Raw genomic sequence first — 50,903 nt, 5'->3', positions numbered from 1 at the left:
GGCGCGGACGCGACCGCTGTCGGCGTCGTCAACGAACTGCTCAAGGCGATCGTCCGGTTCCGAAGCCAGGACGGACGGCTGCTCGTCTACGCCACGACCACATGTGTCCACGGCACCGGCAGCCCGAGCGCGGCCCCCACCGACGCGAGCACGCACGCCTGCGACAGCGGCATCGCCGCGGCACCGCCCCACAGCGCGAGGACCCGGCAGGGCCGGGTGTGCAGCACCCGCGCGTCGGCGAGGGCGGTGCGCAGCAGGCCGGTCACCGGGCGGCGCAGCGGCCGTACGACCGTGACGAGCAGGACCGCGACGGCGGCGCAGGTGCCCGCGACGGCGATCACCGCGACCAGGGTGCGGCCGTCCGGCACCAGGTCGCCGAGCCTGCGTCCGGCGGGCGAGGCCAGCAGCAACGCCAGCAGCACCAGCGTCTTGGCGACGGGCTTCACCAGCGAGTACAGGGCGAGCGAGGCCGTGGCCCGGTCCAGCGGAATGCCGCGGCCCCGCAGGAAGCGCAGGGTGACGGCGTGCGCGCCGAGGCCCGCGGGCAGCGCGTGGTTCGCGGCACCGGCGGCGAACTGGGAGGCCAGCAGCAGTCCAAGCGGCAATCGGTCGGGGAGGGCGCCCTGTCGGACGCAGGAGGCCGCCACCCAGCCCAGGCAGGTGAAGCCGACCCCGGCCAGCAGCCACCCCGGGTCGGCCGCGGCCAGCCGGGTGGCGCCCTCGTACAGCAGGGGCCGATTGGTCAGCCCCCAGATCCCGGCCAGCAGGAGGGGGCTCAGGCAGAGCGCGAGCCGGATCGGGCGGGCCGCCAACAGCGGCGACGCGCGCCGCCCGGGCGCGTCGGCCACGCACGCGGGCGGCCCGGTCCGGGGCGCGGACGCCGCGGCGGTCGCAGCAGTCGCCGCAGTCACCTCGGCCACGCCGGTGGCAGCGGTCGCCTGAGCCACAGAGGTCACGGCAGTCGCCTGGGCCACGGCGGTCGTTTCGGCGGCCGGCGCGGACGTGTCGGGCGTGGGCGGTTCGGACACGGGGGAGGGTGCTTCCGGCCGGAGTGGGGAGGCTTCGGACGGGAGCGTGGGGACTGAGGACACGGGGTACGTCGTCCTTCCGCATCGGGCCGCGCGGCGACGGCCTGAGGGTGCGAGGCGGGGAAACCGCGGGGAGCCTTCCCGTTCCGTGTGACACGCGGATGTCCGAGAGCCGAAGGGCCGTCGGCGGGACGGTGCCGCGGGCCGGTCCGTGCGCCCGCCCCCCGGTGAACGGGTAGCCTGCACAGGGGCGTGCCGTCGCAGCCGCCCGGTGGAGCAGGACCCGACTGGGAAGGAACCGGCGTTGCACGTCCAGGAATGGCTCGACACCGTGCCCGCGGTGGCCGTCTACGCCGTGGTGGCCCTGATCATCGGTCTGGAGAGCCTGGGCATCCCGCTGCCGGGCGAGATCGTCCTGGTGTCGGCGGCGCTGCTCTCCTCGCAGCACTCGGGCGTCAACCCGGTGATCCTCGGCACCTGTGCGACCCTCGGCGCCGTCGTCGGCGACTCCATCGGCTACGCCATCGGCCGCAAGGGCGGGCGTCCGCTGCTCGCCTGGCTCGGCAAGAAGTTCCCCAAGCACTTCGGCGAGGGGCACATCGCCACCGCGGAGCGGTCCTTCGAGAAGTGGGGCATGTGGGCGGTGTTCTTCGGCCGTTTCGTCGCCCTGCTGCGCATCTTCGCCGGTCCGCTCGCCGGTGTCCTGCACATGCCGTACTGGAAGTTCCTGATCGCCAACGTCCTCGGCGGCATCTGCTGGGCGGGCGGCACCACCGCGGTCATCTACTACGTGGGCGTGGTCGCCGAGGACTGGCTGAAGAGGTTCTCCTGGCTGGGGCTGGTGGCGGCGGTCCTGATCGGCCTGACCTCGATGCTGGTGCTCCGGCGCAAGGCGAAGAAGGCGCAGGAGTCCCGGACCGAGTCGGAGCCGGTGCCCGTCCGCGACTGACCCGGACTACTCGTGCACCTCACGGTGCGTCCTGGCCAGCTCCGCGTACAGGGTGCCGTTCAGTGTCAGGCCCCGCCGCTCCTCGTCGGTGAGTTCCCGCTTCACCTTCGCGGGCACACCGGCGACCAGGGAACCCGGCGGGACCGTCATCCCCTGCGGCACCAGCGCCTGCGCCGCGACCAGCGAACCGGCCCCGATCACCGCCCCGTTCAGCACGGTCGCGCCCATGCCGATCAGGCAGTCGTCCTGCACCGTCGCCCCGTGCACCACGGCGTTGTGGCCGATGGAGACCCGCTCGCCGACACTGACCGGGAAGCCGGGGTCGGCGTGCAGCGTGACGTTGTCCTGGACGTTCGCGCTCGCCCCGACGGTGATCCGTTCGGCGTCGCCGCGCAGCACCGCGCCGTACCAGACACTCGCGCCCGCGTGCAGCGTCACATCGCCGATCACCGAGGCGGTCGGGGCCACGAACGCCCCCTCGTCGATCCGGGGCTCCCTGCCGCCGATGCCCACGATCAGCGCCTTGTGCGTCATCTGCGTCCACCGTTCCGTCCGCCGGGGCGGGCACACCGGCCTGCCGAGGGAAATACGCCTGCCGAGGGAAATACACCGGCACGGTACGCCATCCGGTGGGGCGAAGATCACAGCGGTACGGCCTCATGGCCGAGGCGCCCGCTGAGTACCGTGAGCGGGTGCCGAAGCCCAAGAACACGTTCTCGTCCTGGCGGCGCCGCCTCGCCCAGCGAGTCGTCCACGCGGGCTGGGCCTGGGCGCAGCGCGCGGGGTCCGTCACCGCCGAGCACCCGGGCCGGCTGCGCTTCGGCGCGATGGGAACGGGTACCAGGCTCGCCTTTCCGCTCGGCACGGTCTTCGGCGAACCCTGGATCCGTCTCGGCGCCCACTGCATCATCGGCGAGCAGGTCACCCTGACCGCGGGCCTGATGCCCGACCTGGACCTCGGCCCCGAACCGATCCTGCGCATCGGCGACGGGGTCGTCCTCGGCCGCGGCAGCCACGTCATCGCCGACACGACGGTCACCATCGGCAGCGACTGCTACTTCGGACCGTACGTGTACGTCACGTCCACCAACCACTCGTACGACGACCCGCACGAGCCCATCGGCCGGCAGTGGCCGCGGATGGAGCCGGTGCGGATCGGGCCCGGATGCTGGATCGGCACCGGAGCGGTGATCCTGCCGGGCGCGCGGATCGGCCGGAACGTGGTCGTGGCGGCCGGCGCGGTGGTCCGCGGCACGGTGCCCGACCACGCGGTGGTCGCCGGCGCTCCCGCGCGGGTGGTGCGGCGCTGGACACCCGACGACGGCTGGCAGCCCCCGCTGCGCACTCCCGCCCCTGCGCCGATCCCGGACGGCGTCACAGCGGAGCAACTGCTCGCGCTGGCCGACCTCGACGAGGAGGCCGTGACCCGGCTCGCCGAGCTGGAGACCGACGGCTGATCCGCCCCCGGCGAGCACACGGGCGGGCGCGCAGTACAGTTCGGTGAACGCTCGGGTGCATCGCGCCGCAGTTCAGCGAAGTAAACTGTGACATTTGGAATATTGGACCGTAGTAGTGGACGTATCGTGCCGGATCTCGATCTGCTGACCCAGTCCCTCGCGCGCAACGTCAAGCGCTGGCGCACCGAGCGCGGCTTCACCCTGGACACGCTGGCCGCACGCGCGGGAGTCAGCCGCGGCATGCTCATCCAGATCGAGCAGGCCCGCACCAATCCCAGCCTCGGCACGGTCGTCAAGATCGGCGACGCGCTCGGCGTCAGCATCACCACCCTGCTCGACTACGCGCAGGGCCCCACGGTCCGTATCGTCCCCGAGGAGCGGGCCGTACGGCTCTGGCACACCGACGCTGGCAGCTACAACCGGCTGCTCGCGGGCGCCGAGGCCCCCGGCCCGCTGGAGCTGTGGGACTGGCGGCTGATGCCTGGGGAGAGCAGCCCCTCCGACCCGCATCCCGTCGGCACGGTGGAACTCGTCCACGTCACGGCGGGAGAACTGACGCTCACCGTGGACGGCGTCGAGCACCGCGTCCCGGCCGGCGCGAGCGCCTCTTTCGACGCCGGCACGGCGCACACGTACGGCAACACCGGCGCCGTCCCGATGGAGATGGTGATGACCGTCTGCGTCCCGCCCGTACGCTGAGGCCCTGGGCGAGCGCCTGTCAGCGTGCGGACATGCGCGCCCCCATCGGAGACTTCGACACCGCCGCCCCCGCTCCGGACCGCCTCGGCGAGCTGATCGCCCCGGTCGCCGACGCCGTGCGCCACTGGCGCGGCAGCGTCCCCGCCGGCCAGATCGTCCACGTCGACACCGAGCCCGAGTGGGCGGACACCGCCGTCTTCGTCGAGCACTACGGTCGCGAGCTGCTGGAGCGGTCCGCGAACTGTGTGGTCGTCGCGGGCAAGCGGGCCGGTGCGACGACCCTCGCGGCGTGCCTCGTGCTGTCCACCACCCGGGTCGACGTCAACGGGGTGGTCCGCCGCCGACTGGGCGCGCGCAAGGCGTCGTTCGCCTCGATGGACACGGCCACCGGGGAGACCGGCATGGAGTACGGCGGCATCACCCCGCTCGGACTGCCCGCCGGCTGGCCGGTGCTGGTGGACTCCGCCGTCGTCGACCTGCCCTACGTCCTGGTGGGCAGCGGACGCCGGCGCGGCAAGCTGCTGGTACCGGGCAAGGTGTTCGCCGAACTGCCGGGCGCGGTGGTCCTGGAGGGACTGGGCGTCGCCTGACCTCAGGCGGTCACATGGTGCGCCAGCGCCCGGTGCGGGTCCGCCTCGCCGGGCGCGGGCGCCGGATCGGCGTGCACCAGGGCCGCCGTCAGCCGCGGCACGGCGTGCAGCAGGGCGTGCTCGGCGTCGACCGCGATCGCGTGCGCCCGCCGTACCGTCGCGTCGCCGTCCACGACGATCGCCACCTCCGCCCGCAGCCGATGGCCGATCCAGCGCAGCCGCAACTCGCCCACTCCGCGCACGCCCGGCACCGTACGCAACGCCCGCTCGGCCCGGTCCACCAGCGCCGGGTCGACGGCGTCCAGCACCCGCCGGAACACCTCCCGCGCGGCGTCCCTGAGGACCAGCGCGATGGCGGCCGTGATGGCCAGTCCCACCAGCGGGTCGGCCAGTTGCCAGCCCAGCGCGGACCCGGCGGCGCCCACCAGCACGGCCAGCGAGGTGAAGCCGTCGGTACGCGCGTGCAGACCGTCGGCGACGAGCGCGGCGGAGCCGATCGCCCGCCCCACCCGGATCCGGTAGCGGGCCACCCACTCGTTGCCCGCGCAGCCGACCAGTGCGGCCACGGCCACCGCCGGCAGTTGCTGCACCGGGCGCGGGTCGAGGAGCCGGTCCACCGCCGTCCACGCCGCGAAGACCGCGGACGCCGTGATGGTCAGCACGATGGCGATGCCCGCGAGGTCCTCGGCGCGGCCGTAGCCGTAGGTGAAGCGCCGGTTCGCCGCGCGGCGGCCCAGCAGGAACGCGATGCCGAGCGGCACGGCCGTCAGGGCGTCCGCCGCGTTGTGCGCCGTGTCGCCGAGCAGTGCCACCGATCCGGACGCGACCACCACCACGGCCTGCGCGAGCGCGGTCACGCCGAGCACCGCCAGGGAGACCCACAGTGCCCGCATGCCACGGGCCGAGGCCTCCAGGGCGGCGTCGAGCTTGTCGCCGCTGTCGTGGGAGTGCGGGGTGAGGAGATGACCGAGGCGGTGCCGCAGGCCGGAAACCGGCCGGGACGGCCCGTGCCCGTGCCCGTGTCCGTGGTCGAGTCCGTGCCCGTGCCCGTGTCCGTGGTCGAGTCCGTGCCCGTGTCCCTGTCCGTGTCCGTGGTCGGGCCTGTGCTGGGGTTCATGGCCGGGTTCACGGCAGGGGTCGTGTTCGTGCGCAGGGCCGTACCGGTGCGTGTGCTCGTGGATGCGCCCCCGCTCGTCGCCGTGCCCGTGGTCGTGGCCGTGCTCGTGGTCGTGCTCGTGGTCGTGGCCGTGCTCGTGCCGGTGCCGGTCGCTCACGTGGATCCCCTTCCGGTGCGCGGGAGTGGACGTACGACGCCCATGCCCGCCATTATGTGCGTATGAGCGCACGCATGCACCTGTCATCTGCGCATCATGCGCACCCGCGTACCCCCGGCGAGGAGCAGTTCGCGGTCGCGGCCGAACTGCTCGCCCTGCTCGGCGACCGCACCCGCCTCGCCCTGCTGCACGCGCTCACGGCTGGGGAGGCCGACGTCGGCACGCTCACCGAGGCGTGCGGCGCGGCCCGGCCCGCCGTCAGCCAGCACCTGGCCCGGCTGCGGCTCGCCGGCCTGGTGAACACGCGCAAGGAGGGCCGCCGGGTGGTCTACTCGCTGCGCCACGACCATCTGCGCCGGCTGGTGGCCGAGGCGCTGGACGTGGCGGACCACCGGCTCACCGAAACCCGCCCCGGACAAGGGAGTTGAGCCGGACCGGCCCCCCATCGGCCGGGCCCGGCAGGTCCGTGTCGGCGCACGCGGTCAGTACGCGTCGGCCGCGCCCAGGTACTGCTCCGCGAACGCCCGCGCGGCGGCCGGTGAGGTGACCAGCCGACGCAGCCGGGCCAGGCCGGTGGCCGCGTGGTACGGGTCGCCCGACGCCGCGCCGTGGTAGACGCCGGACAGCCACTGCGAGAACTCCTGGTAGTCCCACGCCCGTCGCAGGCAGGCCGCCGAATAGCCGGCCAGGCCGGCGGCGTCGCCCCCGGTGACGCGTGCGACGAGCGCGTCGCCCAGCAGGAAGGCGTCGTGCAGCGCCAGGTTCATGCCCTTCGCCGCGATCGGCGCGGTGAGATGAGCCGCGTCCCCCGCGAGGAAGAGCCGCCCGAACTCCATGGACGAGACCACGTAGTTGTGCATGTCCAGCACGCGCTTCTCGATCAGCCGGCCCTCCGCGGGCGCGGGCGCACCCGCCGCACCGAGCCGCTCCCGCAACTCGGCCCAGACCCGTTCGTGCGGCCAGTTCTCCGGGTCGTCGCCGGGCGGGCACTGGAGGTAGTAGCGGGTGACCTCGGGGCTGCGGGCCATGTGCCCGGCGAACCCGCGCGGATGGACGCCGAACACCACGCAGTCGGCGGACGGCGGCGCCTCGGCCAGCAGCGCCAGCCAGCCGATGCCGTAGTCGTGCCGCGCGAGCGTCGCCCGCGACGCGGGCACCGCCTCCCGGGACACCCCGCGCGCGCCGTCGCACCCCGCGACGAAGTCGCAGTGGATCACCCGGCGTTCACCCGTCCTCGGGCACCGGTACGACACCGAGGGACGATCCGTCTCCAGGTCGTGCAGCCGTACCTCACGGACGCCGAAGCGGAGGTCGCCGCCGCGGACGTCGGCGTACTCACGGACCAGGTCCGGCACCAGCAACGGCTGCGGATACACATAGTGGTGACGGCCCGTCAGCTCGTGGTAGCGGAACCGGTACCGCTCGCCGTCGAAGCGGAACTCGCACGCGTCGTGCGCCTGCACCCGCGCCGACAGACCGGCCGCGAGTCCGCGCCGTTCTAGGGCGTGTTTCGAAAGTCCCGTCTGGCCCGCGACGCCTGGCACGGCACTCCCCCAGCCTTCGGCCGGGAGGTGCCCCCACGCCGCGTTGTCGGGATCGTCCGCGTACGCCCAGTACGCGGACGACCCTCCGCCTTGCGATGCACCGCACCAGACGCCGCGGGCCCCACCCTCCGGGCGGACGACGCTACTTTCGAAACACGCCCTAGTTCCCGCACCGCCCACTCCTCGATGACGCCCGCTCGCGGCCGCGTCTCGACGAACTGCCTGCTCTCGGTCTCCAGGACCACGCAGTCGACGCCGGCGGCCCGCAGGATGCCGCCGACGGTGAGCCCGGCGGGCCCGGCGCCCACGACGACGACCGGTCGCCGTTCCACGGACGCGGAGGAGGGGGAGGGTGACGTCACCGGGCCATTATGACGGTGTCCGGTCAGACAGAGGTCACCCCGCCCGCCGGCCCAGGGCGGGGATCTCGATGGCCGGGCAGCGGTCCATGACCATGTCGAGACCGGCGGCCCCGGTCCGGTCGTAGGCGGCCTCGTCGATCACCCCGAGCTGGAACCAGACGGCCCGCGCGCCCTTGGCGACCGCCTCGTCGGCGACCTGCCCGGCGAGATCGCTGTTCACGAACACATCCACGACGTCCACCTCGAAGGGGATGTCCGCGAGAGAGGCGTACCCGCGCTCGCCGTGGACCGTCTCCGCCTTGGGGTGCACCGGGACCACGCGCTTGCCGAACCGCCGCAGCACCTCGGCCACCCCATAGGCGGCGCGCCGCCGGTTCGAGGGCAGGCCCACGACGGCCCAGGTGTCGCCCAACTCGGTCAGGATCCTGCGGATCGTCGCTTCGTCGCCGTACACGGTCGCGGCCTCCTCGGGCGTGGCGCGGAACTGTCCTCGGGCCAACAGTGACCACCGGACGGTGATTCCCGCGCCGACCCGGTACGGGCCCGGGCGGGCGGGCGCCGCCTGTCGCATCCGCCGCCACGGTGTCCGGTTTCGGCGCCAAGTCCTGCGTACGGGCTTCCGTCCGCCTACGCTCGCCCCGTGCTGCGCATCATCGACGCCCGAACCGGCCGCCCCGTCGACGCCGCTCCCGCCCGCCGGGGCCTGACCCGGGTCGAGGCCCACGCGTCCGGCTCCGACGCCTCGGCCCTGCGTGTGCTGCTCGTCGCCGACGTGCTGGTCCGCGCCCTGGAACTCGGCGGCACACCCGTGTGGTGCCTGCTCACCGGCGGGCGGCGGCAGGCCGATCTGCGCGCGGCGGCCACGGCCCTGGGCATCCGGCCCTTCGAGGAGGGACGTGACCTCGCCGCCGGCCTCGGCGAGGCACAGATCGTGCACGTGGTCGGGGACGGCGGAGTGATGCCCGAGGGCGGGGTCGTCGTCGGCGTCGCCCCCGCGGTCCGCGCGGACCCTGCCCGGGCGGCCGCCGCGGTGACCGGCGCCGCCTTTGCGGACCCGCCCGCCGATCCCGCCGTACTGCGCCTCGCCCTGCTCGCCACCCGCCGGGACACCCCCGTGCGCATCGACCCGGACGCGCTGGACCGGGCCGGACGGACGCTGGCGCGCTGGCGCCGGGCGGTCGCCCACTGGGCACGGCAGCCGTCCCGGCCGATCCCCGACGAGGTGCGCGCGCGGCTGCGCGCCGCCTGGGAGGACAATCTGGATGTGACGGAGGTACTGAAGGTCCTGGACGGGGTCGCGGAGGCCGCCGACCTGCCGGACGGTGCCCGCTTCGAGACGTACGCCCACGCCGACCGGCTGCTCGGCCTCGATCTCGTCCACGACCTCGGGAGCCCCGCATGAGCGCCCGCGCGGGCGCGGGCCCGCTGCGCCGCCTGGTCGTACTGCGGCACGCCAAGTCCGCCTGGCCCGAAGGCGTCGCCGACCACGAACGCCCGCTCGCCCCGCGCGGCCGGCGCGACGCCCCGGCCGCGGGCCGCGCCCTCGCCGAGGCCGACTGCCTGCCCGACCTCGCCCTGTGCTCCACCGCGCTGCGCGCCCGGAGCACCTGGGAACTCGCCTCGGCCCAGTGGGGCACCCCGCCGCCCGCCCGGTTCGAGCCGCGGCTGTACGCGGCCGGCGTGCCGGACCTGCTACGGCTCGTGCACGAGGTGCCGCCCGAGGTCGAGACGCTGCTCCTGGTCGGACACAACCCGGGTCTTGCGGAACTGGTCCTCGATCTGGCCGGGGACAGCCTGGACGACACCCGGGAGGTGGTCCGCAGAAAGTTCCCGACGTCGGCCATCGCGATCCTTACCCGCCACGGCACCGGCTGGCAGGCCCTCACCCCCGGCACCGCGCTCCTCACCTCGGTCACGATCCCCCGCGGGAAACGGCGCAGGAAGGCGTAGCCGGGGCTGGACGTCCCCGGCCGGGGGTGACTCCGAACCGGAGGCGCGGCAGGCGGGAGCGGGCCCGCCGGAGGCGGCACGGGACCCGTGCTCGCACAGCGCGTCGCGGGTGCCGCCGCCTCGGCCGGGGAAACGGGTACGGATTAGGCTGGCCGGATGCAGCACGAGTACCGCACCGTCGCCCGTGCGGGCGTGCACGAGACCGAGGTCAATCGCTCACGGTTCCTGTGCGCGCTCGCCCCGGCCGCCACCGAACGGGAGGCCCAGGAGTTCGTCTCCGCGGTCCGCAAGGAGCACGCCGACGCCACCCACAACTGCTGGGCGTACGTCATCGGCGCCGACGCGGCCGTCCAGAAGGCCAGCGACGACGGGGAACCCGGCGGCACCGCGGGCGTCCCGATGCTGCAGATGCTGCTGCGGCGCGACATGCGGTACGTCGTCGCCGTCGTCACCCGCTACTACGGCGGCGTCAAGCTCGGCGCGGGCGGACTCATCCGGGCGTACGGCGGCGCCGTCGGCGAGGCCCTGGACCAGCTCGGCACCCGCACCCGGCGCCGCTTCCGGCTGGCCACGGTGACCGTCGACCACCAGCGCGCGGGCAAGGTGCACAACGACCTGCGCGCAACCGGCCGCACGGTGCGCGACGTCCGGTACGGGGAAGCGGTCACCATCGAGATCGCCCTGCCGGACGCCGACGTGGCCGCTTTCCGCGCCTGGCTGGCCGACGCCACCGCCGGTACGGCCCGCTTCGAGACGGGCAAAGAGGCGTACGGGGACGCATGACCCGCGGGGCCGAACGGACATAACGGGCCTATGGGGTGCGGCTGGTGACGGGCCGATACGGGAGTAACCGCCCGTGATGTCAGACCCGGCCGTTAGTCTCGGGGATCATGAGACTCCTGCACACCTCCGACTGGCATCTGGGCCGGGCGTTCCACCGGGTGAACCTGCTCGACGCCCAGGCCGAGTTCATCGGACACCTCGTCACGACCGTGCGCGAGCGCGACGTGGACGCGGTGGTCGTGTCGGGAGACGTGTACGACCGGGCGGTGCCCCCGCTCGCCGCGGTCGAGCTGTTCGACGACGCGCTGCACCGGCTCGCGGACCTCGGCGTGCCCACGCTGATGATCTCCGGCAACCACGACTCGGCCCGCCGCCTCGGGGTCGGCGCCGGGCTCCTGGACCGCGCCGGCATCCATCTGCGTACCGACCCCGCCGGCTGCGGCACCCCGGTCGTGCTGGCCGACGCCCACGGGGACGTGGCCTGCTACGGCCTGCCCTACCTCGAACCCGCCCTGGTCAAGGACGCCTTCGGGGTGGACCGGGCGGGCCACGAGATGGTCCTCGCCGCCGCCATGGACCGGGTACGCGCCGACCTCGCCGCCCGTACCCCCGGCACCCGCTCCGTCGTCCTCGCGCACGCCTTCGTCACCGGCGGCCAGACCAGCGACAGCGAACGGGACATCACCGTGGGCGGGGTGGCCGCCGTCCCGGCCGCGGTCTTCGACGGCGTCGACTACGTGGCGCTCGGGCATCTGCACGGCTGCCAGACCCTCTCCCCGCGCGTGCGCTACTCGGGCTCCCCGCTGGCCTACTCCTTCTCCGAGGCCGGCCACCGCAAGAGCATGTGGCTCATCGACCTCGGCGCCGACGGGACGGTCGCCGCCGAGCGCGCCGACTGCCCGGTGCCGCGCCCGCTGGCCCGGATCCGGGGCACCCTGGAGGACCTGCTCGCCGACCCCGCGCTCGCCCGGCACGAGACGGCCTGGGTCGAGGCCACGCTCACCGACCGGACACGGCCCGCCGACCCCATGGCCCGGCTCACCGCCCGCTTCCCGCACACCCTCAGCCTCGTCTTCGCCCCCGAGCGGGCACCGGACGACCCCGACGTGTCGTACGCCAGGCGCCTCGCCGGCCGCGCCGACCAGCAGATCGCCCAGGACTTCGTGGCCCATGTGCGCGGCGCGGGCCCCGACGAGCAGGAACTGGCCGTGCTGCGCGAGGCGTTCGACGCCGTGCGTGCCGACGACGCGCTGCGCGAGGTGGCGCGATGAGGCTGCACCGGCTGGACGTGACCGCCTTCGGACCGTTCGGCGGCTCCCAGAGCGTCGACTTCGACACGCTGTCCGCCGCAGGCCTGTTCTTGCTGCACGGACCGACCGGCGCGGGCAAGACCTCCGTCCTGGACGCGGTGTGCTACGCGCTCTACGGCGCCGTGCCGGGCGCCCGGCACAGCGGCCAGGGCCTGTCCCTGCGCAGCGACCACGCCGACCCCGCCACCCGCACCGAGGTACGCCTCGAACTGACTGTCGCCGGACGGCGGTTGGAGATCACCCGGCAGCCGCCCTGGGAACGGCCCAAGAAGCGCGGTACGGGCACGACCCTCGACAAGGCCCAGTCATGGCTGCGCGCCTACGACCCGGCCGCCGGCACCTGGCGGGACCGCAGTCGCTCGCACCAGGAGATCGGCGAGGAGATCACCCAACTGCTCGGCATGAGCCGGGAACAGTTCTGCCAGGTGGTGCTGCTGCCCCAGGGCGACTTCGCGCGTTTCCTGCGCGCCGACGCCGAGGCGCGGGCCAGGCTGCTCGGCCGCCTCTTCGACACCCGGCGCTTCGCCGATGTCGAAAAACGCCTGGCCGAACGGCGCCGCGCCACCGAGGCCCGGGTCCGGGAGGGCGACGCCGCGCTGCTCGCCGACGCGCACCGCATGCAGCAGGAAGCGGGCGACGCCATGGAACTGCCGGAACTCGCCCCCGGCGAGCCCGGCCTGGCCGAGGCCGTGCTGGCCGCCGCCGCCGTCGCCCGCAGCACCGCACGGGAACGGCTCACCGTCGCCCACTGCCGGCTCACCGCCGCCGAGTCCGCCCAGGCCGCCGCCGACCGGGCCCTCGCCGAAGTACGCGAACTCGCCCGGCTCCAGGACCGGTTCGCCGAGGCACGGCGGCGGGCCGGGCACCTGGAGGAGCAGGCCGGCGCCCACCGGGAGGCGCAGGCCCGCATGGAGCGGGGCCGCAAGGCGGAGACCGTGGCGCCCGCCCTGGAACTGCGGGGGGCCGCCGAGGCCGAGCACCGGCTCACCGCCGCCGCCGAAACACACGCGCGCGGGCTGCTGCCGCAGAGCTTCGCGGACGCCGGTGCCGCCGGGCTCGCCGCCGCCGCCCGCCGGGCCGCCGAGGAACTGGGCGGCCTGGAGTCCGCGCGCCGCGCCGAGCAGCGGCTCGCCGAACTCGTCGCCGAGCGCGCCGGCCTGGACCGTCAGGAAGGCGCCGACGAGGAGGCGCTGCGGGAGGCCGGGACCTGGCTGGCCGGCTGGGACGCCCTCCGCGCCGGCCTGCACCACCGGCTGGAATCCGCCCAGGAGGCGGCCACCCGCGCCGAACAGCTCGCCGTGCAGCGCGAACCGGCCCGGCGCCGGCTCGACGCGGCCCGGCTGCGCGACCGGCTGGCCGGGGACATGGAGACCACGCGGCAGCGGGCACTCGACTCCGAACGGGACGCCCTTGCGGCCCGCGCCCACTGGCTCGACCTCAAGGAACAGCGGCTGAACGGCATCGCCGCGGAACTCGCCGTGAACCTCACCGACGGCGAACCGTGCGCCGTCTGCGGCGCCACCGAACACCCCGCGCCCGCCCGCAGGGTCGCCGGGCATGTCGACCGCGAGGCGGAGGAGCGGGCGCTGGCGGCCCACCAGCGCGCCGACGAACGGCGCGCCGAGTCCGAGCGCCGACTGGGCGTCGTGCGGGAGGCGCTGGCCGCCGCGACCGCCGAGGCCGGCGACACCCCCACCGAGCAACTGGCCGCACAGGCGGACGAGTTGGAGCGGGAGTACACGCGGGCGCGGCGGGCGGCGTCCGGGCTGCACGCCACCCGCGAGGAACTGCGGCGGGCCGAGCAGGAGCGCGAGCGACGCCTCGCCGACCGCCAGCAGGCCGAGGTCAGGGCCGCCTCCCGGCTCACCCGGCGGGACACCCTCGACCAGGAACGCGCCCTGCTGGAGAAGGAGTTGGCGCAGGCGCGCGGCGCCGCCGGCAGCGTGGCGGCCCGTGCCGCGCAACTGGAGCGGCTGACGGCCCGGCTCACCGACGCAGCCGATGCCACGCGCGCCGCCGAGGACAGCGCCCGGCGGCTCAAGGACGCCGACGCCCGGCTGGCCGACGCCGCCTACCGCGCGGGCTTCGTCACCCCGCGGGACGCGGCGGCCGCCCTGCTCGACGACGCGGCCCATCGCGACCTCCAGCACCTCCTCGACGCCCGGCAGTCCGAGGAGGCCGCCGTACGCGCGATCCTCGCCGAGGCCGACACGGCCGCCGCGGCCCGGCGACCGCCCGCCGACCTCGAAGCGGCCGAGCGCGCCGCGGCCTCGGCGGCCGGACGGCTGCGCGAGGCCGCGTCCGCACGCGACGCCGCCGCCCGCTGCCGCGCCGAACTCGACCGGCTCTCCGCCCGCGCCGCCGACGGCATACGCGGGCTGGCGCCGCTGCGCGAGGAGTACGACCGGGTGGCCCGGCTCGCCGCCCTCACCGCGGGCACCTCGGCCGACAACGAACGCCGGATGCGCCTGGAGTCCTATGTGCTGGCGGCCCGCCTGGAACAGGTCGCCGCCGCCGCGACGGTACGGCTGCGCAGCATGTCCGCGGGCCGTTACACCCTGGTGCACTCGGACGACCGCACCGGACGGGGCCGCAGCGGGCTCGGGCTGCATGTGGTCGACGCCTGGACCGGCCGCGAGCGCGACACGGCGACGCTGTCGGGCGGGGAGACGTTCTTCGCCTCCCTCGCGCTGGCCCTCGGCCTCGCCGACGTCGTCACCGACGAGGCGGGCGGGGTCCGGCTGGACACCCTGTTCATCGACGAGGGCTTCGGCAGCCTCGACGACCAGACCCTGGACGAGGTCCTGGACGTCCTCGACTCGTTGCGCGAACGCGACCGCAGCGTCGGCATCGTCAGCCATGTCGCCGATCTGCGGCGCCGCGTCCACGCCCAACTGGAGGTGGTGAAGGGCAGATCGGGCTCCACCCTGCGGAGTCTCGGCTGAGGGCTTCGGGGAAAAGGGGAGTGACGCGGCGTCGGTCGGCTGCGGCTGCGTCGTGGCTGATGGCGCCCGCGGCGGAGCCGCATCTCGACACAGCCTTCGGGGCGCTGACGGTACTGGACCCCCGCTCCGCCGGCGCCTTCGACCAGGGACATGGCCCGGGCGCCGTCCACCCGCCGACCGCGCTCGTCCCCGAGCGGGCCGACCAGCTCCTGGACAGATCCGTGCCGGTGGTGACGTACGGCTGGGGCCCCGGCTGCAACCGCGTCACCCGCGCCGCCCTCGCCGAACTCGGCTGCCAGGTCAAGGAGATGCTCTAACAGACGCCGACTGCGGCTGCCGACGGGGCAGTTCGGGGCGTAGCGGGCGGAGGGCCGGTCGGTGGACCAGGCCGGTCGCTGTCCGTGTAGGTTCTGCCCATGGCGCGATACGCGGATCCAGGCGCGGTGGAGTGGGTGGAGTCGGGCGGGGGCCCGCTGATCGTGGTCCCGGAGGCGGTGCTGCCGTTCTGGGCCGGGGCCGACGGCGAGGACCTCGCCACGGACTACGACCGGGCGTGCGAGGTCGACGGATATGTCGGCCTGCTCCCGGTCGGGGACAGCGCGGCCCTCGTACTCGGCGACGAACCGGCCTCCACCTCCTTCCTGCCGGACCACGGCACCTTCGTACGGTGGAGCGCGGCCGGCTCCGAGGACGAACTGCTGGCGGGCGTCCCCGCGGCCCTCGACGCGGCCGAGTGGCAGAACGAGGTCAGCTGGCAGGTGCCCGGCCCGGTCGTCCTGTTCGACTCGGCCTGGCCCGGCACCGCGACCGACCACGCCGAGCACCTGCGTGTGGCGCTGGAACCGGGCCGGTACACGGTGCGCGCGGGCCACGCCCAGCCGGGACCGGAGACCTGGCTCGGCCTGGTCCAGTTGCGCCGGCTGCCGGACTGAACCCGCCGGCCGGCCGCCGGTGGTGCCCACGACGCGCGCGGTGGTGCGCACCACCGGCGGTTCCGCACCGCGCGGGCGGCATCCCCGCCGGGTGCCGGCCCGCGCCGTCGGTCAGAGCGCGGACAGTTCGTCCACCAGGTCGTCCAGGCCCAGCGACCCCTGGGACAGGGCCGCCATGTGCCAGGTCTTGAGGTCGAAGGCGTCGCCGTGCCGCCTGCGCGCGTTCTCGCGGCCCAGCAGCCAGGCCCGCTCGCCGAGCTTGTAGCCGATCGCCTGACCCGGAATCGTCAGATAACGGGTCAGCTCGCTCTCCACGAAGTCGGCGGGCCGGCTGCTGTGCGCGGCGAAGAACTCCTCGGCCAGTTCCGGGGTCCAGCGCTCACCGGGGCGGAACGGCGAGTCCGCCGGGATCTCCAGTTCCAGGTGCATGCCGATGTCGACGATCACCCGGGCCGCGCGCATCATCTGTGCGTCGAGGTAGCCGAGCCGGTGCTCCGGATCGGTCAGATAGCCCAGCTCGTCCATGAGGCGCTCGGCGTACAGCGCCCAGCCCTCCGCGTTGGCGCTGACCCCGCCGAGTGTCGCCTGGTAGCGGGAGAGGTTCTCGGCCACATGGGCCCACTGGGCGAGCTGGAGGTGGTGTCCGGGCACGCCCTCGTGGTACCAGGTCGACACCAGGTCGTACTCCGGGAACCGGGTCTGCCCCATGGTCGGCAGCCAGGTGCGGCCGGGGCGCGAGAAGTCCTCCGACGGGGCCGTGTAGTACGGGGCCGCGGCACCGCCGGGCGGGGCGATGCGCGCCTCCACCTCCCTTACCCGTTCGGCGAGTTCGAAGTGCGTGCCGTCCAGTTCCGCGATCGCCCGGTCCATCAGGCCCTGCAGCCAGACCCGGACCTCCTCCACGCCCTCGATGTGCGCGCCGTGCTCGTCCAGGTGGGCGAGCGCCACCCATGGCGTCTTCGCGCCCGGCAGGATCTTCTGGGCCTCCTGGCGCATCTCGCCGAGGATGCGGTGGTACTCGGCCCAGCCGTACGCGTACGCCTCGTCCAGGTCCAGGTCCGTGCCGTTGAAGTAGCGCGACCAGCGCGCGTACCGCTCGCGGCCCACGGTGTTCGGGGCGCCCTCGACGGCCGGCGCGTACACGTCCCGCATCCAGTCCCGCAACTCGGCGACCGCCGCGGTCGCCGCACCGGCCGCCTCGTCCAGTTCGGCGCGCAGCGCCTCGGGCCCGGCCGAGGCGAAGTCCTCGAACCAGCCGCGCCCCGTGCCGTCCGTGTCCGCCCACTCGGTGAGCTGGTCGACGAAGGTGGCGGTCGGGCGCGGAGCCGCGTACAGCTTCCGCTCCAGGCCGAGGGCCAGCGACGCGCGGTAGCCCGCGAGCGCGGCAGGGACCGCGCGCAGTCGCCGGGCCACCGCCGCCCAGTCCTCCTCCGTCTGGGTGGGTGTCACGGTGAACACATCGCGCACGGCGTGCCCGGGGGTGTGCAGATTGCCGACCGCGCGCAGGCCCTCGTCGGCCTCGTGCACGGCGAGTTCGGCGGTGAGCCGTTCGCGCAGCAGACGCGCGCAGCGCCGCTCCACGTCACTGTCCGCCCCGGGCGCCTGCTCGGCCTGCGCGAGCGCGGCAAGGGTGTTCCGCGCCAGTTCCGCTCGGGCCTCTTGGCCCGCCGGTGAGAAGTCCGGCAGCCGACTCGAACTCTCCTTCACTCCGAGGTAGGTACCGGTGACCGGGTCCAGGGCGACGAGTGCGTCGACGTAGGCGTCGGCCACCTCGCGGGGCAGCGGGCTCTTGGTTTCAGACATGCCGTCCATCCTCATACGGCGATGCTGTCCTCGTCACCCCGTCCGAGCCGCTCCGTACCCCGAGCCGGCGCGGGCACGGCCGCCGACGGCGGTCCCAGGGCCGCCGCCGGACGTGCGCCGGTGGCTACCGGCCTGCGGTCAGTCGCGGCCGGCCGGGCCGTCGGAGCGCCGCCGCCCGCAGTCGTACGGCGGTCGCGAGACGACCGGGGTGGCGTCCAGCCGGGCCGTGATGACGAGCGTGCCCTCCTCGATCTGGTAGTCGAGCGGCAGAGCGAGGCCGCGCATCGCGGCGACCATGCCGGTGTTGGACGCCTGCGTCACGGCGTACACGCTCTCGCAGCCCGCCTCGACGGCCATCGACACCAGGCGGCCGAGGAGTTCGCCGCCGATGCCGCGCCGCTGCCACTCGTCCTCGACGAGCAGCGCGACCTCCGTCTCGTCGCCGTCCCACAGCAGATGGCCGAGGCCGACGACGCGGCCCGACGCGGTCTGCACGGCCAGCGTCCGCCCGAAGCGCGGGCTGAGCAGATGGGCGAGGTAGCGGTCCGCGTCCCGGACCGGCCCGTGGTACCGCAGAGCGAGGGTCCCCGACGAGCACCGGGCGTGCATCGCCTGCGCCGCCTCCAGGTCGCCCGGGTCGGCCCGCCGCACGGTGATCGCGTTGCCCTCGGCCAGTGTCAGCACGTCCTGGCTGCGCGGGATCCGCGGGCCGAGCCGCGTGTCCAGTTCCACCAGTGCCCGCGCCCGGGCGAACTCGGTCGGTGTGAACGGCAGATACGGCCGCTCCACGGTGATCACTCCGCCTTCCGGCGCGCGCAGCCGCAGCACGGTGTCCTCCAGCGCCCCCTCGGCCGGTACCGCCTGCGGTCCCCGTGCGTCGTCGGCCGGTGCGGCGGGCAGCGAGCGTATGGTGCAGCGGCCCAGCAGCTGCCGCAGTGCCAGCGGGAGTTCCGCGGCATCCAGCGCGGTCCGCGCGGCGAGGCCCAGGATGCGGGTGGGCGCGTCCACCAGATCGTGCGCGTCGGCCCGTTCGATCCAGGTGTGCGCGCCGCCGCCCAGCGAGACCACCCGGGTGATCTCGGCGGCGGTGAGGTCCGCCGGGGAACGCAGCAGGAACTCGTCCACCGTGCCCTCGGCCAGCGGATGCGCTTGCAGGCTCAGGATGTCGACCTCGCGGTCCGCGAGGGCCGTGCACAGCGCGGCCAGCGAGCCGGGCCGGTCCTGCACCGTCGTCCGCATCCGCCACAGCGCACTCGTCCCGCCCTCGGCGCCGGGCGTCGGCTCCGGCCGGTCGGACGGCCCGGTGTGCCGCGGCTCGGCGGCCGACCGGGCGTCGGTATGGCTCGGGGGAGGGGCGTGACCGTGGCGCCGTGCCCACCAGGTGTGGAACCCCGCCGTGGCGATCAGCGCCGCCGCGGCGATCACCAGCAGCGCCGGGCCGTCGGGCCCGTGCCCGATCAGGTTGGCCACCACGTCCGCGACCGCGACGGCCGTGAACAGGGCGGCGAGTTCCACCACGTCCCGCCGCCAGTGGTGCACGGGACGCCCGTGCCTCGCTCTTGTCACATCCGAGATGTCTCCAGTCATGCACCCACTGTGAAGGAACGGTGTTGCGTGATCACAAACGCTCTGTGACTGATGGGTAAAGCATGCTTCTGTCCCTTTTGTTGCTTTTTTGCCTGAGGGGGCGTCAGCAGACGAAGAAGCGCTGCTCGGCGAAGTGGGCAGATGTCGCCGATCGTGCCGCGCACCGGGGGATGACGCCGGTGCGCGGCACGCCTTCGAGGGTACGGGAGCCGGCCGCCCGGGCGGGCTCCCGCCGCGCCTACTGGCCGACCCGGCCCGGCCGCAGCCGCTGGGTGAACAGCACCGTGCCGTCCTGCTCGCGCAGCCGCACCGTCAGCTCACCGCTGTGGCCGTCGATGTCGACCTCGCCGAAGAACTGGTAACCGCCGGCGGGGGAGACGTTCGACGCGGTCGGCGCCTTCACGAACACCCGTTCCGGTCCGAAGGTGCCGTCGAGCGCGCTGGCCGGGAAGGCACCCGCGTTGAGCGGTCCGGAGACGAACTCCCAGAACGGCTGGAAGTCGGTGAACGCGGCCCGCGACGGCTGGTAGTGCTGCGCCGAGGTGTGGTGCACGTCGGCGGTCAGCCACACCGTGCCGGTGATCCGCCGGTGCTTGATGTACCGCAGCAGCTCGGCGATCTGCAGCTCACGGCCCAGCGGAGCGCCGGGGTCGCCCTGCGCCACCGCCTCGATGTTCGGCCTGCCCTCGGTGGCGTCCGGCACGACGAGGCCGAGCGGCATGTCGGAGGCGATCACCTTCCACACAGCGCGCGACCGGGACAGCTCCCGCTTGAGCCACTCCAACTGCTCGCGGCCGAGGATGCCCTGCGGGTCCACGGTCTGGTCGTCGGGCGAGTTGGCGTTGCGGTAGGTGCGCATGTCCAGGACGAACACGTCGAGCAGCGGGCCGTACCGCACCACGCGGTGGACGCGGCCCTCCTTCGCGCCCGGCCGCAGGGTGGGGATCGGGAAGTACTCGCTGAAGGCCCGCCGGGCGCGCGCCGCCAGCACATCGACGCTCTTCTCCGTGTACCGGGCGTCCGAGTCCGCGATCACCTGGCCCGGGTACCAGTTGTTGCGCACCTCGTGGTCGTCCCACTGGATGATCGACGGGACCTGCGCGTTGAACCGCTTGAGGTTCTCGTCCAGCAGGTTGTAGCGGAAGTTGCCGCGGAACTCCGCCAGCGTCTCGGCGACCTTGGACTTTTCCTCGGTGGTGATGTTCCGCCAGGTCCGGCCGTCGGGCAGGGCCTGGGTGGCGCTGATCGGCCCGTCGGCGTAGATGTTGTCGCCGCTGCACAGGAAGAAGTCCGGGTCCAGCTTCGCCATGGCGTCGTAGATCCGGTAGCCCCCGAGGTCGGGGTTGATGCCCCAGCCCTGGCCGGCCAGGTCGCCGGACCACAGGAACCGCACGCCGTCGCGGCTGCGCGCCGACACGGTGCGGAACGTGCCGGTCACCGGCTCGCCGGTGCGCCGCGGGTCGTCCGGGTCGGCGAGCAGCACGCGGTAGTGGATCTGTTCGCCGGAGGGCAGGCCGCGCAGCTGGGTGGTGCCGGTGAGGTCGGTGCCCTGGCCCAGCAGCGGGCCGCGCCATCTGCGCGGGTTGCGGAACGACTCGGTGGCCGAGGTCTCCACGATCATCCGGGCCGGCCGGTCCGAGCGCACCCAGACCAGACCGGAGTCGGAGGTCACGTCGCCGACCTGTGCGCCCCAGCCCGCCTTCGGGCGCCCCGACAGGGCGAACGCGGGTGCGGCGCCGGCGGCGGCCGGCAGGGCCAGGGCCGCGGACGCGGCGAGGGAGCCGCGCAGGACGCTGCGGCGGCCGGGGAAGGGGCGGTGTGACATGGCTGCGCCTCCGGGGTCGGGAACCGGACCGTGTGCAGTGCCACACCTACTGGTGTGCCGCAGCGGGCACGGAAACCACAAGTGAACAACTGGCCCGGCAGCCACGGAAACGGGAGTACGCCTCCGCGATCCCCTGCCACCAGGAGCCCAACCGCGGCCGCTGCCCCCTCGGTTACGGCCCCCCGCCCCGGCCGCCACAGCACACGCGCGTGCACCCGCGCACCGCGGACACGACCATCCGACCTTGCCCCGCGCCCGCGGCCTGTCCCATGGCTCCAGCCGGGAACCGCGAACGAGTTGGAGCGGGGTTCCCCAAATGGGCTTGCGGGGTTCCCCGTTCGCCGTTCCTTGAGGAGCGCCTGCCTCGGCCCTGACCGCCCCGTTCGTCGGGGCCGGCTTCTGCGGCCACGCCCAGGGGCGGGCAGCGTGCTCGGTGGTGCCGGGGGCGCCCTGGGGTCGGAAGCCGGTCAGCGGCTGCCGTCGAGGATGACGCGTGCGACGAGCGCCGGGTCGTCGTTCATCGGACAGTGTCCGCAGCCGGGCAGCCGCACCAGCCGGGCCCGGGGGATGATCTGCTTGGCGCGGACCCCCTGACGGCGCACGAGCACCAGGTCGCGGGTGCCCCAGGCGACCGTGACCGGGACGGTGGGGATGTCGTCGGTGAACCGGACGGTGGTGCCGGCCCGCAGGGTCGCGTCGAAACCGGTGGCCCGGGCCAGCGCCAGCGTCTCGGCGACGACCGCCTGAGGCGAACGGCGGGCCGGCCGGGCGTAGATCGTGCTCGTCAGGGCGGTACGGCCGGCCGCCGTCCGGGCCAGCCGCTCGACCACGGGCCGCGGCAGCTGCCGGGAGGTCCGCCGCATAGCCGTCAACACACCGAAGGCGTAACGCCGTTCGGCCGGCGACCAGAATCCGGCGGGGGACAGCGCGGTGACGGACCGTACGAGCTTCTCGCGGCCCAGTTCGAGGGCGAGCAGCCCGCCGAGCGAGTTCCCGGCCACGTGCGGGCGGTCCAGCTCCAGGGCCTCGAACAGCGCCCCGAGGACGACATCGGTCGTCGGCAGGTCGTAGGCGAGGCCGTCCGGCAGGCCCGGGGACGCGCCGAACCCGGGCAGGTCCACGGCGATCACGTCGCGTTCCACGGCGAGGATGTCCACCAACGGGTCCCAGGCCTGCCGGTGGTGGCCGATGCCGTGCAGCAGGACCAGCGGTTCGCCGCGCCCCACGCGCGCGTAGGAGACGGTGACGCCCCGTGGGCCGTGCGCGGTGGGGACCTCGAAGGAGACGGTCGCGGACATGAATGCTCCTCGTCTGGGACGGGCCTGCGGGACGTGGTAGACAGCTTGTCAGCAATTACTACCCACAGGTAGCCCTCCGTGTCCGCGTGTTCCGCCGCCACCCCGGCGCAACGCGCCGCGCCCGCCTCGACGGCCGCGCTCTCCTGGACATCGCGGGGCGCATTGGATGGGATGGGGCCGTGAGCGCCGACACCCCGACCGACGTCTTCGAAGCGCACCGCCCCGTCCTCATGGGGGTCGCCTACCGCATGCTCGGACGCGTGGCCGACGCGGAGGACGTCGTCCAGGACGCCTGGCTGCGCTGGTCCGGCGCGGACCACGGCCGGGTGCGCGAGCCGCGCGGCTATCTGGTGCGCATCACCACCCGGCTGGCCATCGACCGGCTGCGCGAGATCCGCGCCCGCGGCGAGGCCTACGTCGGCCCGTGGCTCCCGGAGCCGTACGTCACCGACCTCGCGGACAGCGCCCCGGACAGCGCCGACCGCGCGGTGCTCGCCGACTCCGTCTCCTTCGCCGTACTCGTCGTCCTGGAGTCCCTGTCGCCCCTGGAACGCGCCGTGTTCGTCCTCCGGGAGGCCTTCGGCTATCCGTACGCCGAGATCGCGGCCGTGCTCGACCGCGGCGAGGCGGCGGTGCGCCAGCTCGCCACGCGGGCCCGCCGGCACGTCGACGAGCGACGGCCGCGCTACCCGGTCGACCCGGCCGAACGCCGGGATCTGACGGAGCGGTTCCTCGCCGCCGCGGCCGACGGCGACCTCGCGGCGCTGATGTCCCTGCTCGCCCCGGACGTGCTCCTGGTGGGCGACAGCGGAGGCAAGGCGAAGGCGCCGGTGCGGGTCCTCAGGACGGCGGACAAGGTGGGCCGCTTCCTCGTCGCGGTCACGGCCGCGGAGGCGCCCACGCTGTCCGTCCGCCTCCTGGAGGTCAACGGCGGCGTCGCGGTGCTCGCCCTCAGCGACGGCAAGCCCGACACCGTCCTGCAACTGGACGTGGCCGACGGCGTCGTCCACACGGTGTACCTCGTCCGCAACCCCGACAAGCTGCGGTCCCTGGCCGCGCGCTGATCCGCTCCGCCGAAAGCCCCCGTCCCGCGACGGGGGCTTTGCCATCACGTCACGACAACCGCCGAGTGAGAACGGTCCATGAACGCTCCGCTGCGGACGGCCCCTGTGCGCCCGAGGGATCGAGGATTGGTCTTGACCAAGGGTGACCGCCGCCCTATCGTCGCAGATAGTGCAACAACCTTTAATAAACAAGGGCGCTAAAACGCCGCCGGACCACGGCGATTGCGGAGGACAGGGTGGGGACCACGCAGCTGGAATCGGTGCCGGAACCGAAGTACTGGCATCTCAGGACCGTGCTCAGTGAGGCATTGGACTCCGAGTTCTCGGTCGGTGAGATCCTGCCCAACGAGCGGGACCTCGCCGCCCGCTTCGGCGTGGCCCGCGCCACGCTCCGCCAGGCCCTCGAACAGCTCGAACTGGAAGGCCGGCTACAGCGCCGCCGCGGTGTCGGTACGACCGTCGCACCGCCGCGCGTGGGCGTCGCCGTCGGCACCGAACAGCACGCCTGGCCGGGCGCCGCCGGAGACGCCTGGCAGAGCGCCGACTGCACGCAGGCGGTGCCGCCCGCGGCCGTCGTCACGGCCCTGGAGACCGGCGCCGGCGAGCCCGTGCACACCGTGCGCCGCACCCGGGTCTCCCACGGCCGGCCGGTGGCCGCCGAGCTGCTCTACGTGCCCGCGTCCTCGGTGCCCGAGCTGTCGGCGATCGGCGCCCCCGCCGGCCCCGCACGCGCGCGTGCCGTGCTGCGCGAGCTGCAGCGCCTGGAGCTGGAGGGCGAGGACCGCGCCGTGGAACTCGGCTCGGCCGGCGCGGACGACGCCAAGGAACTGGACCGGCTCCCCGGGGCGCCGGTGCTGGTCGTCACGACGCGCTTCTTCGCCGAGGGCCGCACGGCGGCGCTCTCCGTCGCCCTGTACCGCGCGGACACCTGCCGCCTCACGTTCGGTGACTCGGGCAAGGTGGAGATCCACCACGGACCCGAACGGCAGGCCTCGTAACCGACGGATCACCGCCGGGCCGTCGCCGTGCCCTCCACCGCGAACAGTTGCTCCTCCACATGGTCGAGGGCGAGCCGCAGGGCGCCCATGGGCGCGGCCGCCTCACCGAGCAGGGAGAGGGCGACCTTCGGCGGGCGCAGACAGTAGCGGGCGAGTTCCTGGCGCAGCGGTTCCAGGACGCCGTCCAGGCCGGCCGCCCAGCCGCCGATCACGACCAGCTCGGGATCGAGCGCCAGGACCAGCGCCGCCACGTCGTGCACGAGCCGCTGGATGAACCGGTCCACGGCGGCCCGCGCCCGCCGGTCGCCCTTGCGCGCGAGCGCGAACACCTCGGCGACCGCCTGTTCGTCCAGCGGATGCAGCGGCTGGTCCGTGGTGGACAGCAGCGTCTCCGGGGTCACCTCACGGCCCAGCAGGTGCAGCGCGCCGATCTCCCCGGCCGCCCCGCCGTACCCACGGTGCAGCCGCCCGCCGATCAGCGCGCCGGCGCCCGGGCTCAGCCCGGCCAGCACGAACACCACGTCGTCCGAGTCGGTCGCCGCGCCCTTCCAGTGCTCGGCGACGGCCGCCGCGTTGGCGTCGTTCTCCACCAGCACCGGGCACTTGAAGGAGCGGCTCAGCCGCTCGCCGAGCCGCAGGCCCGTCCACTGCGGCAGCGCCGTGCCCAGCCGCACGGTGCCGTCCGCCTCCACGATCCCCGGCGTGCCGACCCCGACGGCCCGCAGGGAGCCGCGCGCGACCCCGGCACGCCGCAACAGCTCGGCCACGGCGGTCCGCAGCCGCTCCAGCCGCTCGTCCGCCTCGGCCCGCTCGTCGACGTCCTTGGCCTGCGCGCCCAGCACCCGGCCGTCCAGGTCGGACAGGAGGGCCGCGACGCGGTGCGCGCCGATCTCCAGGCCCAGCAGATGGCCGGCCTCGGCCCGGAACCGGAACCGCCGCGCGGGGCGCCCCTGACGCCGTGCGACGCCCTCCTCGGCCGCCGTCTCCACCACGAGGCCGGCTTCGATGAGCCCTTCGACGACCCCCTCGACGGTCGGCCGGGACAGCCCGGTCACCCGGGTGATCTCCGTGAGCGTCGCGCAGTCCGTGGCACGCATCGCGTGCAGCACCACCGCGGAATTGATCCTTCGCAGCAGCGAGGGATCGCCGCCGGTCAGCCGCCCCACCGTCCGTCCTCCCAGCTCGTGCGCGTGTTGGGCGGATCGTACTCGGCGCCGCGGGGCCCGGCGAGTGCCGGGCGCCGACTGCCGTGCGCCGCACGGACGTTCAGCCGGTCGCGACGAAGCCCGACTCGAACGCCGCGATCACCGCCTGGGTGCGGTCCCGCGCCCCGAGCTTGGCCAGGACGGCACTCACATGCGACTTGACCGTCTCCGTCCCGACGACCAGCCGTGCGGCAATCTCCGCGTTGGACAGCCCCCGGGCCATCAACCGCAGCACCTCGGCCTCCCGTTCGGTCAGCCGGGCACGCTCCAGCGCGGCCCGCGCCGCCCGGTTGCCGTGCCCGTCGTCGCCGTATCGGGCGGCGAGCTGCCGCACCGACGCCGGGAACAGCAGCGACTCGCCCTCGGCGACCAGCCGTACGGCGTGCGCGATCTCGGCGGGCCGGGCCCGCTTCAGCAAGAACCCGTCGGCACCGGCACGCAGCGCCTCGTACACGTACTCGTCGTTCTCGAATGTGGTCACCACCAGGATCTTCGGCGGATCGGCCACGGTGCGCAGCACCGCGCGCGTGGCCTCGATCCCGTCCAGGAGCGGCATCCTGACGTCCATGGCGACCACGTCCGGCCGCAGCCGCCGCACCAACGGGATCACCGCCGCACCGTCGGCCGCCTCGCCGACCACCTCGATGTCGGGCTGCGCATCGAGAACCGCGCGCAGCCCCGCGCGGACCAAGGGTTCGTCATCGACGATCAGAACGGTGACGGGCATCCGGCCAGCGTAGATCAGCGCACCGGCAGCTCCACGCGCACCTGCCAGTCGTCCGCGTCCGGACCCGTGTGCGCACGACCACCGAGCAGGGCCGCGCGCTCGCGTATGCCGCGCAGGCCGCTGCCACGGCCGGCACCGGCCACCGCGGCCGTCAGCGGATTGCGCACCTCCAGGGCGAGCGTGCCGTCCGCCACCGTGACGCGGACCAGGACCGGCACACCTCCCGCGTGCCGCAGCACATTGGTCAGCGCCTCCTGGAGGATGCGATAGCCCTCCCGGGACACCGGACCCGGGATCGTCCGGAGGGGACCGGTCATCTCCGCGTCGACCTTGGCACCGGAGGCGCGCGCCGACTCCAGGAGCCGGTCGGCGTCGGCCAGCGTGGGCCGGCTGCTCGCCGGCCGCTGCGTCTCGCGGAGCACGCCCAGCACCCGTTCCAGGTCCTCCAGGGCGGCCCGGCCCGTCTCCTCGATGGCGCCGAGTGCCCGGTCGGTGAACTCCGGATCGCCCGCCGCCCGCGCCGCCCCGGCCTGCACCACCGCCACCGTCAGGGCGTGCCCGATGGAGTCGTGCAGCTCTCGTGCGATGCGGGTGCGCTCCAGGAGCTGTTCGGTCTGTTCCTCCAGCACGGCCAGGCGTTCCGCCGCGGACGGGCCGAGCAGCCCGCGTGCGAGAGCGGTGACCAGCGCGCCGAGGCCCACCACCATGCCGTACAGGACGATCAGGGGGAGCGGGGCGAGCAGCCCGTAGGCCCAGTGCGGCCGTGCCCGGTCCAGCACCGGCACGTCGGGCACGGCATGCCCGGAGGCGAGCCGGATCAGCTCATACGTGAAGATCGGCATCCACACCGTGCAGACGGTCGTCGGCACCGTGAGGGCCATCCGGATCTCCAGCCACAGCACGGTACGCAGCCTGTCCCGCCATGTCGCCGACGGCGCCACCGAGATGCCCGGCTCCTCCTCGCCGGGCGTCAGCAGCAGCCGCGCCTGCACCCCCTCCCCGGTGCGCACCGCCCCGATGAGCCCCGCCGGGAGCAGGACGGCCGCCGGCACCCACGGCTTCGACGGGGAGACGAACAGCCACACGCTGACGATGAGCATCGGCACCCACAGGTGCAGGAAGCGCGTGTACGTCGTCCCCCGCAGCAGCGGGCGCAGGAAGCGGGCCATTTGGACATCGTGGCAGGCGCCACCGACAACGGGCCTCCCCCGGGCGGGGGAGACGGCCCGCACCGGCGGGGGAGGACCGGGCGCCCGCGAACGGCGAGGGTGGCGCCATGACCAGCATCGACGTACGAGACCTCAGCAAGGCGTACGGCACCCGGCGGGCCGTGGACCATGTCAGCTTCAGCGTCCGCCCCGGCCTGGTGACCGGTTTCCTCGGCCCCAACGGCGCCGGGAAGTCCACCACCATGCGGCTCGTCCTGGGCCTGGACCGGCCGACCTCCGGGAGCGCGACGGTCGGCGGCCGTGCCTACGCCGAACTCCATGAGCCCCTGCGTCATGTGGGCGCGCTGCTCGACGCGCAGGCCGCGCACGGCTCCCGCACCGGGCGCGACCATCTGCGCGCCCTGGCGGCGAGCAACCGCATCCCCGTGCGCCGCATCGACGCCGTGCTGGAGGAGACGGGACTCGCGGCCGTGGCGCGGCGCCGGGTCAGGACGTACTCCCTGGGCATGCGGCAGCGGCTCGGGATCGCCGCCGCGCTGCTCGGAGATCCCGGGGTCGTCCTCCTCGACGAGCCGTCGAACGGACTCGATCCCGAAGGCATCGTCTGGATCCGCGCGCTGCTGCGCCGGCTGGCGGGTCAGGGCCGCACCGTCCTGGTCTCCAGCCACCTCATGAACGAGACCGCGGCCTTCGCCGACCACCTCGTCGTCCTCGGCCGCGGCCGTCTCCTGGCGGACACCCCGCTGAAGGACTTCATCCACGCGCGCGTACGGCCCGGCGTGCGGGTCCGTACGACCGACGGGACGGCGCTCGCCGGTCTGCTGGCCCGCCACGGCTACGACGCCGCCTCGACCGACGCCGGCCGGTGGACCGTGCGGAACGCGCGCGTGGCGGACATCGGGCGCCTCATGGCCGACGCAGGGGTCCCCGCCCTCGAACTCGCCGCCGAGGAGGCCACCTTGGAGCAGGCGTATCTCGATCTGACGTCGGCCGAGGCCGAGTTCACCGCCCAGCCCCAGGAGGCCTGACCATGCCGTCCCCTTCGACGTTCCAGCCCGCACTCCACGCCGAGTGGATCAAGATCCGTACGCTGCGCTCGCTCCTCGGCAGCCTGGGCGCGGTGCTCCTTGCGACCGTCGCCCTCGGCGCGCTCACCTCGGCCGACGGCGACGACACCGACCCGCTGTTCGCCATGTTCTTCGGTGTCTCCTTCGGGCAGATCGCGGCGATCGCGTTCGGCGCGACGGCCGTCTCGTCCGAGTTCCAGGGCGGCGCGCTGCGCCTGACACTGGCCGCGGTTCCCGACCGGCGACGGTGGTGCGCGGCGAAGGCCACCGCGATCGCGGTGCCCGTCCTCGCCGTGGGCCTGGTCACCGGAGCGGCGACCCTGCTCGTCGGCCGCGCCGCCCTCGGAGCCGGAGCGGACCGGCCGACCTCGGCCGAGGGACTGCGGGCCGCGGTGGGCTGCGGCCTCTACCTGACGCTGATGGCGCTGTTCGCGGCCGGGCTCGCGGCCGTGCTGCGCAGCGGAGCGGCCACGCTGGGCCTGCTGATCCCGCTGCTCCTGATCGTCTCCTTCGTCGTCGGCGACCTGTCCGGCAACGCCGCCGACTACCTGCCCGACCGGGCCGGTCAAGTGGTCCTGCACAGCGACTCGGGCGGCGGCCTCGGCCCGTGGACCGGCCTGGCGGTGACCGCGCTGTGGACGGCCGGAGCGCTGCTCGCGGGAGCGTGGTGCGTACACCGGCGGGACGCCTGACGCATCGCCAATTGTCAGTGGTGCCCGCTTTACTGGATCCCATGGACATCGCGCGGCACCTGGCCCTCATCGACCTGCTGTGCGCCCGGGGATTCCCCGCGGAGCACGGCAGGACGGAGCACGGCGAGAGCGGGCCCGGCTACCACATAGCGGAATTACAGACCAGCGGCGACTTCTGGGAGGACGGCGGCGCGCAGCGGGAGGAGACCGAGACGCAGTACGAGGCCGACCGGGACGGGCTCGGTGCGCGGCTCACCGAGCGGTGGGGGCCGCCGGAGCGCATCAGCCTGTACAGCGTGCTCGAACGGACCACGCAGGGCGAGGACACCGGGGAGCCATGGGCCGCGCTGAGCGGGCAGGTGCCCGACCTCGACCTGTGGCGGGCGCCCGGCTCGGACCGCTGGGTCGCCCTCGGCGTCTCCCAGTGGGACGGGGAACTGCCCTTCCAGCTCCTGGCCGTCGTCACGAACCTGGACCCGCCGTGACCCGCTCCGCATCCCCGACGGCATCGGCCGCCGTGACCCGGCCCCGGTCGTACGCGGCCTCCCGCAGCCGCCCGAACTCCTCGGCCATCGTCGCCGCCGTCCAATGCGCGTTCAGCCCGCTGGGGTTGGGCAGCACCCACACCCGGGTGTCCCCGATGCTCCGTTCCTGCGGCCCCACCTGCGCACGCCGGTCGCCGAACGCCGTACGGTACGCGGTCACTCCGACCACGGCCAGCCACCTCGGCCGCAGTCGCGTCACCTTCGCGGCGAGCAGCCGCCCGCCCTCGACATACTCCGCGGCGGACAGCTCGTCGGCCCGCGCCGTCGCCCGTGCCACCACATTGGTGATGCCCAGCCCGTACGACAGCAACTCCCGCTGCTCCGACGGCTTCAGCAGCCGCGGCGTGAACCCGGACAGATGCAGCACCGGCCAGAACCGGTTGCCGGGACGCGCGAAGTGGTGGCCCGTCGCGGCCGTCATCAGACCGGGGTTGATGCCGCAGAACAGCACGCGAAGACCGTCCGCGACCACGTCCGGCACCAGACGGTCGCGGGCGGCCTCCAGCTCCGCCCGGGTCAAGCGGGTCAGAGGATCGCTCCGGGGACATAGCCCGCGGCCTGCGGGAGCTGCTTGACGATCTCCTCGATCCGGCCGACGACCACGCCGACCTGGTCGGCCGCCGCACCGGTGAAGGACAGCTTGTCGGCCATGAGCGCCCGCAGCCCCTCCCGGTCCAGCGGCAGCCGCTCGTCGGCGGCCAGCTTGTCGAGCAGGTCGTTGCGCTCGGCTCCCTGCTCGCGCATGGCAAGCGCCGTGGCGACCGCGTTCTCCTTGATGGCCTCGTGGGCCACCTCGCGGCCCACACCGGCCCGCACGGCACCCATCAGGACCTTGGTCGTGGCGAGGAACGGAAGATAGCGGTCCAGCTCGCGGGCGATGACGGCGGGGAAGGCACCGAACTCGTCGAGCACGGTCAGGAAGGTCTCCAGCAGGCCGTCCAGCGCGAAGAAGGCGTCCGGCAGCGCGACGCGGCGCACCACCGAGCAGGACACATCGCCCTCGTTCCACTGGTCGCCCGCGAGTTCTCCGGTCATCGAGGCGTAGCCGCGCAGGATCACCATCAGGCCGTTGACGCGCTCGCAGGAGCGGGTGTTCATCTTGTGCGGCATCGCGGAGGAGCCGACCTGGCCTGGCTTGAACCCCTCGGTGACCAGCTCGTGCCCGGCCATCAGCCGGATCGTCCTGGCCAGCGACGACGGCGCCGCCGCCAGCTGCACCAGCGTGGTCACCACTTCGTAGTCCAGCGAGCGCGGATAGACCTGGCCGACGGAGGTGAAGGCATGCGCGAAGCCGAGGTGCCGGGCGATCCGGTCCTCCAGCTCGGCGAGCTTCGACGCGTCGCCGCCCAGCAGGTCCAGCATGTCCTGCGCGGTGCCGACCGGGCCCTTGATGCCGCGCAGCGGATAGCGGCGGAGCAACTCCTCGATGCGGCCGTGGGCGACGAGCAGTTCGTCGGCGGCGGTCGCGAAGCGCTTGCCGAGCGTGGTGGCCTGCGCGGCGACGTTGTGGGAGCGGCCCGCCATGACCAGCTCGGCGTACTCGCCGGCCAGCCTGCCCAGGCGTGCCAGAACGGCCACCGTACGGTCGCGCATCAGCTCAAGGGAGAGCCGGATCTGCAACTGCTCGACGTTCTCCGTCAGATCGCGGGAGGTCATGCCCTTGTGCACATGCTCGTGCCCGGCGAGGGAGTTGAACTCCTCGATCCGTGCCTTCACATCATGCCGCGTGACCTTCTCGCGCTCCGCGATCGAGGCCAGGTCGACGGTGTCGAGGACCCGCTCGTAGTCGGCGATCGCCTCGTCCGGCACCTCGATCCCGAGGTCCTTCTGGGCCCGCAGCACGGCGAGCCAGAGCTGGCGCTCCAGCCTCACCTTCTGCTCGGGCGACCAGAGCGTGGCCAGTTCGGCGGAGGCGTAGCGTCCGGCGAGGACGTTCGGGATGCGGGGTTTGGCGGGAGCGGAAGTCACGTGTACGGAGCATACCGGCTGTCCAGATCCGCTCCGAACTGCGCATACGCCCACGGACCGGGTGGAGCGGGGCCGCGCCGGGGGACGCGGCGACCGGCAATCAAGCGGTGCCGCGCGTGCGCACGCCGCACACCGGGTGCGGACTACGGCGCCTCGCCGGCATCGTCGGCCTCACCAGCACCAGCCTCACCTCACCAGCCTCCTCCATCTACATCGCCATGACCTCGGCCCGGGTGCCGTCCCGTCGCTTCGCCGCGGTGTGGTGGGCGAACGGCTTGTACAACGGGTTGTACAGCGGATGCCGGGGCAGGTCCCAAGCCGCCCAGGGTCCGGCGGCGGCCCACGAACTACGTCGTGGGGCCCTCGTACGGGAGCAGCTCGGGGCGCTTGGCCGGGCGGCCGTCGCCGGAGGAACGGCCGGTCAGCCTGCGTCCGATCCAGGGCAGCAGGTGCCGGCGGGCGAACCGCACGTCCGCGGTTCGCCGGGTGGCCCAGCCCGGCGGCGCCTCGGCGGGCAGCGGGATGTGCCACTCGGCGTCCTCGGCGGCGTAGCCGAGCGTCTGCCAGACGGCCTCGGCGACCCGGCGGTGCCCCTCCGCCGTCAGGTGCAGCCGGTCCGTGTCCCACATCCGCGGGTCGGCCAGCGACGGCGCCCCGTACAGGTCCACGACCAGGGCGCCGTGGCGTTCGGCGAGTTCGTCGACGCAGGCGTACAGCTCCTCCATGCGCGGCCGGAACCGCTCCAGGACGGGTCCGTGGCGGCCCGGGCTGCGCATCAGCACGAGCTGCTTGCAGGACGGGGCCAGCCGTTCCACCGCCTGCGTCAGCAGCCCCCGTACCCGTCCCATGTCGCACCCGGGCCGCAGCGTGTCGTTCAGCCCGCCGACCAGGGTGACCACGTCGGCGTGCATGCCGGCCGCCACCGCGACCTGCTCGTCGACGATCTGCCCGATCAGCTTGCCGCGCACCGCGAGATTGGCGTACCGGAACCCGGGGCTCCGGGCGGCCATCCGTGCCGCGAGCAGATCGGCCCAGCCCCGGTAGGAGCCGTCCGGCAGCAGGTCCGACATGCCTTCGGTGAAGGAGTCGCCGACCGCGACCAGGCTGGAGTGCGACGGGTGCGGGGCGGGCGAGGAGTGTGCGGGGATCGTCTGCATGGCGGCAGCGATGGTATCCCGCGCACATACCCGCCGGTCGGTCGGGCCGGGCCCCGCCGGGCCTCAGGCGCGCTGGCCGAACAGCTCCCGCAGCACGTCCTCCATCGTCACCAGACCGGCCAGCCGCCCGTCGGCCCCGATGACGGCCGCCAGATGCGTACGGCCGCCCCGCATCGCGGTGAGCACGTCGTCCAGCGGTGTGCTCTCCCGGACGCGCGCGATGGGCCGCATGTCCCGCAGCCGCAGCGGCATGTCCCGCGGCGAGGCGTCCAACGCGTCCTTGACATGCAGATAGCCGGCGATGCGGCGCCCCTCGTCCACCACCGGGAAGCGGGAGAAGCCCGACTGCGCGGACAACTGCTCCAGTTGCTCGGGGGTGACGCCCACGCGCGCGTAGACCACATCCGCCAGCGGGACCACCACGTCGCGCACCGGACGCCGGCCCAGCTCCAGGGCGTCGTGCAGCCGCTCCTGCGCCCGGTCGTCGATCAGGCCCGCCGCGCCCGCGTCCTTGACGATCTGGGCCAGTTCCGCGTCCGAGAACGTCGCCGTGACCTCGTCCTTCGCCTCCACCCTGAGCAGCTTGAGCAGCGCGTTCGCGAAGGCGTTGATCGCGAAGATCACCGGGCGCAGCGCCCGGGACAGGGCGACCAGGGGCGGTCCGAGCAGCAGCGCGCTGCGCACGGGTTCGGCGAGCGCGATGTTCTTGGGCACCATCTCGCCGAGCAGCATGTGCAGATACGTCGCCAGCGCCAGCGCGATCACGAAGGACACGGCGTGGCCCGCGCCCTTGGGCACACCCACGGCGTGGAAGACCGGCTCCAGCAGATGGGCGATGGCGGGCTCCGCGACCACACCCAGGACCAGCGTGCACAGGGTGATGCCCAGTTGGGCGGCGGCCATCAGCACGGACACATGCTCCAGGCCCCACAGCACGATCTTCGCGCGCCGGTCGCCCGACTCGGCGTGCGGCTCGATCTGCGAGCGCCGCACGGAGATCAGGGCGAACTCGGCACCCACGAAGAAGGCGTTGACGACGAGGGTCGCCAGACCGATCAGCAGCTGTACGGCGGTCACTTCTCGTCCTCCGCGCTCACGTCGGTCCCGTTGTCGAGCGGTGCGTGCAGCCGCACCCGGGCGGCCCGGTGCCCGGCGGCGTCGACCACGTCGAGCCGCCACCCGGCGACCTCGATGCGGTCACCGACCGTGGGAATCCGGCCCAGCTCGGTGGCGACCAGGCCGGCCAGGGTCTCGTACGGACCCTCGGGCACCCGCAGGCCCACACGGACGAGCTGGTCGGCGCGGACGGCGCCGTCGGCCGAGTAGACGGCCCTGCCCTCCTCGTCGGCCCCGGCGGGGGCGAGGTCCGGCATCTCGTGCGGGTCGTGCTCGTCCCGCACCTCGCCGACGACCTCCTCGACGATGTCCTCCAGGGTCGCCACGCCCGCCGTACCGCCGTACTCGTCGATGACGACCGCCATCGTGCGCTTGCCGGACAGCCGGTACAGCAGCCGGTCGACGGTCAGCGACTCGGGGACGAGCAGCGGCTCGCGCATCACCTGCGCGACGCCGCAGCGGGCCCGCTCCGCGCCGGGCACCGCCAGCACGTCCTTGATGTGCGCGACCCCGACCACCGTGTCCAGGCCGCCGCGGTAGACCGGGAACCGTGACAGCCCGGTCGCCCGGGTCGCGTTCGCCACGTCCTCGCAGGTCGCCTGGACGTCGAGGGCGACGACCTGGACCCGTGGGGTCATCACGTTCTCCGCGGTGAGATCGGCGAGGTTCAGGGTCCGTACGAACAGTTCGGCGGTGTCCGCCTCCAGGGCGCCCTCCCTGGCGGAGTGGCGGGCCAGCGCAGCCAGCTCCTGCGGTCCGCGCGCGGAGGCCAGTTCCTCGGCCGGCTCCACGCCGAAGCGGCGCACCACACGGTTGGCGGTGTTGTTCAGGTGCGTGATGAAGGGGCGGAAGGCGGCGCTGAACCAGCGCTGCGGACTGCCCACCCGCCTGGCCACGGCCAACGGCGAAGAGATCGCCCAGTTCTTGGGCACCAGCTCGCCGACGACCATCAGGAACACGGTGGACAGCGCGGTGCCGATGACCAGGGCGATCGAGCCGGACGCGGAGGACGGGACGCCGAGGGCCCTGAGCGGGCCCGCGATCAGCCGGGCGATGGACGGCTCGGAGAGCATGCCGACCACCAGGTTGGTGACCGTGATGCCGAGCTGCGCGCCGGAGAGCTGGAACGTCAGATTCCGTACGGCCTTGAGGGCGCCGGCCGCGCCGTGCTCGCCGCGCTCGGCGGCGCGCTCCAGTTCGCCGCGTTCCACCGTGGTCAGCGAGAACTCGGCGGCGACGAAGGCACCGCAGGCGAGCGAGAGCAGGATCGCCACCAGCAGGAGGAGCACTTCGGTCATCGGTTCACCTCCGTCCCATGATCGGCCAGGGCAGGAAGGATCGCGCGATGTCGCGGACTGGGAGGCTCGTCCATGGGCGGACGCTCACACCTTTCGTCACCGGGGCAGGGGGACCGGTCGGCCCCATGATCCTTCAATAGTAAAGGACGGGCAAAGGGTGTCGGTCGGCGAGGGAAGCCCCGGCCGCCGCCCGCGCTCCCGGCCTGCCGCTGGGGTACCCGGCGACCCGTCGCGCATGCCCTATGGGCCGGGGGGCCGGGGGCCGGTCGTGCATGCCGCGTGGACCGGGCGGGCCGGGATCCGTGCTTACAGTGGTTTGACCCAGCGCCGCCAGTGGTCCTCGCGGTGGTAGCCGGCCGCGCCCCAGGCGTGGTGGGCCCGCTCGTTGGCCTCCAGGACCATGGCGTCGACCCGTCGGCCGCCGAGGGCGGCGAAGCGCTGTTCGGCCGCATCGAGCAGGGCGCCGGCGATGCCCTGCCGACGGTGCGCCGGATGCACGGCAAGCCGGTACGCGGAGCACCGCCATCCGTCGAAGCCGGCTATCACCGTGCCGACGAGGACCCCGTCGCGCTCCGCGAGGAGCAGCGCCTCGGGGTCCCGTGCGATGAGACGGCCGACTCCGTCATGGTCGTCGCTGATGCTGGCGCCTTCCGCGGCCTCGCGCCAGAACCGCAGCACGGTGTCGATGTCGGCGGGGACGGCACAGCGGATGTGGAGATCACTCATGCGGCGAGCCAAACAGAGCGCCCGCCCGTCTGGCGAACGGTTTCCGCAGGCGCGCTGCCCGCGCAGTGAGATGAGGTGAAGCAATGGAGAACGTTGCGGGTCCGGCAGATGAGAGATGCGGTAACTCTCTGTGACGGTGTGTGTGATTTATTCTTTCCTGCCCCGATGGCGCGGAAGGCGTGGACGTAGCGTGAGCCGTCCGTGGGCCACAAGGCCCGAGGTTGTCTCATGAGGGATGGCTCAGCCCTGATGCACGCTGTGCACGGCAGCTCGTCGACACCCACCGGCGGCGTCGCACTCGCCGAGCGTTCGCCCCGACCGGCCTCCGCGTCCCAGCGCGCGGCCGCCCGGCGGGGCCGCCCCCGGCTGTACGTCGTCGACGGCATCCGCCTGGTCGCCGCCCTGATGGTGGTCGTGCACCACTACGCCGGCACCGAGCGGGCCGACCGGCCGGGCAACGCCATCTGGGACCGGCCGGTGTCCGACCTGATGCCCACGGTGTTCCGGTTCGCCTCCTTCGGCTGGATCGGCGTCGAGATCTTCTTCGTGATCAGCGGCTTCGTCATCTGCATGTCCTGCTGGGGCCGCACCCCGCGGCAGTTCTTCGTCTCGCGGGTGATCCGCCTGTATCCCGCCTACTGGTTCGGCGTCGTCTTCACCACGGGCGTGCTGGTGGCGCTGCCCGGCGTGTGGGACCGGCTCGCGATGCGCGACGTCCTGTTCAACCTCACGATGCTGCAAGCCGGTTCGGGCGTGCCGAACGTCGATCCCGTCTACTGGACCCTCTGGTCGGAGCTGCGCTTCTACCTTCTCTTCCTGGTCGTCGTCGCCATGGGCCTGACCTACCGCAGGGTCGTGGTGTTCTGCTGTGTGTGGGGCGCGGCGGCGATGCTCGCGCCGGTCGCCAAGCTCCCGCTGCTGAATCTGGTGGCCGACCCGAGCGGCGCCTGGTACTTCATCGCGGGCCTCGCCCTCTACCTCATGCACCGCTTCGGCCAGGACCTGATGCTGTGGGGCATCCTGGCCATGGCGTGGCTGATGGGCCAGCGGGAGCTGGGGACGCGGGTGGAGTACGAGGGTGTCTCCAGCTGGCGCGGAGCCGTACTGATCTTCACCGTGTTCATGCTGGTCATGGTGGCCGTCGCGCTCGGGCTCACCGACCGCATCCGCTGGAAGTGGCTGGTCACCGCCGGCTTTCTGACCTACCCGCTCTACCTCATGCACTACGTGGCCGGTACGACGCTGATCCACCGCCTGCGCGACACGATGGACGTCCGGCTGGTGGTCGCCGTCGTGATCGCGGCCTTCCTGGTGCTGAGCTGGCTGGTGCACCGGTTCGTCGAGCGCCCGGTCGCCCGGGTCCTCAAGAGCGGCCTCGACGCCTCCTTCGCAAGGGCCACCCGCTAGGGCCCCGCTAGGGCGTGTTTCGAAAGTCCCGTCCGCACCGCGACGCCTGGCACGCACCCTCGCTGCGTTGTTCGGGCTCGTCCAAGAACGTCCAGTACGAGGACGACCCTCCGCCTTGCGATCGCACGCACCAGACGCCGCGGGGCCCGCCTTTCGGACGGACGACGCGACTTTCGAAACACGCCCTGGGCATGCCCTAGGCGCGTCTGCGGCGCGGTGGTGGTGGACGAGGCGGCGCCCTCGGCGGTCCTGCGCCCGCCGAGGTGAGCGGCGTCCAGGCTCCGGTGTCCAGGCGAGGGCAGTGTGACCCGGCGCACCTCCGACGTCCCTCGTGCGGCCGATCCGGTCTCCGCCCCAGGTCGGGCCCCGTAAGCCGGTGTACCGGGCAATCTCCGGGGCGGACCGCTTGCCGCCGCTAGCGGTCCGGCGCTAGCGTCAGGGCCATGGCCAAGACCCAGCTGAACGTACGGGTGGACGAGGGCACCGCCCGGGCCGCCCGCGAGCGCGCCCAGGCCCGCGGCATGAGCGTCAACCGCTACATCGAGGAGCTGGTCCGGCGGGACACCGGGGAGGCCGGCCGCACCTTCGTGGAGGCCGCCGCCGACTTCATGAAGCAGTACGAGGGCGTGTTCGCGGACGAGTTCGGCGAGGACCGCGGCACCGGCCGGAGCGAAGGCCGGCGCTGACCCGTTGAACGACCTCAGCATCGATCTCGCCTGGCTCCTCATGCTCGCGGAGCAGAAGACACCGGGAGACCCCCAGGTCACCGACTGGGGCGCGCTGGTCGCCGCGGTCGCCCGGCACCGGGCCGAGATATTCGACATCCCCGTCTACGAGGGCCCGCACGCCCGCGCCGCCGCCCTGCTCCAACTGCTGATCCACGTGCCCGCGCTGGAACGCTCCAACGCCCTGTTCGCCTCCGCCGTCGCCTACGCCTATCTCGTCGCCAGCGGCCTGAAGGTCACCACCTCGCCGGAACAGGTCCGCGATCTGGCCCGGCTGGTCAAGGACGGGGAGGCGTCGGTGTCCGACATCGCACGGCAGCTGCACCGGTGGACGCTGTGACCCGGCCCGGCCGACGCCCGCCCGCCGTTGCCCGCCGTACGCGAACGCCGCTCCGTCACCGTGGTGGGCCCGCGGGGGGAGCCTCCCGGCTCTGGAAGGACGTCGCGTCCCAGGTGCCCTCGAGACGGGGGGACAGCCACGTCGGGGCCGCCCTGCGGAAGTCGGGCGGTGGCAGGGCGCCGGCCCCGGCCGGCAGCGCGCCGAGCAGCGGGGCGCCCGCCACCTCCGGCAGGTCCGCGAGATTGCACCGCGCGGCGAGATCGGCTGACCGGGGCCAGCTGCCGATCACCACCCCCAGCAACTCGATGGCACGCAGGCGCAGTTCACGCGCCGTCAGCTCGGTCGTGTTCAGCGTGCCCAGACCGGCCGACGCGACCACCAGCACCGGCGCCGCCAGCAGCCGGGCCACGTCCGCCAGGGTGCCGCCCGCCCTGTCGAACCGCACGAGCAGCCCGCCCGCACCCTCGACCAGCACCAGATCGTGCTCGGTTGTCAGCTTGGCGGCGGCGTCGGCGACCTCGTACGGACGCACGGGGGCGAGGCCGGACCGCCTGGCCGCAGTCCACGGCGCCAACGGCTCCGGATAGCGGGCCAGTTCGGCCGCCGTCACCGAGCCCGCGAGCCGCGCCACCTCGTCCGCGTCCCCGGGCTCACCCGGCCCCACGCCCGTCTGCGCCGCCTTCAGCACGGCCACCGACCGGCCGGCCGCCACCGCGGCGGCGGCCACCGCCGCGGTCGTGACCGTCTTGCCGACCTCCGTGCCCGTGCCCGTGATCACCAGAACCGGCATCTCATCCCTCCCGTGCCGCCGCGCACACCGCGCCGGCGATCCGTGCCACGTCCTCGTCACCGGTGACGTACGGCGGCATCGTGTACACCAGATCGCGGAACGGTCGCAGCCACACGCCCGCGCGCACGGCCGCCGCGGTGGCCGCCGCCAGGTCCACCTCGTGGTCGAGCTGCACCACGCCGATGGCGCCCAGGACCCTTACGTCACGCACCCCGGGCAGGTCCGAGGCCGGGGCCAGACCGGCCCGCAGGCCCGTCTCGATCCGCTTGACCTCCGCGCGCCAGTCCTGCCCCAGCAGCAGCTCGATCGACGCGCAGGCGACGGCCGCGGCCAGCGGATTGCCCATGAACGTCGGGCCGTGCGCGAGGACCGGGACCTCGCCCCGGGAGATCCCCTGCGCCACCCGTGCGGTGCACAACGTCGCCGCCATCGTCAGATAACCGCCGGTCAGCGCCTTGCCCACGCACATCACGTCCGGCACCACCGCCGCGTGCTCCGCGGCGAACAACGCGCCCGTCCGGCCGAATCCGGTCGCGATCTCGTCGAACACCAGCAGCACGTCATGCGCGTCGCACGCCTCGCGCAGCACCCGCAGATAATCCGGCGAGTGGAACCGCATCCCGCCCGCGCCCTGCACCACCGGCTCCACGATCACGGCGGCCAGCTCGTCCGCGTGCCGCCCGATCAGCTCGCGCAACCGCTCCGCGTACGCCTCCTCGTACCCGGCCGGCGGCGGGTCCGCGAAGACCTGGCGCGGCAGCACCCCGGCCCACAGCCCGTGCATCCCGCCCTCGGGGTCGCACACGGACATCGGCTGCCAGGTGTCGCCGTGGTAGCCGCCCCGCCAGGTCAGCAGCCGGTGCTTCTGAGGGCGGCCGAGCGAGCGCCAGTACTGCAGGCACATCTTGACCGCGACCTCGACCGAGACCGAGCCTGAGTCGGCGAGGAAGACATGCTCGAGCCCGTTGGGCGACATATCGACAAGGAGCTTCGCGAGCCGGACGGCGGGCTCGTGGGTGAGCCCGCCGAACATCACATGGCTCATCCGCTCCAGCTGACCCCGCGCGGCCTCGTTGAGCACCGGATGGTTGTAGCCGTGGATCGCCGACCACCAGGACGCCATGCCGTCGACCAGCTCGCCCGAGCCGTCGGCCAGTCGCAGCCGGACCCCGCTCGCCGACGCCACGACGAGCGGTTCGGCGCGCCCGGGCATCGGGCCGTACGGATGCCACACATGCCGCCGGTCCAGTTCCAGCAGCGCGGGCACTTCGAGGTCAGGCATTGGGCGCGAGATCCGTTCCGGGGCCCCGGCGGCGGACGGCGACCAGATCGGTGCGCGCCTCGCTCTCCCGCGGCGCGGAGACGGCCGCACCGCACGCGCCCCCGTCCTCGTGCGCCCGGCAGCCCTGCTCGGGGTCCGGCCCGGCGCCCCGCTCGGTGTGCGAGCCGCAGCCGCCCGCTCCCGCCGCCCGGTGCTCCGGCAGTGTCACCTCCTCGGCGCCCTCCACCACGAACCCGGCGTCCGCGATCATCTCCAGGTCGGCCTTGCCCGCCTGCCCCTCGCTGGTCAGGTAGTCGCCGAGGAAGACGGAGTTGGCCAGGTGCAGCGCGAGCGGTTGCAGGGTGCGCAGATGCACCTCGCGACCGCCGGCGACCCGGACCTCGACGTCGGGGCAGACGAACCGGACCATCGCGAGGATGCGCAGACAGCGCTGCGGGGTGAGGTTCCACTCCTTCGCCAGCGGGGTGCCCTCGAACGGGATCAGGAAGTTCACCGGCACCGAGTCCGGGTCCAGCTCGCGCAGCGCGAAGACCACGTCCACCAGGTCCTCGTCGCTCTCGCCCATGCCCGCGATCAGTCCGGAGCACGGGGACAGCCCCGCAGCGTGCGCCCTGTGCACCGTGTCGACGCGGTCGGCGTACGTGTGCGTGGTCGTGATGTCCGCGTACGTGCCCTCGGAGGTGTTGAGGTTGTGGTTGTACGCGTCGGCGCCGGCCGCGCGCAGCCGCTCGGCCTGGCCGTCGGAGAGCAGACCGAGGCACGCGCAGACCTCGACGCCCTCGTTGCGTTCCTTGATGGTCCTGATCGTCTCGGAGACCCGGTCCACGTCCCGGTCCGTCGGGCCCCGGCCGCTGGCCACCAGGCACACCCGCTTGGCACCGCCGGCCAGGCCCGCGGCGGCGGCCTCGGACGCCTCGTCGGGCTTGAGCCAGGTGTACTTCAGGATGCCGGCCGTCGAACCCAGCCGCTGTGAGCAGTAGGAGCAGTCCTCGGGGCACAGGCCGGACTTGAGGTTGACCAGGTAGTTGAGTTTCACGCGCCGGCCGAACCAGTGCCGGCGCACCCGTCCGGCCGCGGCCACCACGTCGAGCAGGTCGTCGTCCGAGGTGGCGAGCACGGCGAGTGCCTCGTCGCGGGTCGGCGGCTCGCGCCGCAGGCCCTTGTCCACGAGCGTGTTCAGGAGGTCCATGGGGTCCGATCCTGCCCTGTGGGAGCGGTCCGGGCCAAGGAGGGTTCATACAATGCGGGCGGTTCGACGTGTGGGTATGGCCACACAACGGACGGCAGGCGGCCCGGCTAGGGTCTGTGCACTGCCTACAAATCCCCGGAGGAGCCATGGCGTTCGGCTGGATCGACGAGCAGGCGGAGCTGCGCCGCCGGGCCGGACTCGTCCGCACGCTGCGCCCACGCGCGGCCGACTCGCCGCTCCTCGACCTCGCGAGCAACGACTACCTGGGCCTGGCCCGGCATCCGGAGGTCGTCGCGGGCGCCGGCGACGCCGCGCGCGTCTGGGGCGGCGGCGCCACCGGCTCGCGGCTGGTCACCGGCACCACGGAGCTGCACGGCGAACTGGAGCGCGAGCTGGCCGCCTTCTGCGGCTTCGAGGCGGCCCTGGTCTTCTCCTCCGGATACGCCGCGAACCTCGCCGCGGTCACCGCCCTGGGACCGCACGGCTGTCTGATCGTCTCCGACGCGGGCAACCACGCGTCCCTCATCGACGGCTGCCGGCTGGCCCGTGGCCTCACCCAGGTGGTCGGGCACGCCCACCCGGACGCGGTGCGCAAGGCGCTCGGCCCGCACGAGGGGCCCGCGGTCGTCGTCTCCGACACGGTCTTCTCGGTCGACGGGGACGCCGCGCCGCTCGCGGCCCTCGCCGAGGCGTGCCGGGAGCACGGCGCGGGGCTGCTGGTGGACGACGCCCACGGGCTTGGCGTGCTGGGGGACGGCGGCAGGGGAGCCCCGCACGCGGCCGGTCTCGCGGGCGCCGACGACGTCGTGGTCACGGCCACGCTGTCCAAGTCGCTGGGCAGTCAGGGCGGCGCCGTGCTCGGCCCCGCCCGGGTGATCGACCACCTGGTCAACGCGGCCCGCACCTTCATCTTCGACACGGGCCTCGCGCCCGCGGCGGCCGGCGCGGCGCTCGCGGCCCTGCGCCTGCTGCGCCGCGAACCGCAGCGGGCGGCTCGCGCGCGTGCGGTGGCCGCCGAACTGCACGCACGGCTGACCGCGGCGGGCCTCGAAGCGGTGCGCCCGGACGCCGCGGTCGTCTCCGTGCGCGCGCCGTCCCCGGAGCAGGCCGTCCGCTGGGCGGCCGACTGCCGTACGGCCGGCCTCGCCGTGGGCTGTTTCCGTCCGCCGTCCGTGCCCGACGGCGTCTCACGGCTCAGGCTCACCGCCCGTGCGGACCTCTCCGGGGCGGAGATCGAACGCGCTGTACGGGTGATCGGCGGGGCGCGACCATGAGTCGGCGTGACACGGCCGTGCGCCGCCCGAGCGGATTCGGTCAGTAGCGGTCGGTCGGACGGGGCGGTACGGGGGTCAACGCAGCGCGGCGAGGAAGCCCGCCCAGCTCTCGGGGGAGAAGAGCAGCGCGGGCCCGGTCGGGTCCTTGGAGTCGCGCACGGCGAGCAGTCCGGTCCGCGGACCGGAGCGCGGCCGTGCCGTCTCCACGCAGTTGTTGGCTCCCGTGCTGTAGCTGCTGCGTAACCAGCGCACAGCGGGCAGTTCGGCAGCGGAAGGTACGTTCCGAGGCAGTGCGGTCATGGTGCCTCCTTACGCGCCGTCACATATCCCGGCGATGTAATCCAACGAGTCCTCGGGCGAAAGGGCGTGGATCTGAAGGGTGTTGAAGGCCTCGGTGTAGGCCTGGAGGTCTTCTTTCCGTTCGAGGTAGAGGCTACTCGTCAACTGGTCAAGAACAACGACGTCCAGATCAGAAGTGCTCCGAAATGAGAAGATTACGAAAGGCCCGGTGATGCCAATGTGTGCTCCGGCGGCAAAAGGCAGCACCTGGAGCCGCACCTGCGGCAGCCGCGCCGCCTCCATCAGCCGTTCCAACTGCCGTGTCATGACGCCCGGTCCGCCGACCTCCCGGCGCAGCACCGCCTCGTCCAGCACGGCGCTCAGCGCCAGCGGCGGCTGCGAGCGCAGCACGTCCTGCCGGGCGAGCCGCACCTCCACCAGCGCGTCCAGCCGGTCCTCGTCGAGAGCGTCCACCGCGGCCCGGGTCACCGCGCGGGCGTACTCGGGCGTCTGCAGCAACCCGGGCACGACCGACGTCTCCAGCGTGCGCATCCCGCTGGCCTGCGACTCCAGGCTGATGAAGTCCCGGTAGGTGGGCGGCAGTACCCCGCGGTAGGCGTGCCACCAGCGGTGTCGGTCATCGGCGTCCCCGGATCCCGCCAACACCAGCAGCAACTCCCGCAGTTGGGCGTCCCGCACGTCGTACGCGTCGAGCAGCAACCGCACATCGGTCGGTTTCACGCCACTCGCGCCCGTCTCGACGCGGCTCACCTTCGACTGGTGCCAGCCCACCAACGAGGCCGCCTCACCGCTCGTGAGCCCGGCGCCGGTGCGCAGGGCGCGCAGTTCGGCGCCCAGTTTCCGGCGGCGTACCGCGGGACCGTGCTGCATGGGCAACTCCTTACTCCTTACGAGCCGCCCAAATAGGGTCTGCCGTCGCAGAGTTCACCGCTTCGAGCGACAGATATATGCATATCTTGGTGGATGCCCCGCGTGACCGGCGCGCTGATGGCAGTCTGGGCGACGAAGCACCAGTCCGGGACCGTACTCGAACCATCCGCTCCGTGTCGGACTGCGGTCCCGTGGGAAAGGGACGACATCGCCATGGCAGACCATCTGGAAGCATCCATCACTCTGCCGAGCGATCCCGCCTCGGTCTCCGCGGCGCGCGCGCATGTGCTGAGCACCCTCGTGGAGTGGGGCCTGCCGTCGGACACGGACGCCGCCGAGACGATCCGCCTCATCGTCTCCGAGCTGGCCACCAACGCCGTGCAGCACACCTTCGGCCAGTCACCCACCTTCACGGTCGATCTCGCGCTCGACCGTGACGCGCATCTGCGCGTCGGTGTCACCGACAGTCATCCGCGCTTCCCGAAGAGACTCCCCGCGGCCGTCCAGCAGGACAACGGCCGCGGCATGGTCATCGTCCGCTGGCTCACCGCCGAATGCGGCGGCAAGCTGTGCGTCCGGCCCACCCGCGAGGGCGGCAAGACCGTCACCGTGGAACTGCCCTGGACCGTGCCGGCCCACCCGGTGACGGCGGTGGGCCGGCAGGAGCCGTAGTCCTCCGGGCCTGGAGCGGGGCCGGGCCCGCCTGACGCCCGGTCAGCCCCGGCCGGATGTGCGGGGGCGGCGGCGCGTCGGGGGCGGCGGCACCCGCTCGGCCGGGTCAGCCGACCCGGCCGTACCAGACGCTCTTCGTCCAGATCTTCTGCAGCCGCACCACGTCCCCGGTCTTCGGGGCGTGCCAGATCTTCCCATGACCCGCATAGATGCCCACGTGGTAGACGTTGGAGCCCGAATGGAAGAACACCAGGTCTCCGGCCTTGCGGCTCTTGGCCGAGATATGGCGCGACTTGTTGTACTGCTGGGCGGCCGTGCGCGGCAGCGTCTTGCCCGCCTTCTTGAACGAGTACAGCGTGAGCCCGGAGCAGTCGAACCTGCGCGGCCCGGTGGCCCCCCACTTGTACGGGGACCCCTTCTTGGACGCCGCGATCCCCAGCGCCTTCGTCGCCGTGGTCGCGGCCTGCGCGTCGGGCGCAAGGCCGGGGGCCACGATCGAGCCGCCCACGGCGGCGATGGTCAACGCCGAGGCCGTACCGGCCCGGGCCATCAGTGACGGGACACGATTGAGCGCAGTCATGCGCAACCCTTCGTCAGCCGCCTGTGAAGGATGACCTGTCGGATTCGGGCTGGCGAAGTTGCCCGGCCGTGTCGCCACGGCTTCACCCCAAGGGCTGCTCGGAGCGGACCGCTGTCCGCTCCGGCGACCCGTCATGCTCGGGTCCTCCACTCCTGCCGATCCACTCCTGTCGACCGGTCGTCCGGGCGGCGGCAGGACTCGGCGTCCGCCCGGACCGCCCCGCCGTTGTGGCGGGGGCTTGTCGTCAGACAGGGATCTTCACTCACAACTGTCCGAAAATCCCAATGGAACCGGGGATGTGTGGCGTTGTTCACCATTCACCCGTTCGGCTGGACAGTGCTGTGTTCGATACCCGGCCGAGGGGGCTGCGCACCCCCGGACCAGCGCCGAAGCACCTCGGCGCGGCTGCCGACCATGCGCCGTACCCAACCGTCCCGGGCCGGAAAAAGAAAGCCGGGCTACGCCGAACAGGGGTAAACCGTTTGGACCGTTTCGGCCCGATCCATGACGGATCGTCGGCATGGCGGCGCGCGGGGGCCGGACGCGCCCGTGTCAGTCCGCGCCGTCGGGCGGCACGGCGACCCGGGCGGTGCGCCGCTCGCCGTCCAGCACCCGCAGCGCCCGGGCCAGGGTGGCCGTGTGCACCTCGGTCTCACCTCTCGTGTGCATCAGGGCCAGCGCGTCCCGCAGGTCCGTCGCGGTGCGCACCAGCGCCTGGGCGGCCCGCAGGCCGTGGTAGGTGTGCTCGGCCCGCGCCGGATTGATCCGGCCGAGCAGGTCGACCGCCTCCAGATAACGGTCGATCAGCTCGCTCTCGGCCCGGGTCAGCGCGGGCAGCGGCGGCAGTTCCGGCGGCAGCATCCGCGGCTCACCCCGCGTCGGTCGGGCGCGCGGCCCTGCGGCTCGGGATGACCGCGTCCACCAGCCCGTACTCCAGCGCGCCCCGGGCGTCCAGGACCAGGTCCCGCTCCAGGTCCTCGTGGACCCGCTCCGGGGTGCGGTCCGTGTGGCGCGCCAGCATCTCCTCCTGGAGCGCGCGCACGCGCGCCAACTCCTCGGCTTCGATGACCAGATCGCTCGGCTGGCCTTGCACCGGCCGCGACAGCGACGGCTGCTGGAGCAGCAGCCGCGCGCCCGGCAGCGTGAACCGCTTGCCCGCGGTGCCGGCCGCGATCAGCACCGCCGCCGAGGAGCCGGCCTGCCCCAGGCAGATCGTCTCCACCTCACAGGTGATGTACCGCATCGTGTCGTAGATGGCCGTCATCGCGCTGAACGAGCCGCCGGGGGAGTTGACGTACAGCGAGATGTCCTGGTCCGGGGCGTGGTGTTCCAGGTGCATGAACTGCGCCATCACGTCGTTCGCCGCGGTGTCGTCGATCGGCGTGCCCAGGAAGACGATCCGCTCCTCGAGCAGCTTCGCGTACGGATCGAGCGTGCGCACTCCCGCGCTCGTGCGTTCGGTGAACTCGGGCAGGACGTGGCGGGCGGACGGTCCGGTCATGGCAAACCCCTCCTCGCGGCGCAGCCGCTTGCGGCGACGCTCTCTGTGGAAAATGTACAGGACGTACATACTGGCGGGGTGGGGGTTGCGGCGCCCTCGGGCCGGGAGGGAGTCCGGGCAAGCCCCGTAAGGTGGGGTCATGGCCTACGAGATTCCGGTGACGCAAGCCAGGGCTGAACTCGCCGACCTGATCAACCGGGTGGTGTACGGCGGTGAACGTGTCGTCGTGACGCGCCACGGCAAGCCTCTCGTCGCCCTCGTCTCCGCCGCCGACCTGGAGCGGCTCGAAGAACTCCCGGAGCCCGCGGACGAACAGATCGTCAGCTCGGTCGCCGGCGTCCACGAGGTCGCGGGCGCGCCCCGTGAGCAGCGCCGCTTCGGTATCGCGGCCGAACACCGGGGGGCCGGCGGCCCCTGACCCCGTCGCCCGGCCGCGGCCCGGCGCCGCACGACGACGGGGCCGTGCACCCCCGTCCGCTCCAGCGGCGGGGGCGAACAGCTCAGGCTGCCCGAGTCGTTGACCTCCGCGGCCGGCAGCGAGCTGTATGTCACCACCCGGTCGACCTCCCCGCCGGGCCCGTCTCGTGCTGGGCGAGGAGCGGGTGCTCGGCCGGGCGGGAGGGGAACCGGGGCGGCTCGGCAGTCGGCTGACGGTGCGGCTCGGCGGGCGTGGCGTGCTCGACCAGGAGTTGGCCTGGGGCCCGGCACGCCGGGCGGCTGGGACGGTCCCGCCGTCCTCGCGGGACATCGTGCTGCGGGCCAACTCGTCGTTGTACGGCCCGAGTTCGCCGATGGCATGCCGGTGGCCCGGCTGCTGGGGAGGGGGCGGCGGTCGTCCCGTCGGTCGGGCCCGCCGTGCTGGTGAGCGCCGTCGCCGCCGAGGGACTGCGGCTGCGGCGGCTGCTGGGCGAGGCGTTGGCGCTGCTGGACGCGGGCTCTCCGCTCAGCGGGACCTGATCGTCCGGCTATCGGATTGGCAAAGAAGGTCAACGACCCCTGTTCTCAGGCTCCGCACAGGGACGAGGATCCTCCTGACATTCACATGACATTCACAGCGATGCAGGGGGAGGGCCCACTTGAGGCAGAACAGACCGAAGAACCGCGTGCTCGCGCTCGGTTCGGCCGGAGCGCTCGTCACCGCGACCCTGATGGCCGGCGCCGTATCGGCGCCCACGGCCGCCGCCACCTCGGGACACGGCCAGGGCCGCGAGGCCCGGGGCGCCGCGATCGCCGCCGAGCGGGCCGCGAAGGCGGGCATCGACTGGCGGGACTGCCCCGCCGACTGGGGGCTCGCCAAGCCCATCCAGTGCGGCTGGGTCACCGTGCCGCTCGACTACGCCAAGCCGAACGGCAAGCAGATCAAGCTCGCCGTCGACCGCATCGGCAACACGGGCACCCCGCAGGAGCGCCAGGGCGCGCTCGTCTACAACCCCGGCGGTCCGGGCGCCTCCGGGCTGCGCTTCCCGACCCGGGTCACCAACAAGAACGCCGTGTGGGCGAAGACGGCCAAGGCGTACGACTTCGTGGGCTTCGACCCGCGCGGTGTCGGCCACTCCGCGCCCATCTCCTGCATCGACCCGCAGGAGTTCGTCAGGGCGCCCAAGGCCGACCCGGTGCCCGACTCCGAGGCCGACAAGCTCGCCCAGCGCAAGCTGGCCCGCGAGTACGCGGACGGCTGCCACGAACGCAGCGGCGCGATGCTGCCGCACATGACCACGCCGAACACCGCTCGCGACCTGGACGTCATCCGGGCCGCGCTCGGCGAGCGGAAGATCAACTACCTCGGTGTCTCCTACGGCACCTACCTGGGCGCCGTCTACGGCACCCTGTTCCCGGGGCACATCCGCCGCATGGTCGTCGACAGCGTGGTCGACCCGGCCCGGGACAACATCTGGTACCAGGCCAACCTCAACCAGGACATCGCCTTCGAGGGCCGCTGGCGGGACTGGCAGGACTGGGTCGCCGCCAACGACGCCGCCTTCCACCTCGGCACCACCCGCGCCGCCGTCGAGGCCAAGTGGCTCCAGTTGCGCGCCACCGCCAAGAAGAACCCCATCGGCGGTGTCGTCGGCCCGGCCGAACTGCTCTCTCTCTTCCAGAGCGCCCCGTACTACGACTCCTCGTGGGTGCCGGTCGCCACGGTGTTCAGCAAGTACGTCGCCGGTGACACCCAGGCGCTGGTGGACGCCGCCGCCCCGGACCTGTCCGACACCGCGGGGAACATCGCCTCGGAGAACGGCAACGCGGTCTACACGGCCGTCGAGTGCACCGACGCCAAGTGGCCCACCAGCTGGCGTCGGTGGGACCGGGACAACACCCGGCTGCACCGCGACTACCCGTTCCTGACCTGGTCCAACGCCTGGATGAACCTGCCGTGCGCGACCTGGCCGGTCAAGCAGCAGACCCCCGTGGACGTGAAGACCGGCAAGGGGCTGCCGCCGGTGCTCATCGTGCAGTCCACCAGGGACGCCGCCACCCCGTACCCGGGCGCCGTCGAACTGCACAAGCGCTTCAAGGGCTCCCGCCTGATCACCGAGCGGGACGCCGGCTCGCACGGCGTGACCGGGCTGGTCAACCCCTGTGTCAACGACCGGGTGGACAGCTATCTGCTCACCGGCGAGGTCGACGCGGCCGACGTGACCTGCGCACCGCACGCCACGCCCAAGCCGTGACCGGCTGAGGGGCGGCCGGGACGTCCTCCCGGCCGCCCCTCCCGCTCATCGTGCGCGCAGCCAGGCGTCCTCGGCCGGATAGTCGAACAGGTCGGGATAGGCCTGCGCCAGCTTCGGAAAGGCCTCGGTCCAGTCGCGCCGGGCCAGTTCGGCCCGGAGCCGGTCCACCGTCTCCGGCAGGCTGCCGGCGTATGTGATGACCGGACGGTGGTCCAGCTCCCGTGCCGCGGCGGTCATGTCGCAGACCACCGGCCGCGGCACCGACCACGGCGTGCGTCCCACGGAGCCCTCGGGCGGCGGCCCGTCCACCAAAACGGTTCGCGTCTCGACGCCCATCACCTCGTCCACCGCCGCGCCGATCTCCGCCACCGTCGGCGCCTGTGGGTCGCAGGCGTTGAGCACCCGCGACCCCGGTCGGGCCGCCGCCAGCCTGACCAGTTCGGCGATGGTGCGGGCGCTCGCCGGATGGAACCGGCTCCGGCCGCCGTGGGCGAGCACCCGGGTGCCGCGTCCGTCGAGGTTCCGCTTGACGAAGTACAGCTCTCGGGGCAGCGGGCTGTGCGCGCCGTGGACGGCACCCGGCCGCAGCAGCGTCGTCGGCAACGCGTCCCCGGCGGCGAGGAGTTCACGCTCGAGCGCCGCCTTCCGGGTGCTGTACGAGGACTCGCCCGGGGGCACCGTGCGCTGGGTCTCCACGATGGGCACCGGGTACGCGGGGAAGCCGTCCGGCTCGCCCTGGGTGTCAAAGCCCCGTCCGTCGGCGTCCTCGTACACCGACACCGAGGAGATCACCACCGCGGAGCCGACGCGGCCGGCCAGCGCGGTCAACTGCCGGGCGTGCTCTTGTCCGTAGGCGACCATGTCGACCACGAGGTCGCACCCCTCGCCCACCGCCGCGGCCAGCGCCGCGTCGTCGGCGCGGTCCAGCCGCACCGTCCTTACCTCCTGCGGCCAGCGTTCGTCCCGGCCGCCGCCCCGGGAGGCCGCCGTCACCTCCCAGCCGTCCCGCACCAGCGCGTCCACCGTGGGGCGGCCGATCTGCCCCATCGCCCCGATCACCACAGCACGTCTCATCCGCCGACCGTACGACCCCCAACCCACCACCCCCCACCCCTTCTGCCAACGGCAGAGAACCGACGGCAGAGAACCGACGGCAGAGAACCGACGGCAGAGAACCGACGGCAGAGAACCGACGGCAGAGAACCGACGGCAGAGAACCGACGGCAGAGAACC

The 50,903-nt window shown here is 73.4% G+C and carries 50 protein-coding genes and 4 pseudogenes; 25 read left to right on the top strand and 29 right to left on the bottom strand.

The annotated features are described in order from the left end of the window. Positions 1 to 86 precede the first annotated feature (86 nt). Positions 87 to 956: a lysylphosphatidylglycerol synthase transmembrane domain-containing protein gene (locus ABT245_RS15425; protein ID WP_502982127.1), complete on the bottom strand. Its 870-nt coding sequence runs from the start codon at positions 954 to 956 to the stop codon at positions 87 to 89. 376 nt (positions 957 to 1,332) lie between these two features. Here ABT245_RS15425 and ABT245_RS15420 point away from each other — a divergent pair, with 376 nt between their 5' ends. Beyond that, positions 1,333 to 1,977 (top strand): DedA family protein, encoded by a 645-nt coding sequence (locus tag ABT245_RS15420; RefSeq protein WP_351733632.1) that lies wholly within the window; start codon positions 1,333 to 1,335, stop codon positions 1,975 to 1,977. Between the two features lie 6 nt (positions 1,978 to 1,983). Here the strand turns inward: ABT245_RS15420 and ABT245_RS15415 are convergent, their stop codons facing one another. Beyond that, positions 1,984 to 2,511: a gamma carbonic anhydrase family protein gene (locus tag ABT245_RS15415; protein WP_351733629.1), complete on the bottom strand. Its 528-nt coding sequence runs from the start codon at positions 2,509 to 2,511 to the stop codon at positions 1,984 to 1,986. A gap of 125 nt (positions 2,512 to 2,636) precedes the next feature. Between ABT245_RS15415 and ABT245_RS15410 the strand changes: the two genes are divergently transcribed. From ABT245_RS15410 to ABT245_RS15400, 3 genes are all read left to right on the top strand, one after another. Continuing rightward, positions 2,637 to 3,434 carry an acyltransferase gene (locus ABT245_RS15410; RefSeq protein ID WP_502982126.1) on the top strand — a complete coding sequence of 266 codons (798 nt, stop codon included), beginning with the start codon at positions 2,637 to 2,639 and terminating at the stop codon, positions 3,432 to 3,434. 126 nt (positions 3,435 to 3,560) lie between these two features. Further along, entirely contained in the window at positions 3,561 to 4,133 is a 573-nt protein-coding gene (locus tag ABT245_RS15405) for a cupin domain-containing protein (protein WP_351733624.1), read from the top strand. Positions 4,134 to 4,165: 32 nt separating this feature from the next. After that, the gene (locus ABT245_RS15400; RefSeq protein WP_351733622.1) at positions 4,166 to 4,723 is read left to right on the top strand and encodes a YbaK/EbsC family protein; all 558 of its coding nucleotides are present in this window, start codon (positions 4,166 to 4,168) and stop codon (positions 4,721 to 4,723) included. Between the two features lie 2 nt (positions 4,724 to 4,725). Here ABT245_RS15400 and ABT245_RS15395 read toward each other — a convergent pair whose 3' ends face one another. After that, entirely contained in the window at positions 4,726 to 5,997 is a 1,272-nt protein-coding gene (locus ABT245_RS15395) for a cation diffusion facilitator family transporter (protein ID WP_502982125.1), read from the bottom strand. Between the two features lie 62 nt (positions 5,998 to 6,059). Between ABT245_RS15395 and ABT245_RS15390 the strand changes: the two genes are divergently transcribed. Beyond that, positions 6,060 to 6,425, top strand: a complete 366-nt coding sequence (locus tag ABT245_RS15390) for an ArsR/SmtB family transcription factor (protein ID WP_351733619.1) — start codon at positions 6,060 to 6,062, stop codon at positions 6,423 to 6,425. A gap of 54 nt (positions 6,426 to 6,479) precedes the next feature. Here ABT245_RS15390 and ABT245_RS15385 read toward each other — a convergent pair whose 3' ends face one another. The 3 genes and pseudogenes from ABT245_RS15385 to ABT245_RS15375 form a co-directional block, all read right to left on the bottom strand. Next, on the bottom strand, positions 6,480 to 7,541 hold the full coding sequence (locus ABT245_RS15385) for a 4-hydroxybenzoate 3-monooxygenase (RefSeq protein ID WP_351733616.1): 1,062 nt from the start codon (positions 7,539 to 7,541) through the stop codon (positions 6,480 to 6,482). 167 nt (positions 7,542 to 7,708) lie between these two features. Next, positions 7,709 to 7,903, bottom strand: a pseudogene (locus ABT245_RS15380) (FAD-dependent monooxygenase); the annotation flags it as partial. A 34-nt stretch (positions 7,904 to 7,937) separates the two neighbouring features. Then, positions 7,938 to 8,357, bottom strand: coding sequence for a CoA-binding protein (locus tag ABT245_RS15375; protein WP_351733700.1), 420 nt, complete (start codon positions 8,355 to 8,357; stop codon positions 7,938 to 7,940). Between the two features lie 186 nt (positions 8,358 to 8,543). Between ABT245_RS15375 and ABT245_RS15370 the strand changes: the two genes are divergently transcribed. From ABT245_RS15370 to ABT245_RS15340, 7 genes and pseudogenes are all read left to right on the top strand, one after another. Beyond that, a complete protein-coding gene (locus ABT245_RS15370; RefSeq protein ID WP_351733614.1) occupies positions 8,544 to 9,305 on the top strand; it encodes a hypothetical protein in 762 nt (253 codons plus the stop codon). Next, the gene (locus ABT245_RS15365; protein ID WP_351733612.1) at positions 9,302 to 9,853 is read left to right on the top strand and encodes a SixA phosphatase family protein; all 552 of its coding nucleotides are present in this window, start codon (positions 9,302 to 9,304) and stop codon (positions 9,851 to 9,853) included. Before ABT245_RS15370 ends, ABT245_RS15365 begins: the two co-directional genes overlap by 4 nt. A gap of 156 nt (positions 9,854 to 10,009) precedes the next feature. After that, entirely contained in the window at positions 10,010 to 10,636 is a 627-nt protein-coding gene (locus ABT245_RS15360; protein ID WP_351733610.1) for a YigZ family protein, read from the top strand. 107 nt (positions 10,637 to 10,743) lie between these two features. Further along, on the top strand, positions 10,744 to 11,907 hold the full coding sequence (locus ABT245_RS15355) for an exonuclease SbcCD subunit D (RefSeq protein WP_351733608.1): 1,164 nt from the start codon (positions 10,744 to 10,746) through the stop codon (positions 11,905 to 11,907). Then, complete coding sequence (locus tag ABT245_RS15350) at positions 11,904 to 14,891, top strand: AAA family ATPase (RefSeq protein WP_351733606.1); 2,988 nt, start codon at positions 11,904 to 11,906, stop codon at positions 14,889 to 14,891. The genes ABT245_RS15355 and ABT245_RS15350 overlap by 4 nt, the downstream gene beginning before the upstream one ends. A gap of 110 nt (positions 14,892 to 15,001) precedes the next feature. Continuing rightward, a pseudogene (locus tag ABT245_RS15345) lies at positions 15,002 to 15,205 on the top strand (rhodanese-like domain-containing protein); the annotation flags it as partial. A 102-nt stretch (positions 15,206 to 15,307) separates the two neighbouring features. After that, positions 15,308 to 15,823, top strand: a complete 516-nt coding sequence (locus ABT245_RS15340) for an immunity 21 family protein (protein ID WP_351733604.1) — start codon at positions 15,308 to 15,310, stop codon at positions 15,821 to 15,823. Positions 15,824 to 15,934: 111 nt separating this feature from the next. Here ABT245_RS15340 and ABT245_RS15335 read toward each other — a convergent pair whose 3' ends face one another. The 4 genes from ABT245_RS15335 to ABT245_RS15320 form a co-directional block, all read right to left on the bottom strand. Further along, entirely contained in the window at positions 15,935 to 17,626 is a 1,692-nt protein-coding gene (locus ABT245_RS15335; RefSeq protein ID WP_351733601.1) for a DUF885 domain-containing protein, read from the bottom strand. A gap of 138 nt (positions 17,627 to 17,764) precedes the next feature. Beyond that, positions 17,765 to 19,213: a GNAT family N-acetyltransferase gene (locus tag ABT245_RS15330; protein WP_351733599.1), complete on the bottom strand. Its 1,449-nt coding sequence runs from the start codon at positions 19,211 to 19,213 to the stop codon at positions 17,765 to 17,767. A 238-nt stretch (positions 19,214 to 19,451) separates the two neighbouring features. Further along, positions 19,452 to 21,038, bottom strand: coding sequence for an alkaline phosphatase D family protein (locus ABT245_RS15325; RefSeq protein ID WP_351733596.1), 1,587 nt, complete (start codon positions 21,036 to 21,038; stop codon positions 19,452 to 19,454). Between the two features lie 467 nt (positions 21,039 to 21,505). Continuing rightward, complete coding sequence (locus ABT245_RS15320; RefSeq protein WP_351733593.1) at positions 21,506 to 22,336, bottom strand: alpha/beta fold hydrolase; 831 nt, start codon at positions 22,334 to 22,336, stop codon at positions 21,506 to 21,508. A gap of 179 nt (positions 22,337 to 22,515) precedes the next feature. On the opposite strand from ABT245_RS15320, the gene ABT245_RS15315 reads away from it, so the two are divergent. Further along, positions 22,516 to 23,400, top strand: a complete 885-nt coding sequence (locus ABT245_RS15315) for an RNA polymerase sigma-70 factor (protein WP_351733591.1) — start codon at positions 22,516 to 22,518, stop codon at positions 23,398 to 23,400. A gap of 236 nt (positions 23,401 to 23,636) precedes the next feature. Next, positions 23,637 to 24,398, top strand: a complete 762-nt coding sequence (locus tag ABT245_RS15310; RefSeq protein WP_351733589.1) for a GntR family transcriptional regulator — start codon at positions 23,637 to 23,639, stop codon at positions 24,396 to 24,398. Positions 24,399 to 24,406: 8 nt separating this feature from the next. On the opposite strand, the gene ABT245_RS15305 is transcribed toward ABT245_RS15310, so the two are convergent. The 3 genes from ABT245_RS15305 to ABT245_RS15295 all read right to left on the bottom strand — a co-directional run bounded on the left by ABT245_RS15305 (position 24,407) and on the right by ABT245_RS15295 (position 27,499). Next, on the bottom strand, positions 24,407 to 25,564 hold the full coding sequence (locus tag ABT245_RS15305) for an ROK family transcriptional regulator (RefSeq protein WP_351733586.1): 1,158 nt from the start codon (positions 25,562 to 25,564) through the stop codon (positions 24,407 to 24,409). Positions 25,565 to 25,664: 100 nt separating this feature from the next. Continuing rightward, entirely contained in the window at positions 25,665 to 26,330 is a 666-nt protein-coding gene (locus tag ABT245_RS15300; RefSeq protein ID WP_351733584.1) for a response regulator transcription factor, read from the bottom strand. A 14-nt stretch (positions 26,331 to 26,344) separates the two neighbouring features. Then, positions 26,345 to 27,499 (bottom strand): sensor histidine kinase, encoded by a 1,155-nt coding sequence (locus tag ABT245_RS15295; protein ID WP_351733582.1) that lies wholly within the window; start codon positions 27,497 to 27,499, stop codon positions 26,345 to 26,347. A gap of 107 nt (positions 27,500 to 27,606) precedes the next feature. Here ABT245_RS15295 and ABT245_RS15290 point away from each other — a divergent pair, with 107 nt between their 5' ends. The 3 genes from ABT245_RS15290 to ABT245_RS15280 are packed head-to-tail and all read left to right on the top strand — an operon-like array spanning position 27,607 to position 29,743. Further along, positions 27,607 to 28,527 (top strand): ABC transporter ATP-binding protein, encoded by a 921-nt coding sequence (locus tag ABT245_RS15290; RefSeq protein WP_351733580.1) that lies wholly within the window; start codon positions 27,607 to 27,609, stop codon positions 28,525 to 28,527. Between the two features lie 2 nt (positions 28,528 to 28,529). Then, the gene (locus ABT245_RS15285; protein WP_351733578.1) at positions 28,530 to 29,258 is read left to right on the top strand and encodes an ABC transporter permease subunit; all 729 of its coding nucleotides are present in this window, start codon (positions 28,530 to 28,532) and stop codon (positions 29,256 to 29,258) included. Between the two features lie 41 nt (positions 29,259 to 29,299). Beyond that, positions 29,300 to 29,743 carry a hypothetical protein gene (locus tag ABT245_RS15280; RefSeq protein ID WP_351733576.1) on the top strand — a complete coding sequence of 148 codons (444 nt, stop codon included), beginning with the start codon at positions 29,300 to 29,302 and terminating at the stop codon, positions 29,741 to 29,743. Here ABT245_RS15280 and mug read toward each other — a convergent pair. The 7 genes and pseudogenes from mug to ABT245_RS15250 all read right to left on the bottom strand — a co-directional run bounded on the left by mug (position 29,721) and on the right by ABT245_RS15250 (position 36,068). After that, a complete protein-coding gene (gene mug / locus ABT245_RS15275; RefSeq protein ID WP_351733697.1) occupies positions 29,721 to 30,332 on the bottom strand; it encodes a G/U mismatch-specific DNA glycosylase in 612 nt (203 codons plus the stop codon). The genes ABT245_RS15280 and mug overlap by 23 nt on opposite strands. After that, the gene (gene purB, locus ABT245_RS15270; protein WP_351733573.1) at positions 30,329 to 31,771 is read right to left on the bottom strand and encodes an adenylosuccinate lyase; all 1,443 of its coding nucleotides are present in this window, start codon (positions 31,769 to 31,771) and stop codon (positions 30,329 to 30,331) included. Before purB ends, mug begins: the two co-directional genes overlap by 4 nt. A gap of 214 nt (positions 31,772 to 31,985) precedes the next feature. Then, positions 31,986 to 32,118: pseudogene (locus ABT245_RS46075) on the bottom strand (DUF4326 domain-containing protein); the annotation flags it as partial. After that, entirely contained in the window at positions 32,119 to 32,928 is an 810-nt protein-coding gene (locus tag ABT245_RS15265) for an SGNH/GDSL hydrolase family protein (RefSeq protein ID WP_351733570.1), read from the bottom strand. Positions 32,929 to 32,991: 63 nt separating this feature from the next. Next, positions 32,992 to 34,005, bottom strand: a complete 1,014-nt coding sequence (locus tag ABT245_RS15260; RefSeq protein WP_351733568.1) for a hemolysin family protein — start codon at positions 34,003 to 34,005, stop codon at positions 32,992 to 32,994. After that, positions 34,002 to 35,342 carry a hemolysin family protein gene (locus ABT245_RS15255; protein ID WP_351733565.1) on the bottom strand — a complete coding sequence of 447 codons (1,341 nt, stop codon included), beginning with the start codon at positions 35,340 to 35,342 and terminating at the stop codon, positions 34,002 to 34,004. The genes ABT245_RS15260 and ABT245_RS15255 overlap by 4 nt, the downstream gene beginning before the upstream one ends. 306 nt (positions 35,343 to 35,648) lie before the next feature. Next, positions 35,649 to 36,068 carry a GNAT family N-acetyltransferase gene (locus tag ABT245_RS15250; protein WP_351733562.1) on the bottom strand — a complete coding sequence of 140 codons (420 nt, stop codon included), beginning with the start codon at positions 36,066 to 36,068 and terminating at the stop codon, positions 35,649 to 35,651. A gap of 228 nt (positions 36,069 to 36,296) precedes the next feature. On the opposite strand from ABT245_RS15250, the gene ABT245_RS15245 reads away from it, so the two are divergent. The 3 genes from ABT245_RS15245 to ABT245_RS15235 all read left to right on the top strand — a co-directional run bounded on the left by ABT245_RS15245 (position 36,297) and on the right by ABT245_RS15235 (position 38,540). Continuing rightward, positions 36,297 to 37,475 (top strand): acyltransferase family protein, encoded by a 1,179-nt coding sequence (locus ABT245_RS15245; protein ID WP_351733559.1) that lies wholly within the window; start codon positions 36,297 to 36,299, stop codon positions 37,473 to 37,475. A gap of 443 nt (positions 37,476 to 37,918) precedes the next feature. Beyond that, complete coding sequence (locus tag ABT245_RS15240) at positions 37,919 to 38,161, top strand: toxin-antitoxin system HicB family antitoxin (RefSeq protein WP_351733557.1); 243 nt, start codon at positions 37,919 to 37,921, stop codon at positions 38,159 to 38,161. Between the two features lie 4 nt (positions 38,162 to 38,165). Beyond that, positions 38,166 to 38,540 (top strand): fic family toxin-antitoxin system, toxin component, encoded by a 375-nt coding sequence (locus tag ABT245_RS15235; RefSeq protein WP_351733554.1) that lies wholly within the window; start codon positions 38,166 to 38,168, stop codon positions 38,538 to 38,540. Positions 38,541 to 38,595: 55 nt separating this feature from the next. Here the strand turns inward: ABT245_RS15235 and bioD are convergent, their stop codons facing one another. The 3 genes from bioD to bioB are packed head-to-tail and all read right to left on the bottom strand — an operon-like array spanning position 38,596 to position 41,801. After that, positions 38,596 to 39,330 (bottom strand): dethiobiotin synthase, encoded by a 735-nt coding sequence (gene bioD / locus ABT245_RS15230; RefSeq protein WP_351733551.1) that lies wholly within the window; start codon positions 39,328 to 39,330, stop codon positions 38,596 to 38,598. A 1-nt stretch (position 39,331) separates the two neighbouring features. Next, the gene (locus ABT245_RS15225) at positions 39,332 to 40,612 is read right to left on the bottom strand and encodes an adenosylmethionine--8-amino-7-oxononanoate transaminase (protein ID WP_351733549.1); all 1,281 of its coding nucleotides are present in this window, start codon (positions 40,610 to 40,612) and stop codon (positions 39,332 to 39,334) included. Further along, positions 40,605 to 41,801: a biotin synthase BioB gene (gene bioB / locus ABT245_RS15220; protein ID WP_351733546.1), complete on the bottom strand. Its 1,197-nt coding sequence runs from the start codon at positions 41,799 to 41,801 to the stop codon at positions 40,605 to 40,607. The genes ABT245_RS15225 and bioB overlap by 8 nt, the downstream gene beginning before the upstream one ends. Before the next feature lie 146 nt (positions 41,802 to 41,947). Here bioB and ABT245_RS15215 point away from each other — a divergent pair, with 146 nt between their 5' ends. Further along, entirely contained in the window at positions 41,948 to 43,075 is a 1,128-nt protein-coding gene (locus ABT245_RS15215; protein WP_351733544.1) for an 8-amino-7-oxononanoate synthase, read from the top strand. Positions 43,076 to 43,150: 75 nt separating this feature from the next. Here ABT245_RS15215 and ABT245_RS15210 read toward each other — a convergent pair whose 3' ends face one another. Next, complete coding sequence (locus ABT245_RS15210; RefSeq protein ID WP_351733542.1) at positions 43,151 to 43,375, bottom strand: DUF397 domain-containing protein; 225 nt, start codon at positions 43,373 to 43,375, stop codon at positions 43,151 to 43,153. A 9-nt stretch (positions 43,376 to 43,384) separates the two neighbouring features. Continuing rightward, on the bottom strand, positions 43,385 to 44,245 hold the full coding sequence (locus tag ABT245_RS15205; RefSeq protein WP_351733539.1) for a helix-turn-helix domain-containing protein: 861 nt from the start codon (positions 44,243 to 44,245) through the stop codon (positions 43,385 to 43,387). A gap of 213 nt (positions 44,246 to 44,458) precedes the next feature. Here ABT245_RS15205 and ABT245_RS15200 point away from each other — a divergent pair, with 213 nt between their 5' ends. Further along, complete coding sequence (locus tag ABT245_RS15200; RefSeq protein ID WP_351733537.1) at positions 44,459 to 44,917, top strand: ATP-binding protein; 459 nt, start codon at positions 44,459 to 44,461, stop codon at positions 44,915 to 44,917. Between the two features lie 106 nt (positions 44,918 to 45,023). On the opposite strand, the gene ABT245_RS15195 is transcribed toward ABT245_RS15200, so the two are convergent. The 3 genes from ABT245_RS15195 to ABT245_RS15185 form a co-directional block, all read right to left on the bottom strand. Next, positions 45,024 to 45,497: a C40 family peptidase gene (locus ABT245_RS15195; RefSeq protein ID WP_351733535.1), complete on the bottom strand. Its 474-nt coding sequence runs from the start codon at positions 45,495 to 45,497 to the stop codon at positions 45,024 to 45,026. A 552-nt stretch (positions 45,498 to 46,049) separates the two neighbouring features. Further along, positions 46,050 to 46,358 (bottom strand): hypothetical protein, encoded by a 309-nt coding sequence (locus ABT245_RS15190; RefSeq protein WP_351733533.1) that lies wholly within the window; start codon positions 46,356 to 46,358, stop codon positions 46,050 to 46,052. 7 nt (positions 46,359 to 46,365) lie between these two features. Continuing rightward, positions 46,366 to 46,998: an ATP-dependent Clp protease proteolytic subunit gene (locus ABT245_RS15185; RefSeq protein ID WP_351733530.1), complete on the bottom strand. Its 633-nt coding sequence runs from the start codon at positions 46,996 to 46,998 to the stop codon at positions 46,366 to 46,368. Positions 46,999 to 47,137: 139 nt separating this feature from the next. Here ABT245_RS15185 and ABT245_RS15180 point away from each other — a divergent pair, with 139 nt between their 5' ends. The 3 genes and pseudogenes from ABT245_RS15180 to ABT245_RS15170 all read left to right on the top strand — a co-directional run bounded on the left by ABT245_RS15180 (position 47,138) and on the right by ABT245_RS15170 (position 49,670). Next, positions 47,138 to 47,416, top strand: coding sequence for a type II toxin-antitoxin system Phd/YefM family antitoxin (locus ABT245_RS15180; RefSeq protein ID WP_351733527.1), 279 nt, complete (start codon positions 47,138 to 47,140; stop codon positions 47,414 to 47,416). Between the two features lie 69 nt (positions 47,417 to 47,485). Next, positions 47,486 to 47,955, top strand: a pseudogene (locus tag ABT245_RS15175) (urease accessory protein UreD); the annotation flags it as partial. Positions 47,956 to 48,074: 119 nt separating this feature from the next. Continuing rightward, the gene (locus tag ABT245_RS15170; RefSeq protein ID WP_351733525.1) at positions 48,075 to 49,670 is read left to right on the top strand and encodes an alpha/beta hydrolase; all 1,596 of its coding nucleotides are present in this window, start codon (positions 48,075 to 48,077) and stop codon (positions 49,668 to 49,670) included. A 45-nt stretch (positions 49,671 to 49,715) separates the two neighbouring features. Here the strand turns inward: ABT245_RS15170 and ABT245_RS15165 are convergent, their stop codons facing one another. Further along, complete coding sequence (locus ABT245_RS15165; RefSeq protein WP_351733522.1) at positions 49,716 to 50,744, bottom strand: NAD-dependent epimerase/dehydratase family protein; 1,029 nt, start codon at positions 50,742 to 50,744, stop codon at positions 49,716 to 49,718. Between the last annotated feature and the right edge of the window lie 159 nt (positions 50,745 to 50,903).

This window comes from Streptomyces sp. NPDC001508 (assembly GCF_040298665.1).
GTDB lineage: Bacteria > Actinomycetota > Actinomycetes > Streptomycetales > Streptomycetaceae > Streptomyces.
Note: the sequence above shows the minus strand (reverse complement) of the source record. Positions and strands in the feature narration are given on the sequence as shown.

Coding starts and splice junctions, on each gene's coding strand:
- ABT245_RS15225 (WP_351733549.1), bottom strand. CDS start 40,612: ATGCCTGACCTCGAAGTGCCCGCGCTGCTGGAACTGGACCGGCGGCAT.
- ABT245_RS15300 (WP_351733584.1), bottom strand. CDS start 26,330: ATGCCCGTCACCGTTCTGATCGTCGATGACGAACCCTTGGTCCGCGCG.
- ABT245_RS15200 (WP_351733537.1), top strand. CDS start 44,459: ATGGCAGACCATCTGGAAGCATCCATCACTCTGCCGAGCGATCCCGCC.
- ABT245_RS15165 (WP_351733522.1), bottom strand. CDS start 50,744: ATGAGACGTGCTGTGGTGATCGGGGCGATGGGGCAGATCGGCCGCCCC.
- ABT245_RS15390 (WP_351733619.1), top strand. CDS start 6,060: ATGAGCGCACGCATGCACCTGTCATCTGCGCATCATGCGCACCCGCGT.
- ABT245_RS15265 (WP_351733570.1), bottom strand. CDS start 32,928: ATGCAGACGATCCCCGCACACTCCTCGCCCGCCCCGCACCCGTCGCAC.
- ABT245_RS15250 (WP_351733562.1), bottom strand. CDS start 36,068: ATGAGTGATCTCCACATCCGCTGTGCCGTCCCCGCCGACATCGACACC.
- ABT245_RS15285 (WP_351733578.1), top strand. CDS start 28,530: ATGCCGTCCCCTTCGACGTTCCAGCCCGCACTCCACGCCGAGTGGATC.
- ABT245_RS15320 (WP_351733593.1), bottom strand. CDS start 22,336: ATGTCCGCGACCGTCTCCTTCGAGGTCCCCACCGCGCACGGCCCACGG.
- ABT245_RS15340 (WP_351733604.1), top strand. CDS start 15,308: ATGGCGCGATACGCGGATCCAGGCGCGGTGGAGTGGGTGGAGTCGGGC.
- ABT245_RS15290 (WP_351733580.1), top strand. CDS start 27,607: ATGACCAGCATCGACGTACGAGACCTCAGCAAGGCGTACGGCACCCGG.
- ABT245_RS15350 (WP_351733606.1), top strand. CDS start 11,904: ATGAGGCTGCACCGGCTGGACGTGACCGCCTTCGGACCGTTCGGCGGC.
- ABT245_RS15245 (WP_351733559.1), top strand. CDS start 36,297: ATGAGGGATGGCTCAGCCCTGATGCACGCTGTGCACGGCAGCTCGTCG.
- ABT245_RS15195 (WP_351733535.1), bottom strand. CDS start 45,497: ATGACTGCGCTCAATCGTGTCCCGTCACTGATGGCCCGGGCCGGTACG.
- ABT245_RS15180 (WP_351733527.1), top strand. CDS start 47,138: ATGGCCTACGAGATTCCGGTGACGCAAGCCAGGGCTGAACTCGCCGAC.
- ABT245_RS15255 (WP_351733565.1), bottom strand. CDS start 35,342: ATGACCGAAGTGCTCCTCCTGCTGGTGGCGATCCTGCTCTCGCTCGCC.
- ABT245_RS15295 (WP_351733582.1), bottom strand. CDS start 27,499: ATGGCCCGCTTCCTGCGCCCGCTGCTGCGGGGGACGACGTACACGCGC.
- ABT245_RS15205 (WP_351733539.1), bottom strand. CDS start 44,245: ATGCAGCACGGTCCCGCGGTACGCCGCCGGAAACTGGGCGCCGAACTG.
- ABT245_RS15355 (WP_351733608.1), top strand. CDS start 10,744: ATGAGACTCCTGCACACCTCCGACTGGCATCTGGGCCGGGCGTTCCAC.
- ABT245_RS15330 (WP_351733599.1), bottom strand. CDS start 19,213: ATGACTGGAGACATCTCGGATGTGACAAGAGCGAGGCACGGGCGTCCC.
- bioD (WP_351733551.1), bottom strand. CDS start 39,330: ATGCCGGTTCTGGTGATCACGGGCACGGGCACGGAGGTCGGCAAGACG.
- ABT245_RS15280 (WP_351733576.1), top strand. CDS start 29,300: ATGGACATCGCGCGGCACCTGGCCCTCATCGACCTGCTGTGCGCCCGG.
- ABT245_RS15240 (WP_351733557.1), top strand. CDS start 37,919: ATGGCCAAGACCCAGCTGAACGTACGGGTGGACGAGGGCACCGCCCGG.
- ABT245_RS15210 (WP_351733542.1), bottom strand. CDS start 43,375: ATGACCGCACTGCCTCGGAACGTACCTTCCGCTGCCGAACTGCCCGCT.
- ABT245_RS15410 (WP_502982126.1), top strand. CDS start 2,637: ATGGCCGAGGCGCCCGCTGAGTACCGTGAGCGGGTGCCGAAGCCCAAG.
- ABT245_RS15190 (WP_351733533.1), bottom strand. CDS start 46,358: ATGCTGCCGCCGGAACTGCCGCCGCTGCCCGCGCTGACCCGGGCCGAG.
- ABT245_RS15415 (WP_351733629.1), bottom strand. CDS start 2,511: ATGACGCACAAGGCGCTGATCGTGGGCATCGGCGGCAGGGAGCCCCGG.
- ABT245_RS15360 (WP_351733610.1), top strand. CDS start 10,010: ATGCAGCACGAGTACCGCACCGTCGCCCGTGCGGGCGTGCACGAGACC.
- ABT245_RS15365 (WP_351733612.1), top strand. CDS start 9,302: ATGAGCGCCCGCGCGGGCGCGGGCCCGCTGCGCCGCCTGGTCGTACTG.
- ABT245_RS15325 (WP_351733596.1), bottom strand. CDS start 21,038: ATGTCACACCGCCCCTTCCCCGGCCGCCGCAGCGTCCTGCGCGGCTCC.
- ABT245_RS15335 (WP_351733601.1), bottom strand. CDS start 17,626: ATGTCTGAAACCAAGAGCCCGCTGCCCCGCGAGGTGGCCGACGCCTAC.
- ABT245_RS15215 (WP_351733544.1), top strand. CDS start 41,948: ATGGCGTTCGGCTGGATCGACGAGCAGGCGGAGCTGCGCCGCCGGGCC.
- ABT245_RS15185 (WP_351733530.1), bottom strand. CDS start 46,998: ATGACCGGACCGTCCGCCCGCCACGTCCTGCCCGAGTTCACCGAACGC.
- ABT245_RS15400 (WP_351733622.1), top strand. CDS start 4,166: ATGCGCGCCCCCATCGGAGACTTCGACACCGCCGCCCCCGCTCCGGAC.
- bioB (WP_351733546.1), bottom strand. CDS start 41,801: ATGGACCTCCTGAACACGCTCGTGGACAAGGGCCTGCGGCGCGAGCCG.